Source organism: Carnobacterium gallinarum DSM 4847 (genome assembly GCF_000744375.1).
GTDB classification, from domain to species: domain Bacteria; phylum Bacillota; class Bacilli; order Lactobacillales; family Carnobacteriaceae; genus Carnobacterium; species Carnobacterium gallinarum.
In genome coordinates this window covers 1-57,671 of the sequence record NZ_JQLU01000002.1, presented here as the reverse complement: position 1 = coordinate 57,671, position 57,671 = coordinate 1, and the positions used below count along the sequence as shown (strand labels likewise).

General features: G+C 34.3%; 60 protein-coding genes, 5 pseudogenes and 1 riboswitch (1 of these 66 running past the window's edge). Of the genes and pseudogenes, 36 read left to right on the top strand and 29 right to left on the bottom strand.

Going from position 1 to position 57,671, the window contains the following annotated elements:
* A protein-coding gene (locus BR43_RS19410; RefSeq protein WP_084679661.1) for a Tn3 family transposase crosses the window boundary here: on the top strand, window positions 1–2,899 show its 3' portion. The gene continues 107 nt to the left of window position 1, outside the view; 2,899 of the gene's 3,006 nt are visible here — the last part of the coding sequence; its start codon lies beyond the left edge, outside the window; it ends in the stop codon at window positions 2,897–2,899.
* Window positions 2,900–3,460: 561 nt separating this feature from the next.
* Complete coding sequence (locus BR43_RS00585; RefSeq protein WP_005875075.1) at window positions 3,461–3,739, top strand: DUF1905 domain-containing protein; 279 nt, start codon at window positions 3,461–3,463, stop codon at window positions 3,737–3,739.
* 374 nt (window positions 3,740–4,113) lie between these two features.
* Here BR43_RS00585 and BR43_RS00580 read toward each other — a convergent pair whose 3' ends face one another.
* Together BR43_RS00580 and BR43_RS00575 are read right to left on the bottom strand one after the other, a co-directional pair.
* Window positions 4,114–5,505 carry a dihydrolipoyl dehydrogenase family protein gene (locus BR43_RS00580; RefSeq protein WP_034558295.1) on the bottom strand — a complete coding sequence of 464 codons (1,392 nt, stop codon included), beginning with the start codon at window positions 5,503–5,505 and terminating at the stop codon, window positions 4,114–4,116.
* Complete coding sequence (locus BR43_RS00575; protein WP_005237713.1) at window positions 5,502–5,936, bottom strand: RrF2 family transcriptional regulator; 435 nt, start codon at window positions 5,934–5,936, stop codon at window positions 5,502–5,504. The genes BR43_RS00580 and BR43_RS00575 overlap by 4 nt, the downstream gene beginning before the upstream one ends.
* A gap of 153 nt (window positions 5,937–6,089) precedes the next feature.
* On the opposite strand from BR43_RS00575, the gene BR43_RS00570 reads away from it, so the two are divergent.
* From BR43_RS00570 to BR43_RS00560, 3 genes and pseudogenes are all read left to right on the top strand, one after another.
* Window positions 6,090–6,446, top strand: a complete 357-nt coding sequence (locus BR43_RS00570) for a hypothetical protein (RefSeq protein ID WP_021150714.1) — start codon at window positions 6,090–6,092, stop codon at window positions 6,444–6,446.
* 148 nt (window positions 6,447–6,594) lie between these two features.
* A pseudogene (locus tag BR43_RS00565) lies at window positions 6,595–7,147 on the top strand (tyrosine-type recombinase/integrase).
* A gap of 155 nt (window positions 7,148–7,302) precedes the next feature.
* Window positions 7,303–7,411, top strand: a riboswitch (NiCo riboswitch).
* A gap of 131 nt (window positions 7,412–7,542) precedes the next feature.
* Window positions 7,543–9,381 (top strand): heavy metal translocating P-type ATPase, encoded by a 1,839-nt coding sequence (locus BR43_RS00560; protein ID WP_034558290.1) that lies wholly within the window; start codon window positions 7,543–7,545, stop codon window positions 9,379–9,381.
* 153 nt (window positions 9,382–9,534) lie between these two features.
* Here the strand turns inward: BR43_RS00560 and BR43_RS00555 are convergent, their stop codons facing one another.
* From BR43_RS00555 to BR43_RS19770, 6 genes are all read right to left on the bottom strand, one after another.
* Entirely contained in the window at window positions 9,535–10,293 is a 759-nt protein-coding gene (locus BR43_RS00555; protein ID WP_034558288.1) for an ABC transporter permease, read from the bottom strand.
* Window positions 10,290–10,943: an ABC transporter ATP-binding protein gene (locus tag BR43_RS00550; protein ID WP_034558286.1), complete on the bottom strand. Its 654-nt coding sequence runs from the start codon at window positions 10,941–10,943 to the stop codon at window positions 10,290–10,292. Before BR43_RS00550 ends, BR43_RS00555 begins: the two co-directional genes overlap by 4 nt.
* 120 nt (window positions 10,944–11,063) lie before the next feature.
* On the bottom strand, window positions 11,064–11,486 hold the full coding sequence (locus tag BR43_RS00545; protein WP_034558281.1) for a cupin domain-containing protein: 423 nt from the start codon (window positions 11,484–11,486) through the stop codon (window positions 11,064–11,066).
* Between the two features lie 193 nt (window positions 11,487–11,679).
* On the bottom strand, window positions 11,680–11,889 hold the full coding sequence (locus BR43_RS00540) for a hypothetical protein (protein ID WP_034558279.1): 210 nt from the start codon (window positions 11,887–11,889) through the stop codon (window positions 11,680–11,682).
* Window positions 11,890–12,166: 277 nt separating this feature from the next.
* Window positions 12,167–12,640: a JAB domain-containing protein gene (locus tag BR43_RS00535; protein WP_051926833.1), complete on the bottom strand. Its 474-nt coding sequence runs from the start codon at window positions 12,638–12,640 to the stop codon at window positions 12,167–12,169.
* A gap of 235 nt (window positions 12,641–12,875) precedes the next feature.
* A complete protein-coding gene (locus tag BR43_RS19770) occupies window positions 12,876–13,049 on the bottom strand; it encodes a hypothetical protein (RefSeq protein WP_155520245.1) in 174 nt (57 codons plus the stop codon).
* A 515-nt stretch (window positions 13,050–13,564) separates the two neighbouring features.
* Between BR43_RS19770 and BR43_RS00530 the strand changes: the two genes are divergently transcribed.
* Entirely contained in the window at window positions 13,565–15,169 is a 1,605-nt protein-coding gene (locus BR43_RS00530; RefSeq protein ID WP_034558278.1) for an IS1634 family transposase, read from the top strand.
* Here BR43_RS00530 and BR43_RS00525 read toward each other — a convergent pair.
* The 5 genes from BR43_RS00525 to BR43_RS00505 form a co-directional block, all read right to left on the bottom strand.
* Window positions 15,111–15,653: an IS110 family transposase gene (locus BR43_RS00525; protein ID WP_034558277.1), complete on the bottom strand. Its 543-nt coding sequence runs from the start codon at window positions 15,651–15,653 to the stop codon at window positions 15,111–15,113. The genes BR43_RS00530 and BR43_RS00525 overlap by 59 nt on opposite strands.
* A gap of 583 nt (window positions 15,654–16,236) precedes the next feature.
* The gene (locus BR43_RS00520; RefSeq protein WP_034558276.1) at window positions 16,237–16,989 is read right to left on the bottom strand and encodes a DeoR/GlpR family DNA-binding transcription regulator; all 753 of its coding nucleotides are present in this window, start codon (window positions 16,987–16,989) and stop codon (window positions 16,237–16,239) included.
* 423 nt (window positions 16,990–17,412) lie between these two features.
* On the bottom strand, window positions 17,413–18,855 hold the full coding sequence (locus BR43_RS00515) for a PTS galactitol transporter subunit IIC (protein ID WP_034558427.1): 1,443 nt from the start codon (window positions 18,853–18,855) through the stop codon (window positions 17,413–17,415).
* Between the two features lie 300 nt (window positions 18,856–19,155).
* Window positions 19,156–19,461, bottom strand: a complete 306-nt coding sequence (locus tag BR43_RS00510; RefSeq protein WP_034558275.1) for a PTS sugar transporter subunit IIB — start codon at window positions 19,459–19,461, stop codon at window positions 19,156–19,158.
* Between the two features lie 35 nt (window positions 19,462–19,496).
* Window positions 19,497–19,988, bottom strand: a complete 492-nt coding sequence (locus BR43_RS00505) for a PTS sugar transporter subunit IIA (protein WP_034558274.1) — start codon at window positions 19,986–19,988, stop codon at window positions 19,497–19,499.
* 373 nt (window positions 19,989–20,361) lie between these two features.
* Between BR43_RS00505 and lacA (BR43_RS00500) the strand changes: the two genes are divergently transcribed.
* The 10 genes from lacA (BR43_RS00500) to lacG all read left to right on the top strand — a co-directional run bounded on the left by lacA (BR43_RS00500) (window position 20,362) and on the right by lacG (window position 28,997).
* Window positions 20,362–20,790, top strand: a complete 429-nt coding sequence (gene lacA, locus BR43_RS00500; protein ID WP_034558273.1) for a galactose-6-phosphate isomerase subunit LacA — start codon at window positions 20,362–20,364, stop codon at window positions 20,788–20,790.
* Between the two features lie 38 nt (window positions 20,791–20,828).
* Window positions 20,829–21,350 carry a galactose-6-phosphate isomerase subunit LacB gene (gene lacB, locus BR43_RS00495; RefSeq protein ID WP_034558272.1) on the top strand — a complete coding sequence of 174 codons (522 nt, stop codon included), beginning with the start codon at window positions 20,829–20,831 and terminating at the stop codon, window positions 21,348–21,350.
* Between the two features lie 164 nt (window positions 21,351–21,514).
* A complete protein-coding gene (locus BR43_RS00490; protein ID WP_010051915.1) occupies window positions 21,515–22,393 on the top strand; it encodes an aldose 1-epimerase family protein in 879 nt (292 codons plus the stop codon).
* 233 nt (window positions 22,394–22,626) lie between these two features.
* Entirely contained in the window at window positions 22,627–23,055 is a 429-nt protein-coding gene (lacA, locus tag BR43_RS00485) for a galactose-6-phosphate isomerase subunit LacA (protein WP_034558271.1), read from the top strand.
* Between the two features lie 20 nt (window positions 23,056–23,075).
* Window positions 23,076–23,591, top strand: a complete 516-nt coding sequence (gene lacB, locus BR43_RS00480) for a galactose-6-phosphate isomerase subunit LacB (protein ID WP_010051917.1) — start codon at window positions 23,076–23,078, stop codon at window positions 23,589–23,591.
* Between the two features lie 12 nt (window positions 23,592–23,603).
* Window positions 23,604–24,536 (top strand): tagatose-6-phosphate kinase, encoded by a 933-nt coding sequence (lacC, locus tag BR43_RS00475; RefSeq protein WP_010051918.1) that lies wholly within the window; start codon window positions 23,604–23,606, stop codon window positions 24,534–24,536.
* Between the two features lie 3 nt (window positions 24,537–24,539).
* The gene (gene lacD, locus BR43_RS00470) at window positions 24,540–25,520 is read left to right on the top strand and encodes a tagatose-bisphosphate aldolase (protein ID WP_010051920.1); all 981 of its coding nucleotides are present in this window, start codon (window positions 24,540–24,542) and stop codon (window positions 25,518–25,520) included.
* A 19-nt stretch (window positions 25,521–25,539) separates the two neighbouring features.
* Window positions 25,540–25,857: a PTS lactose/cellobiose transporter subunit IIA gene (locus BR43_RS00465; protein WP_034558270.1), complete on the top strand. Its 318-nt coding sequence runs from the start codon at window positions 25,540–25,542 to the stop codon at window positions 25,855–25,857.
* 5 nt (window positions 25,858–25,862) lie between these two features.
* Window positions 25,863–27,578: a lactose-specific PTS transporter subunit EIIC gene (locus BR43_RS00460; RefSeq protein ID WP_211252887.1), complete on the top strand. Its 1,716-nt coding sequence runs from the start codon at window positions 25,863–25,865 to the stop codon at window positions 27,576–27,578.
* A 15-nt stretch (window positions 27,579–27,593) separates the two neighbouring features.
* Window positions 27,594–28,997, top strand: a complete 1,404-nt coding sequence (gene lacG, locus BR43_RS00455; protein ID WP_034558266.1) for a 6-phospho-beta-galactosidase — start codon at window positions 27,594–27,596, stop codon at window positions 28,995–28,997.
* A gap of 144 nt (window positions 28,998–29,141) precedes the next feature.
* Here lacG and BR43_RS00450 read toward each other — a convergent pair whose 3' ends face one another.
* From BR43_RS00450 to BR43_RS00420, 7 genes are all read right to left on the bottom strand, one after another.
* Entirely contained in the window at window positions 29,142–30,752 is a 1,611-nt protein-coding gene (locus tag BR43_RS00450) for an IS1634 family transposase (protein ID WP_034558264.1), read from the bottom strand.
* Between the two features lie 181 nt (window positions 30,753–30,933).
* Window positions 30,934–31,920, bottom strand: coding sequence for a DNA/RNA non-specific endonuclease (locus BR43_RS00445; RefSeq protein WP_051933755.1), 987 nt, complete (start codon window positions 31,918–31,920; stop codon window positions 30,934–30,936).
* Window positions 31,921–31,993: 73 nt separating this feature from the next.
* Entirely contained in the window at window positions 31,994–32,608 is a 615-nt protein-coding gene (locus BR43_RS00440; protein WP_034558262.1) for a hypothetical protein, read from the bottom strand.
* A gap of 87 nt (window positions 32,609–32,695) precedes the next feature.
* Complete coding sequence (locus BR43_RS00435) at window positions 32,696–33,025, bottom strand: DUF6075 family protein (protein ID WP_034558423.1); 330 nt, start codon at window positions 33,023–33,025, stop codon at window positions 32,696–32,698.
* A 19-nt stretch (window positions 33,026–33,044) separates the two neighbouring features.
* Window positions 33,045–33,437 carry a hypothetical protein gene (locus BR43_RS00430; protein ID WP_034558260.1) on the bottom strand — a complete coding sequence of 131 codons (393 nt, stop codon included), beginning with the start codon at window positions 33,435–33,437 and terminating at the stop codon, window positions 33,045–33,047.
* Window positions 33,438–33,559: 122 nt separating this feature from the next.
* On the bottom strand, window positions 33,560–33,817 hold the full coding sequence (locus BR43_RS00425; protein WP_034558258.1) for a helix-turn-helix domain-containing protein: 258 nt from the start codon (window positions 33,815–33,817) through the stop codon (window positions 33,560–33,562).
* Window positions 33,818–33,966: 149 nt separating this feature from the next.
* Window positions 33,967–34,578 (bottom strand): helix-turn-helix domain-containing protein, encoded by a 612-nt coding sequence (locus BR43_RS00420; RefSeq protein ID WP_034558256.1) that lies wholly within the window; start codon window positions 34,576–34,578, stop codon window positions 33,967–33,969.
* 341 nt (window positions 34,579–34,919) lie between these two features.
* Here BR43_RS00420 and BR43_RS20090 point away from each other — a divergent pair, with 341 nt between their 5' ends.
* Together BR43_RS20090 and BR43_RS00410 are read left to right on the top strand one after the other, a co-directional pair.
* Entirely contained in the window at window positions 34,920–35,492 is a 573-nt protein-coding gene (locus BR43_RS20090) for a hypothetical protein (protein WP_169741002.1), read from the top strand.
* A 369-nt stretch (window positions 35,493–35,861) separates the two neighbouring features.
* A pseudogene (locus BR43_RS00410) lies at window positions 35,862–36,451 on the top strand (recombinase family protein).
* 560 nt (window positions 36,452–37,011) lie between these two features.
* Here BR43_RS00410 and BR43_RS19765 read toward each other — a convergent pair.
* Window positions 37,012–37,164, bottom strand: coding sequence for a hypothetical protein (locus tag BR43_RS19765; protein WP_157463884.1), 153 nt, complete (start codon window positions 37,162–37,164; stop codon window positions 37,012–37,014).
* A gap of 2 nt (window positions 37,165–37,166) precedes the next feature.
* Window positions 37,167–37,790, bottom strand: a complete 624-nt coding sequence (locus BR43_RS00405; RefSeq protein ID WP_051933754.1) for a recombinase family protein — start codon at window positions 37,788–37,790, stop codon at window positions 37,167–37,169.
* Window positions 37,791–38,920: 1,130 nt separating this feature from the next.
* On the opposite strand from BR43_RS00405, the gene BR43_RS00400 reads away from it, so the two are divergent.
* The 11 genes and pseudogenes from BR43_RS00400 (at window position 38,921) to BR43_RS00360 (ending at window position 50,169) form a co-directional block, all read left to right on the top strand.
* A complete protein-coding gene (locus BR43_RS00400) occupies window positions 38,921–39,796 on the top strand; it encodes a hypothetical protein (protein WP_034558252.1) in 876 nt (291 codons plus the stop codon).
* A gap of 131 nt (window positions 39,797–39,927) precedes the next feature.
* Entirely contained in the window at window positions 39,928–40,788 is an 861-nt protein-coding gene (locus tag BR43_RS00395) for a hypothetical protein (RefSeq protein ID WP_034558250.1), read from the top strand.
* Window positions 40,778–41,593: a hypothetical protein gene (locus BR43_RS00390; protein ID WP_034558248.1), complete on the top strand. Its 816-nt coding sequence runs from the start codon at window positions 40,778–40,780 to the stop codon at window positions 41,591–41,593. The genes BR43_RS00395 and BR43_RS00390 overlap by 11 nt, the downstream gene beginning before the upstream one ends.
* 425 nt (window positions 41,594–42,018) lie before the next feature.
* Complete coding sequence (locus tag BR43_RS20085) at window positions 42,019–42,156, top strand: hypothetical protein (protein ID WP_169741001.1); 138 nt, start codon at window positions 42,019–42,021, stop codon at window positions 42,154–42,156.
* A gap of 11 nt (window positions 42,157–42,167) precedes the next feature.
* Window positions 42,168–42,608, top strand: coding sequence for a hypothetical protein (locus BR43_RS19405; RefSeq protein ID WP_135052785.1), 441 nt, complete (start codon window positions 42,168–42,170; stop codon window positions 42,606–42,608).
* Between the two features lie 12 nt (window positions 42,609–42,620).
* Window positions 42,621–43,022: a DDE-type integrase/transposase/recombinase gene (locus BR43_RS19400; protein ID WP_084679666.1), complete on the top strand. Its 402-nt coding sequence runs from the start codon at window positions 42,621–42,623 to the stop codon at window positions 43,020–43,022.
* Between the two features lie 332 nt (window positions 43,023–43,354).
* A complete protein-coding gene (locus BR43_RS00380; RefSeq protein ID WP_034558246.1) occupies window positions 43,355–46,342 on the top strand; it encodes a DEAD/DEAH box helicase family protein in 2,988 nt (995 codons plus the stop codon).
* A 40-nt stretch (window positions 46,343–46,382) separates the two neighbouring features.
* A pseudogene (locus BR43_RS00375) lies at window positions 46,383–47,971 on the top strand (type I restriction-modification system subunit M).
* Window positions 47,968–48,543, top strand: a complete 576-nt coding sequence (locus BR43_RS00370; RefSeq protein ID WP_034558244.1) for a restriction endonuclease subunit S — start codon at window positions 47,968–47,970, stop codon at window positions 48,541–48,543. The pseudogene BR43_RS00375 and the gene BR43_RS00370 overlap by 4 nt, the downstream one beginning before the upstream one ends.
* 25 nt (window positions 48,544–48,568) lie before the next feature.
* Window positions 48,569–48,871 (top strand): hypothetical protein, encoded by a 303-nt coding sequence (locus BR43_RS00365; protein ID WP_135027489.1) that lies wholly within the window; start codon window positions 48,569–48,571, stop codon window positions 48,869–48,871.
* Between the two features lie 416 nt (window positions 48,872–49,287).
* On the top strand, window positions 49,288–50,169 hold the full coding sequence (locus tag BR43_RS00360) for a DUF2628 domain-containing protein (RefSeq protein ID WP_034558240.1): 882 nt from the start codon (window positions 49,288–49,290) through the stop codon (window positions 50,167–50,169).
* 234 nt (window positions 50,170–50,403) lie between these two features.
* On the opposite strand, the pseudogene BR43_RS00355 reads toward BR43_RS00360, so the two are convergent.
* From BR43_RS00355 to mazE, 4 genes and pseudogenes are all read right to left on the bottom strand, one after another.
* A pseudogene (locus tag BR43_RS00355) lies at window positions 50,404–51,318 on the bottom strand (IS3 family transposase); the annotation flags it as partial.
* 17 nt (window positions 51,319–51,335) lie between these two features.
* Entirely contained in the window at window positions 51,336–51,629 is a 294-nt protein-coding gene (locus tag BR43_RS00350) for a transposase (RefSeq protein WP_034558238.1), read from the bottom strand.
* Between the two features lie 243 nt (window positions 51,630–51,872).
* On the bottom strand, window positions 51,873–52,214 hold the full coding sequence (locus tag BR43_RS00345; RefSeq protein ID WP_034558236.1) for a type II toxin-antitoxin system PemK/MazF family toxin: 342 nt from the start codon (window positions 52,212–52,214) through the stop codon (window positions 51,873–51,875).
* Complete coding sequence (gene mazE, locus BR43_RS00340; protein ID WP_034558234.1) at window positions 52,214–52,444, bottom strand: type II toxin-antitoxin system PemI/MazE family antitoxin; 231 nt, start codon at window positions 52,442–52,444, stop codon at window positions 52,214–52,216. The genes BR43_RS00345 and mazE overlap by 1 nt, the downstream gene beginning before the upstream one ends.
* Before the next feature lie 247 nt (window positions 52,445–52,691).
* Between mazE and BR43_RS00335 the strand changes: the two genes are divergently transcribed.
* From BR43_RS00335 to BR43_RS20670, 6 genes are all read left to right on the top strand, one after another.
* Window positions 52,692–53,252 (top strand): tyrosine-type recombinase/integrase, encoded by a 561-nt coding sequence (locus tag BR43_RS00335; protein WP_034558409.1) that lies wholly within the window; start codon window positions 52,692–52,694, stop codon window positions 53,250–53,252.
* A 280-nt stretch (window positions 53,253–53,532) separates the two neighbouring features.
* Window positions 53,533–53,796, top strand: a complete 264-nt coding sequence (locus tag BR43_RS00330; protein ID WP_051926839.1) for an AbrB/MazE/SpoVT family DNA-binding domain-containing protein — start codon at window positions 53,533–53,535, stop codon at window positions 53,794–53,796.
* Entirely contained in the window at window positions 53,790–54,140 is a 351-nt protein-coding gene (locus BR43_RS00325; protein ID WP_034558232.1) for a type II toxin-antitoxin system PemK/MazF family toxin, read from the top strand. The genes BR43_RS00330 and BR43_RS00325 overlap by 7 nt, the downstream gene beginning before the upstream one ends.
* 84 nt (window positions 54,141–54,224) lie before the next feature.
* Window positions 54,225–54,827 (top strand): protein adenylyltransferase Fic, encoded by a 603-nt coding sequence (gene fic, locus BR43_RS00320; RefSeq protein WP_034558230.1) that lies wholly within the window; start codon window positions 54,225–54,227, stop codon window positions 54,825–54,827.
* A 371-nt stretch (window positions 54,828–55,198) separates the two neighbouring features.
* A complete protein-coding gene (locus tag BR43_RS00315) occupies window positions 55,199–55,486 on the top strand; it encodes a hypothetical protein (protein WP_034558228.1) in 288 nt (95 codons plus the stop codon).
* Between the two features lie 89 nt (window positions 55,487–55,575).
* A complete protein-coding gene (locus BR43_RS20670) occupies window positions 55,576–55,830 on the top strand; it encodes an AbrB/MazE/SpoVT family DNA-binding domain-containing protein (protein WP_080732592.1) in 255 nt (84 codons plus the stop codon).
* A 301-nt stretch (window positions 55,831–56,131) separates the two neighbouring features.
* Here BR43_RS20670 and BR43_RS00310 read toward each other — a convergent pair whose 3' ends face one another.
* The 3 genes from BR43_RS00310 to relB all read right to left on the bottom strand — a co-directional run bounded on the left by BR43_RS00310 (window position 56,132) and on the right by relB (window position 57,273).
* A complete protein-coding gene (locus BR43_RS00310) occupies window positions 56,132–56,404 on the bottom strand; it encodes a type II toxin-antitoxin system YafQ family toxin (protein ID WP_034558226.1) in 273 nt (90 codons plus the stop codon).
* A complete protein-coding gene (locus BR43_RS00305; protein ID WP_034558223.1) occupies window positions 56,397–56,663 on the bottom strand; it encodes a type II toxin-antitoxin system RelB/DinJ family antitoxin in 267 nt (88 codons plus the stop codon). The genes BR43_RS00310 and BR43_RS00305 overlap by 8 nt, the downstream gene beginning before the upstream one ends.
* Before the next feature lie 298 nt (window positions 56,664–56,961).
* Complete coding sequence (relB, locus tag BR43_RS00300) at window positions 56,962–57,273, bottom strand: type II toxin-antitoxin system RelB/ParD family antitoxin (protein ID WP_034558221.1); 312 nt, start codon at window positions 57,271–57,273, stop codon at window positions 56,962–56,964.
* A 267-nt stretch (window positions 57,274–57,540) separates the two neighbouring features.
* Between relB and xerS the strand changes: the two are divergent.
* Window positions 57,541–57,671, top strand: a pseudogene (gene xerS, locus BR43_RS20535) (tyrosine recombinase XerS); the annotation flags it as partial.

Below are 57,671 nucleotides of genomic sequence, written 5' to 3'. Positions count from 1 at the left end.
TGATAAAGAGGTTATTGCAAAAATGAAAAAATCGTCCACAAAATTAGGATTCGCAGTTCAACTAGGAACCGTCAGGTTCCTCGGATGCTTTACATCTGATTTTGAAACACTTCCAATAGTGGTCATTCAGCATTTAGCTGCGCAACTAAATATTGACTACAAGGAATTTTATGGGTACACACGTAAACAAACAATTTGGCAACATATGAAACTTATACAAGACTACTATAACTATGTACTATTTACTGATAATGCAGTAGAAAAATATTTATCTGATTGGTTACTTGATCGGTCATGGTATACAACTGAGACGGATAATATGCTTTTTGATATGCTATTAAAAAAATGTTTGGATGAAAAAATTATTTTACCAGGTTTTTCTACTTTTGAACGCTTTGTATCTAAAATTATTGATTCTTCTGAAAAACAACTCTATAAATTACTTTCTGAGATTCCTGCTACATCAGAGGTAGAACGTTTGTTAGAATTATTTGATTTTGTTGGTGAGCCTATACGTGGTGCAACGCTTAAAATGGATATTTTACGAAGCCCTTTGATTGACGAAAGTCAAAAGGAGCTTATTCGTGGGTTTAATAGACTGATTATGTTCCAATCTTTTCATACAGAAAACTGGGACTTTTCTGTAATTCCTGAAGGGAAATTAAAAAAACTTGCCAGCTATGCTTTCAAAGCAAAAGCTCAAGCTATACAAAGAATGCCACTAAATCGCCAAATAGCTCATTTAGTGGCATTTGTTTATGAACATCAGAAAAAAGCAATGGACGAACAACTTTTAGCACTATCAAAATATGTAGATGCTATTTTTAGACGTGCAAAAAATAAAGAAATAAAAGATCGAATGAGAACAATAAAAGATTTAGATCGAGCTGCTCTTACGTTATCAAAAATTGTAGAACTTTTATTTGACGAATCCATTACTAACCAAGAAATTCGAAAAGTTATTTCAGATAAATTTCAAAAAGAAGAAATGGATGCAGCCATTTTTCAAGTTAAGGATATTGTTCGTAACGAGCAAGAACCCATTGCAATTAATGAACTTCGCAAAGCATTCAGGAAAATTAAAAAGTTCATCCCCTCTATTCTTTTATCCATTAACTTTGAAGGTAACAATTACGGGGCAGATAGCTTAGTCGTTTGGGAAAAGATAAAAGAAGTTTTTCCAAAACCAATAACACTAGACCATTTTTATGATATTGAACCCTGTTTATCTAAAAAATGGCAATATTATATACATGAAAATCCCACTTCAGTAAATCAGTGCGTGTTAATTGCTGGGCTAGAACTTCTCTTTCAAGGATTAAAAAAGCATGACATATTTGTTACTAATAGTGAAAAATATGCAGACCCAATGAGCTATTTATTGGATGATTCTACGTGGATAGAGCAACGGGAAGTTTTGATTACTCAACTTGACTTACCTTCTTCAGGCACCTTAGCTGTACAAAAATTAAGCGAAGATTTGTCTCTATCTTTTATAGAAACACAATCAAATTGGGATGCATCTAATATGGCAAGGCTTGAAGAAATAAATGGTGAAGTAAAAGTAGTTGTTTCAAATTTGAAAAAGGGAAATGAGCAGCCTAATGAAAAAGAGTTTAAATCACGTGTGCGCCAACTCATGCCTAGCATTGATTTATCCGATTTATTATTGGAAGTAAACCAACGAGTTGGGTTAACTCAATCCTTTAAACATTTAAATGAGAAAGAATCCAGAATGAAACAGTTAGATATTAGTATTTTAGCAGTATTGTTAGCGGAATCATGTAATATTGGATTTTCTCCAGTTTCCAAAAATAATATTGATAGTTTGAAGTATGATAGGCTCACCTATGTAGCTCATCAATACTTACGTATTGATACCTTAACTGCAGCTAATCAAAAAATTATTCATTCACATAAGAAATTGGAACTGGCTCTTGCTTGGGGAAATGGAGAAATGGCGTCTGCAGATGGAATTCGGTATATAACACCGCAAAGATCACTTTACTCTGCTAGTAATCCAAAATACTTTGGCAAAGGCCGAGGAATCACTTTCTATAACTTTGTTTCAGATCATTATATTGGTTTCCATGGAATGGTTGTATCAGGCACGTTAAGAGACTCTCTTTACTTATTAGAGGGACTTCTTAATCAAACCAGCGGATTACAGCCCACTCAGATAATGACAGATACAGCTGGATATAGTGACCTTATTTTTGGATTATTTGGACTACTAGGTTTTCAATTTAGTCCTAGAATTGCGAATAAACATGGTACCAAACTATGGAGAATTGAAAAAAATGCTGATTATGGTTTATTGAATGATGTTACTAAAAGTCGAATTAACACTGATTTAATTGAAGAACATTGGGAAGATATACTTCGAGTAGCAGGTTCCCTGAAATCTGGTAAAGTCAATGCAACTGAACTAACTCGAGCGTTACAACGATCTGGTCAACCAACTTCACTTGGAAAAGCAATTACAGAATATGGAAAGGTTTATAAGACCAAACATCAACTACGCTATCTTTCAGATGAAATTTATGCTCGTCAAATACTTGAACAGCTAAATAAGGGTGAATCACGTCATGCACTTTGCAGAAGTATATTTTACGGAAGAAATGGAAAATTATATCAAACTTATATTGATGGAATGGAGGAGCAGTTAACCTCTTTAAGCGTTGTAACAAATGCAGTAATTTATTGGAATACACTGTATCTTGAAAAAGTATTGGAGCAGATGAAAGTAGAAGGATATGACTGTTCAGAAGAACTTATAGGAAAATTATCTCCACTTTTATTTGAGCATATAAACTTTGTTGGTAAATATTCATTCCAGTATAATCAAGGTCTAGAAGACGGATCATTACGACCATTAAAAACACCTGATTCTCTCTAATGTTCGTGTTTATAAAGATACCGCAACTTTTCGTTCGATTGTTCCAGACAATTTTGGAGCCTTAAAGTCTAAAAAAAATAGAAATGCTGTTAAATCAGCGTTTCTATTTTTTAATAGTCGATTATACCGCAACTTTTCGTTAAGATGTTCCATTGACCCCAGTACTTAAGAAAATAACAGCATCTTCAATAATGTCTTGTTGTGTTGCTTTAATTAGAAATTGCGTTTCTAAACACTTTTTTGTTTTTCTTTCTTAAACGTATAATAAACTTGAATTAAAAATATGATACCTGAATAAAAAGTTAGTATAAGTAGCATATTATCTGTAGCTAGATTAAATTGATCATATAAAACGCCTGAAAAGAAATTAGCAAAAATCAATAGCACTAATAAACTAACTATGGATCAAGAGAAATCCTTATTTTAAGTGTATTCTTAAAGAATAATTAATATAATATAATATGTGTTTTTTTAGACGATCATTATTTTAAAATACACGATATTAGATAGTTTCATGTATCATAACTATAGATAAAGTGAATGAGAAATGGGGCTATTTAAATGATAAAAATAATTGACAATCAGAAACTCAAATTACATTACAAAGAGGGATTTGGATCATGGACTTATCACCTTAGACTACCAGGAACAGCTGATAATAAAGGGAGATGGGGACATTTAAAAGTATCTGGTACAATTGACGATTTTGAAGTGAAAAACATTTATTTGGCTCCAAGGAAAGATGAAGATAAGATCATCTCAATCAATAAGGAAATTAGAGACGCGATAGGGAAAAGCGGTGGCGATATAGTAACGGTAATGTTATATTTGCATGATTAATTTACTCAATAAATCCAATCTTCTCTTTTTAGATATGAAACTTACGCTATGATGGGCTTAAAGATTTGGGTAAGTTCTATATTTGATAGAATTTATTTTTATATCGCACACGATGTTTTCCGGAATCTCTTATATAAATTAGTTTATACGATTTTATAGACACTCTTTTATTTCTTCAACAAGTACTAAAATAGAGTTATTAATTGGTACATAAACGTCTAGTGAGGGCATGATATTCACCTCTTATCTGTTATAAGTAATAATGAATAGGAGGTGAATAGTGTAAAATGACTCCTATAGAGTGGACTCTGAAAAATAGATCTCTATAAGGTCCATTTTATTTTGTCCCAGCCTCTTTTGTGGTTAAATTTAAGTTAAATCATTTCAAGTAAATCATTCATGGATTCACTCATTGTAGGGTGAGTATAAATACCGTCTCGTAAACTCTTATATGAAATATTTTCATTAATTGCTAATGCAATTAAGTTGATCATTTCGTGAGCTTCGTAGCTGAAGAAGCTTGCGCCTAATATAAGGTCAGTCTCTGGATCAACTAATATTTTCAAAAAGCCGCTTGTTTCACGCAATACTTGAGCTTTAGGAACAGCAGCAACGGGCATCTTAGCAACTTTATAATTTTTACCAGCTTCAGTTGCTTCTTTTTCATTAAAGCCTACCCGTGCAAATGTTGGATCCACAAATGTTGCTGTAGGATAAACACGACGCGTTTCTAAATTATAGTTGGATTCTTCTCCTAGCAATTGAGGCAAAACAATACGGTAGTCATCCAAAGAAATATAAGTGAATTGTGGTCCACCTTTAACGTCGCCCACTGCCCAAATGTGTTCAACAGAAGATTGCAAGTGCTTGTTTACCTTGATTTCTCCACGAGCGCCGAGCGCCACGCCAGCCTTTTCAATATCTAATTTATTTGTGTTAGGAATACGGCCAGTAGCAACTAAAATTTCATTTAATTCAGCAGATTTTTCTTCGCCGTTTTGTTCAAATGTTAAACGTACACCATTATCCGTATCTTGAACACGTTTAGCTTGAGCGTTAAATTCAATAGTTACCCCTAATTCTTCTAATCTTTCCAAAATAGCTGCTGCGTCATCCTTATCTTCACGTGACAATAATGAGTCATTGAATTCATAAACGGTTACTTCAGAACCAAATTCAGCAAAATAAGAAGCGAATTCTAATCCAATTGGACCAGCTCCGATAATACCTAGTTTTTTTGGCAGATTTGTTAGCTCTAAAATTTCTTCACTTGTGTGGATGTGTGGACTGTTTTGCTTGTTTTCAAAATCTGGAATAACAGCCGTAGATCCAGTTCCAATAATGATATTAGCAGCCGTAACTTGTAGCGTTTCTGTATCTGTATCCACTAACAAAGTATGGTCATCTTTGAAGTGAGCAAAACCGTCTAAGACTGTTACGTTATCTAAATCAGCAATTTTATGGTAGTTTTTTTTATTTAATTTGGTTACTAATTCAGTTTTATAGTCCATGGCTTGTTTGAAAAACTGGTTGTTAATCTCAGGATTTCGCTCAATGCCAAATTCTGATAATTGATCAATAATTTTTGCACTATGTGTCAACGATTTAGTCGGTAAGCATCCCACATTAATACAAGTTCCACCATACATTTTAGCTGATTTTTCAATCACAGTGACGGTTTTTCCTTTTTTAGCTAAAGCACCTGCTAATGTTTTTCCTGCTTTACCAAATCCAATAATGGCTACGTCTGTAGTGTACTCATTCATATTTTAGTGCCCCTCTCATTTTGTATTGCATATAATTTTACTTCCATATCTTTTAATGTAATAGTTGCTAGTTTTGCTACTGCATCTTTATTCAGCTCATCATAAAGATCATCCATAGCTTCTGACATACCAGACGAAATCATACATTGTTCATTGATATAACCTGAATGCCAAGTATTTTGGATAATTGGGATCTTTATCGCCTCATAAACATTTTTTAAAGTGATAGCTTCTAAATTATCGGTTAGAAAGTATCCGCCATGCACACCTTTTTTTGTTTGAACTAATCCTTTTTTTCGGCATTTTGCCAGAACTCTGCGAACACGAACTGGATTCGTACAAATGTTCTCAGCTAATGCTTCACTGGTAAAAATTGAATTGTTATGACCTAAATAGACCAACCCATGTACTGCAATCGTAAATTCACTCAAAATTATTCACCTTCTTTAAAAAGTGACTTTTAAAGTTACTTTATCTAAATTAAGTATACACCTAAAAGTTATCCAAATCTACAAAGTCTGTTACTTTTAAGCAATTATTTTAATATCTCCTTAGACGAATTGATTAAAGGAGATGACGATAAGATGAAAAGAGAAGTAACTATTGCTAAGATGAATCAATTAATGTTGGTTATTATAGGATCATTTGTTTTAACCCTCATTACTGCATCCTTATTTAAATACTGGGGCGATTTTTCTTTGATTTTGCCAGTTACTTTTATAGTAATCATGGTCAATGCTGCTATTAAACTTCAAAAGATCCAAGATAAAGAAAATCTAAAAACCTATAAAAAAATCTTAGATTATATGGACAATAGAGAAGTAAGAAATGATCCGAAAACACAAAACAGGAAGAGAATGAACTTAGAAAAATCTAGCTTGGCGATAGTAGGAGCTCTTATTGAGTTTTTCTTAATGTATGGCGTACTGTCGGTTTTCTAAATCATCTTAATACATGAAATTGTATAAAATCGTGTATCGAGAATCCTATACCTATAGGGTTCTTTTTTTATACCGGTGTCCAACACATGATTGTGTGGTATACTAAACAAAATCATGTATCACTTTTGTGAGAGGAGAGGGCTTTTAAATGAGTTACAACGTCCAACCATTACGGACTCAACAAGAAATAAACGACTTTTTATTCTGTTTAAGGCGCAATAAAAACGCGGATCGGGATGTTTTTCTGTTTTTGATTGGCAATTAATAGCGGTTTACGCATGTCGGATATCGTAAAATTGAAGAAACAAGATCTGATTTCCTCCAAAAATCCCCGAATCGTCGAGAAAAAAACAGGCAAAACCCGTATTTTGTATTTGAGTAGTCTGCAGGACTTGATCCAAGACTATACAAAAGACTCAGAACCAGAGAATTATTTGTTTCCGAGCACCAAAGGTGGTCATGTAGAAGTCAATACGGTCTACCAAATGTTTCAAAAGGTCGCTAAGCTCTTAGGAAGAGACGATATTGGCACGCACACGCTGCGTAAGACGTTTGGTTACCACTATTATAAGAAAACAAAAGACGTGGCCACTCTGATGGAAATAGTTGGCCATAGCAACGAGAAGATTACGAAACGTTATATTGGAATCAATGAAGATGAAATCAGCGAGACCTTATTTAATTTCAGATTAGGTTTTTAATATTCTTTTAGGTATATTTTTACTAATTCTATAAAAATTCAATTTTAAATACTCCTCTTATATTTTTTTGTTGACATACTATTCTACAAATGATATTATTTGTATGTATAAATCTAATTTAACTTGCTCTTCTTGCTTATGTTTTAGAATGAGAGCTATTTAAATCTGAACAGGCGGTGGACATGTAAAAGGTCCATGCAGCCGGGCTGCAATTTTTGTGGCAGCAGAGTATGTAAATAATAAGGGCATACCTGTGGGACAGTTAATTCTGTTCTATAGGTGTGCCCTTTTTTATGTTTATTTGTGAAAAAAGGAGAGTGAGAGTATTAGACGTGCTGTTTTATTGAAAACATGCTAGTAAGTAAAAATTATAAAATAGGAAGAGGGTTTTAGAAATGGTTCATTATCTAACAAAAAGTAGGCAAGGTCAGTTTTTAGTTATCGGTGTTCTGTTTACGATTTTAGGGTTTGTATTTATCCGACTAAATGGTGCGTACAGTTCCACATCCTTTTATATTGCGATTTTCTTTTTAGGCTTCTACGCGGCAAAGGACGCTGTTGTTAATACTGTCAGAGATCGCTCACCAAACGTGGATTTACTCATGGTACTGGCTGCTGTTGGTGCAGTAATCATTAATTTTGAGTCAGAAGGAGCGGCCCTACTACTGATATTTGCTGCAGCGGAAGCGTTGGAGGACTATTCAACGGATAAATCTACCAGCGCCATTTCAGAGTTAATGGCGCAAGTACCGGATACCGCTCAGGTTCTAAAAGAAAACGGGGATGTAGTGGTTACCCCTACGGAGGAGTTAGCAATTGGAGACATTGTCGTGGTATCAAAGGGTGCGCAAATTCCCATTGATGGTTTCATCGACCGAAAAGCAATCGTGAATGAAGCAGCTTTAACAGGCGAATCGATTCCTGTAGAAAAAGAGTTAAAGGATGAAGTTTTTGCCGGAACAATTAACGAAGGAAATGTTTTTCATGTAGAAGTAAACAAAAAAATGGATGAAACCATGTTTTCAAATATCATCCGGATGGTTGAAGAAGCGCAAAACAGACCTTCTCGAATCGCCAAGTTTATTGATCGTATCGAAAGCAAATATGTGATCGGTGTTCTCATCATCGTACCCATTTTCATCTTTGTTCTCTATCAGTTCTTGGGACTGTCATTGGAAGAGGCCTTTTATCGAGGAATGGTGCTTTTAACAGTGGCCAGCCCATGTGCATTATGTGCCTCCGTTACACCAGCTACGTTAAGTGCGATTAGTAATGGAGCCAAAAATGGTGTGCTTTTTAAAGGTGGAGCTGCCATGGAAGCGTTGAGTACGATGGATATTTTATATACAGATAAGACTGGAACATTGACTTACGGTGACTTCCAAGTAGTAGATTATGCTGTGGATGAAGATGTTTTAAAAGAAGTCATTTATATGGAGCAGCAATCCAGTCATCCGATCGGAAGAGCAATCGTTTCTGCCTTTAAGGATATCGACCTAACAGAAGTTGAGCAATCGGAATCGATTGAAGAAATTGCTGGATCAGGGATTAAAAAAGGGGATATCTTAGTAGGGAAACCGGGTGCTTTTAAGCACTATGATAAATTTAACCAGTTCCAAAAAGTATTGGAAAAAGGGGATACGAGCATATTGGTAGCAGATGGCAATGAAGTGGTAGGTTACTTCTCATTCCGGGATCAAATTCGCCCGCAATCAGCGAGTACGGTTGCAGATTTCCAAAAAGAGGGGATTAAAGTTTGTCTTTTAACGGGAGATAACGAGAAGGTGGCTGCCCAAGTTGCCAAGCTTGTAAAAGTAGATGACTATATTGCTTCGATGTTACCGGAAGATAAAATAGAATTTGTAATGAATAGCCAAGGAAAAGAAGAAGTCGTTGGGATGATTGGTGATGGGATTAACGATGCGCCCGCTCTAGCAAATGCAGACATCGGGATTGCGATGGGGAGTGGCTCCTCAGTAGCGATGGAATCTTCTGATGTCGTTATAGTGAAGAATGATTTATCTAAATTGTTTTATAGCTATAAGCTAAGTAAAAAGTTAAATGGTATTATTATTCAAAATGTCATTTTCTCTCTCGTTGTCATTGTCACATTGACCACTTTAAATATGTTCGGCGTTCTTGGGCTCCCATTGGCGGTCCTTTTCCATGAGGGTTCAACAATTTTGGTTATCTTGAACGGGCTACGTTTATTGCAAAAGGAGAAAAAAGTGTAGCCTCAATGTAATTAAATAAAAGACAAGTTGATACTAAAACAGAGTGAGAAAACGGGGATCTAGGAATCAATCTTAATTTCCTCCTTTTCTTACTCTATTTTTTATAAAAAAATAAACTTCTCAATAACAAACTTCTCTAGAAAAAAGGAGCTTTTAATTCTTTAATTGTTTGCTTTCGGTATAAAATTCTTTGTATGCCATGTAACTAGCCATAACAGATGCAATACTTGTTGTAGAAAGCAACATAAAGGTAACCATAATCTGGTACTTTATTGCATGTGTTGGATCTACACCAGCAAACATTAATCCTGACATCATTCCGGGTAAACTAACGATTCCTATTGTTTTTGCAGACTCTATGGTAGGCAACATACCTGAGCGAATACTGTCACGTACGATTGTAATAGAGGCTTGTTTTAAATTTGCTCCTAGAGCTAACTTTTCTAATACTTGTTGACGTTGGTCTTTAAATTTTGCATTTAAGTTTCGATAACAAATTCCAATCGCAATCATTGAATTACTAGCAATCATTCCTGATATTGGAATCACCTGCGAAGGAATGAATAAAACAGCTCCCGATAGAAGGAGCACTACTAAAGTCAAACTAGTTGCTGTTAATATAGCAATAAACGATATTTTAAATGCATTTGATATGCCATTGCTTTTCTTACCAGCATTAAAAGAGGCGTTAAAAATAATGACTAAAACAAGTGCTAATGTCACAATAATATTATTTAAATTAAAAACGTAGCCCAACAAAAAACCAACTGCAACTAATTGAATAACTGCTCGAACCACACCGATTAAAATATCTTTACCTAATCCTAATTTTTCTTTATAAACAACAATAAGTGCTATTCCAACCAAAGCTGTTGCAAATAATAAAGATGCATTATTAATAGCTAAGTTCATTTAGGTTCCTCCATTTCTCCATTAACTAAGTGGACAATACGATTTGAAGATTGAATCTCTACTGTATTATGTGTGACCCATACTATCGTAATGCCTTGCTCTTGATTTAGATTACGGATCAAGGAACGAATAATAGTCTGATTTTCTTCATCCAATGCGCTTGTCACTTCATCTAGCAATAGAACCTTAGGCATAAACAATATATTACGAATTAACGCTACTCTTTGCTTTTCACCGCCAGATAATGCATGGACTGATTTAGTTAGGTACTCTTTTCCTAAACCAACGCTTTTTAAAGCAGATAAGGCCTTTTTTTCATTAAAAGGCTGATTTCTAATATCATAAGGAAACGTTAAATTATCTTTTACTGTTTCTCCAAAAAGAGTCGCCGTTTGAAAACAGTAGGATACTTCTTTTCGGTAATCAGTCGGTTCATATTCTTCAACTGGTTTATTTTGATAACATAATTTGCCTTCGGTGGGCGATAACATTGAGGCAATAATTTTTAATAATGTACTTTTACCACTACCAGATGGACCTGTAATCGTTAAAAAATCTCCTTTTTCAATAGTTAGAGTGATACCTTTTAAAATAGTTTTACCATCTACCTCGAATTCTAAATTTGTTGTTTTTAATAATGGTGCCTCCATATATTTACCTCCTCAAATCGTTCATATGTAGGTTTATTTCAAAAAAATAAAAAAGAACCCAAAAATAAAAGTAGAACTCAAATTTTTGGGCTTAAATCATTATTTTTTCAGTAATTTTTTTTAATGTTCGTTTGGATCATTTTTTGCATCTTCATGGGTTGGATGAACGGTTCCTTCAATATGATCAGGTCCAGCATAAATGGTATATAACTTTAAGGGAGTATCTCCAGTGTTTTTGATATTATGCCACATATCTGCTGGAACAAAAACTGCCTCATCTTCAGAAACGGATTGTTCAAAATTCAAGTTGTCTTCGGACGGTCCCATAAGGCATAATCCTTGCCCTTCTTCGATACGAATAAATTGATCGATTCCTTTATGCACTTCTAAACCAATATCATCGTTCGGTTGAATAGTCATTACCGTTACTTGTAATTTTTCTCCTGTCCATATTGTTGTCCGATAATTATCGTTTTGCACAGTAGCCTCTTCAATATTGACTACATAAGGTTTTTTGCCATGATCTTTAAAATCAATACTCATTATCCTAATCCCTCCGTTTTTACACTAATTATTTAATAATATTTATTACAATCTAATTTTATCTTATCATTATCTAAAAAGCAAGTATTTTAAATCCTATTTTAACATTTACTTAACATAATCACCCATTAAACCAAGTAGCTCCGTCGCTCATGTTGTGACGGAGCTACTTGGATTACCACCAGTTATATAATTATGAAAAGTCACGCGCATTACTGATTTCCTTGTATAACCGTACTTCTTCTCGTTCTAGATCTTCTCCAATAGGATTAATAATGAATGTGGAATACCTATGTTCAAGCTGATTCATCAACGAAACTAACGTTTCATTTTTTCTTCTTTTAGGTAAAAATAAAGCTTTTTGATAAGACTCTGCAATTAAATCTAAGTCTGTCTGAGTCATTTTCATCCCTGCTTTCTTATAAGTTGTTACTTATTTTATTGACCTACATAAAAAATATTTAAAGTCACTAGTTTTTTTTATTTTTTATTTTTTCTGGATAGGATTTTTTCTTTTTTTGTTCTGAACCTATTAATTTTATTTCTTCTACTACTTATTCTTAATTATATAGCTAAACTAAAAAATTAAACATTAAAAAAATTATCAAGTTGCAGAATAAGTTTTCCAGTGAGTTATAACGCCCAACCCATAGTTCTTACTACTCTTTTGTTTTTTTATTTTATAAAGTGTTTTCTCTAAAAGATATTGCATCATTTCCAGCAACTATAATATGATCTAACACTTCTATTCCTAGCAATTCTCCTGCTGCAAAAAATCTATCTGTAAGCTCATAATCTTCAATTGATGGATCAGTATTTCCACTAGGGTGATTATGATAAATCAGTATTCTTGCTGCATTATTCAACAAAGCACTTCTGAATATTTCTCTTGGGTGCGCTATGCTGCTATCTAGTGATCCACTAAACACTTTGTGAATAGCATTGATTTTATTTTTAGTATTTAGTGCAACTAAAAGTAACACTTCTTGAGCTTCGTCTCCTATTTCGTCAATTCCTATTTGTTTAGCTATCGTAGTACTAGTAATCATTGTATTGTATTCAACTGGTCTTTCTACAACAGTTTGTTTTACTCTCACCACTTCTTTTATTAATTGTACTGATTTTTTCCCCTCTATCTCTTTTACTGTTTTCATTTTGTACCTCCCTTTTCTTTGTTGTATTAAAAGTACGCTTTTAATATTCAAATCATTTTTTTATATCACTTATTGTAATTAGGGAAAAAGAACCGTTTACTGCTAAAACAGTAAATGGTTCTTTTACAAATTGTTTTAAATAAGATAAAAAATCAATAAAGCTAATTGGATAGGCATATACATGTTTTTTACCTACATATCTTTTGTTATTTACACTTACCGATCTGCCAATATACTAATTGATATTATTTAAATCACCAATCAGTTCATTTAGTACTTCATATTCTACTTCTGAAATAGTCATTTTTTCTACATTGTTATCTAGTATTGTATGTAAAGAATCTATATGGTCTTGCAAGGTATTCGCATTATAATTGTTATATATCATTTCTTTTAATACATCGAACACTATAAACATCTCCTAAAACACTCATAGTAAATAAGATTTTGTATTATTATACCATCATATTACAATATATTGTCTTTGATTTTTTTATCTTTTTTAATGGATAACCAACATACATTTTCATTACGGTTGTATATTTTGTTCATATCCTTGGTTCTATTAAATTTATATAATAATGTATGGATTCTTCTGAAATCATTTCTAATGAGCTTTCTGATAATCCCCAGATAGTTTCTTGTAACTCACTTAATGGTATTTTGTTCTCCTTATAATCCTGAATTATTTCTTGTATTGTTGTCATATTATCACTATCCTTTATGTCCGCCTACCATACGACTTCTCTGAATGGCAGTACCGCCTTTTGTTAAACTACTTGCATGTACAATTGCATTAAACCTGCATTCCCGAATTGTGTAACGATAATCACTCGAAAAACCGCTATAACGATTGATATATAGCGGTTTTTTTGTAGACTTATAACTCGTTATATAATATAATGTATAACGAGGAGTGTTGATATGGCAGTTATTTTTCAGACAAACAAGAAAACGGGCATTACTTATGCCTATCAGAATGAACCCTACTGGGATAAGGAAAAGCAACAATCACGCGCTAAGAGGACACTGATTGGAAAAGTCGATCCGGTTACAGGTGAAATCGTCCCAACACGTTCGTACAAAAAGAAACCGGCCCCGACTTCATCGGAAGTTAAGCCAGGGCCGATTCCAATGACACAAGTCCGAAGAATCTTCTATGGGGCAGGTTATCTGCTCGATCAAATTGGCAAGCAGACAGGCGTATACGCGGACCTTAAGGCCATCTTCCCGGAGCATTATAAGCAAATTCTGTCGATCGCCTATTACTTGATTCTCGAAGAGAATAACGCCTTGAGTCGTTTTTCCCATTGGCAAAAACTGCATCATCACCCGTATTGCCAGGATATTCCTTCACAACGAAGCAGCGACCTATTCCAAGCAATCGATGAGGAAGGCCGGATGGCCTTCTTTCAGAAACAAGGCAACCGCCGGATGGAAAAGGAGTATTGGGCATTTGACACTACGTCGATATCGAGTTACTCAGAGGTCTTATCGCAAGTGAAGAAGGGACGAAACAAGGAACACGACCGCTTGCCACAAATCAACTTGGCACTCTTGTTTGGGGCGCAATCCGGACTGCCCTTTTATTACCGCAAGCTCTCCGGAAATATCACCGATGTTAAAACGGTTCGGCAACTCATGAAGGAATTTGATGTAATGGGCTACAAAAAGGTCAACGTGATATTTGATCGAGGTTTTTACAGCAAGGATAATATCAACGCCTTGTATAAACACCACCAGAAATTCGTGATAGGAGTGCAACTCAAACTCAAATATGTCAAGGGTGTGTTGGAAGCGGAACGTGAGAACTTGAAACTTTGGTCAAACTTCGAAACACAGTTCACCACCTACGGTGTATGTCGCACAATAAACTGGGAATACGAACAGGAACGTCCGTATAAAGGTGATGTGATAAAATTGGAAAAGCGCGCGTATCTGCATCTGTTCTACAATCCTGAAAAAGCGATTAAAGATCAGGTAGACATGAACGACTATCTGACAGCCCTTCACCAAGATCTGAAGGAAAATACACTAAAAGATTATCGTATGAAAGATTATGATAAGTACTTCGAAGTTACTGAGACACCTAAACGAGGGAAGAAAATCACGCCTAAAGAAGAGGCGATGCGCAATGCGGTTAGAAATTATGGTTACTTCGCCTTGCTTTCTAATGAGGTCAATGATCCGTTTGAAGCGTTGTCTCTTTATCGCAGCAAGGATGTTGTTGAAAAAGCCTTCGGCAATTTAAAAGAGCGCCTCAACTTCAGAAGAATGCAAGTTTCATCCGAATTGTCCCTGAATGGGAAGCTTTTTGTGGAATTCATCGCCTTAATCTACTTATCCTACGTGAAAAAGAAGATGCAGGATGCCGAGCTATTTAACCAATGGACCCTTCAAGGTGTACTGGACGAACTGGACATGATTGAATTATTTGAGGCCCCCGGGCACGGTCGCGTGTTGGGAGAGGTTACGACGAAGCAGAAGGAATTATACGAGGCGTTAGGCGTTGCCCTTCCCTCGTTATAAATTCCGGGAATTCAGGTTGTAAAATATTATGAATTTCATTTTTGCATTGGGTGATGCGTTCGGTATAGGCTTTCCGACGTCTTGTCAGAAGCCGCAATTGTTGAACTTCTTCGCAAGGGATGTAGGATGGCTGGATCAGACCACATCTACCAAGTTGGGCAATCCATTCCGCATCATTCATATCCGTCTTCCGGCCAGGAAGATTTTTAATGTGTTGCGGATTCGCCAGTATCAACGTTAGATTACTGTCATAAAAAATATTAAATATGGGAATCCAATATTGCCCAGTACTTTCGAAAAAAACATGCGTTACGTTATGAGATTGAATCCACGTCAATGCTTCTCGTAGTTTCTTTGTTGTTGTACCAAAGGTACGAGGCTGCTTTTTTGGTTTGTTCGTGTCTAACGGGCCGTCAAGGATACAACAAACAATGGATTTTTGATGCACATCGATACCACAACAGGTTTCAACCATAACTTCCATGGAAATCCCTCCTATAAAAAAATGAGAAGATAACGGATTTCATCGAAATAGATCTGTAATTTTGTTTCCATACTCATAGGTATATTCGGTTTTTCTCAACAAGATGAAATCATTCAGTTTTTTGTACGGGTTCGGCAAAACTCCGTTAAAGAGGTTGAATTTGTGTTACCTTCGATTAAATTATAAGCGGCAACTTATTTTCTGTCATGGATTTGTTCGCGAAGCGAACTTAAAGTTTTTTGTGCATTTCGGGCTTTCATTACCCGAAATATGCAAACATCTTTCGGGTAATGAAAGCGGTCAACGAAGCTGTTTGAAGGAAACCTTCATGTACAATTTGATGAAAGGAGCTAAAAAACAACGATCCGCGAAAAATCGTTGTTTTTGTTATCTAATCTACTTTCAACTGAGGGGATATATTGGATTGGAAAACGAAAGACTTATATCAGGAGAAAATTTGGATTTTTTTTGATTTCAATCAAGTTATTAGTGAATCAAACATACTCAAGCTAATATCGTACAGAGATTGGGAAGTCCATCATATCCAAGTTCAATTTATAAAGGTTGTAAGGAAACGGTCAGGTTAGCAAATAATTCTAGTATATTTTTCAATGTCTTTTTTTTCTTTATCCGTTATTTTTTCGTCTGTAATCAAGGCTGTTATTTCATCGAGATTGTAAAACTTATAAAAATCCTCTTTGTCTATTTTGCTTGAGTCGGCGACAATATATTTTTCCCTGGCATTGTTCAACACAATTTCTTGAGTAGTACCTTCTTCTTCATTTGCAGTATATATTTCATTCCTGCTTATTCCGTTTGTTCCGATAAAAGCTTTTGAAATTCTCATCTTAGACAGCGCTTGATTGGCGATACTCCCAACAAAAGCTCCTGTTCGGTATCTATAGCTACCGCCTATTAGAATCAAATCATATTTGTTGGAGTTGTTAAATTTATTAAAGACATGGATTGAATTAGTAATGATCCTTGTTGGAAAGTCTTCCATGTAATCGTACACATTCTCGATTGTTGTACTGGGACCTAAAAATATTGTGTCGCCACTTTTAATTAAATTTGCAATTTTTTTTGAAATATATTTTTTTTCTTCTATCATGATTTCTTGCTTCTCAATATGAGACAGTTCTTTGTTGAATGAATTGTCCACAGGTTTTGCTCCACCGTGGATCCGTAGAAGTTTGCCTGCATCCTCCAAAGTTTTTAAATCTCGTCTTACTGTCATTTCTGTAACATTTAGGATGTTTGTTAAATCAGACACCTGAACAATTTTCCTCTGTGATATTAAGTCTTGAATAATATTTAAACGTTGTTGTTTTAACATGTGATTATCTCCCCCGCACTCTATTGTCCTAAATTGTTTAAAAATGTTTCTTTAGTAGTGCTAATAACAATTTATCACCATTGTAAGCGTATGTCAAATAGATAAAATCTAAAAGCTGCACATAAAAATTTGAACAGCTGATATAGTAACGTTGAATAAACGAACGAATAGTTATGCTCAGGAGTTTAGAAGTATTTTATGAATACTCAAATTCAATTAGAGAAACTTAAATCAATCCTGAATTATTCATACCACCTCCAAATTTGACATGAAAAACCTATTTTTGTTGAGCTATTGGGAGTTTGTCCCACCCGCGGTATAAATTCCGGAATTCAGGATGAAAAGCACCTCCTTAATTTGGTACGATTATCGTATCAAATTAAGGAGGTGCTTTTCATTTATATGCATCTTTTAAATACGGGTTTACGCTATATCAATAGAATCAACTACTACTTTTGCAGCTTCTTCTGCGTTCTTATACGCTAGATTTCGTTGTTTCATTTTATGTGCATACCATACGAATAATAGAGAATAAACAGCAAGCGCACCTACTGCTAAAAGAATTGTTTGAACTTGTGGATTAGATATAGCTTTACCAATCCATACAGCTAGCATACTTTCAATTGGACCTTCTTTTGTTGAGTGGGAAATTAATTGAGTTGAAGCTAAGTTAGCGGGGAATGCACCAACGTTTTGTGCTGTTTGGGTTATCATTGGAGCAATCATTGTTCCTGACCATAAGAAGATCGGTAACATAAATACTCCAATTGTAATCATTCTTAACATCTTACCACGACAAACGACTAATAATGCAGGAGTTAAACCAATTGCAATAATACCAGCAAGTGGAAGGATACTATTTCCGGGTAAGAACATGGCCATTATCAACAAGATAGGGGCTAATACATTAGCTGCAGCCCACATTTCTGCACGAGCACCAAGGAATGGCCAATCTATACCAATGTAGAATTGACGGCCTGGAAAACGTTTTGCCATGAAAGTAGTTAGACCTTGAGACAAAGGTTCTACTGCGGCGATAAACCAAGATCCGATAAGAGAGAATAGTTCAAGAGATACAGCACCTGTGAAAGCGAGAGAGAAAATTTGTGAAACAGATTGTTGTCCTAACAAACCTACAAATAGACCTAAATAAGAGCCAATGGCAAATTTTGATCCCCAAAAACCAATTTTTTTGTTTAAATCAGCTGCGTTAAAATCGTATTTATCAAGTTTATAAAAGAATTTTTCAAAAATAGTATCGAATAGCATGATAACTGGGTTTAACATAAAGTTTAAATGGGTTGTGGTGGTCGGATTTGAATCAGGCATGCTCAATAAATCATTGAAAGTCGGTTTCATTAAATCAGAGTTAATAAATTTAAGAACACCGATAAATACTACGAATAAGGTAGCGACGAATAGATTTTTAGAATAATAGAGGATAATAATACCTAATAGGGCTGGGTGCCAGAAGTTAAAGATATCCACGTCTAGCGTGTTCGTTTTATTAATTGCTAACATAACCATATTGATAATAACTAATACAAGTAAGAAAAATAAGGTGTAAGGAGATCCCCATGTAATGGTTGCTAATGGTGCCCAACCAACGTCGGTAACGGAAAGTTGGATGCCTGTATTTTCAACAAAAGCTTGTAAAGCTTCCGAAAATGCGCTTGTTAAGATACCAATGACAATTCCCATACCGGTTAATGCAATGGCTAGTTTTAAACCACCTTCTAAAGCTTTTGAAAATTTGACTCCCATTAACATAGCAAATATGGTCAAGAGAATCATCATCATTGGTGCAGAACCAAGATTGATTAGGGGCTGGAAAATTAAGTTTGCAAACTTTATGATTACGTCGATCATTGTAAACTCCTCCTCATTGTGTAGTACTTCCTGGATTCCCGAATTGTTATAACGAGGTATTGAAAAATCCTGTATCTAAATCTTTTTTTCATAATTCACGTCATAATTCTAGAGGGAATGCAGGGTACTTATTATCTTTTAAACTTTTACCTGAATTATTCATACCATTTCAAGCAGTTACGACTAGCCTTGCTACAATAGCGTTTTTCACGTCTTTGTTGAACACCCAAAAGGTGCGGAATGTAGGCATGAGAAGCATTAGAAGCAGTCCAATAAAAAGTATGAATAATTTAGGCTTTAGACTAATTTATTTTTTTTAATAACTTTTTCTAATTCATCAAAAACAGGTACGGCCAAAGCTGGAATCCGGTAAAGAATAGGGCCAGCTTCTACAATCGGAATAGAAATTTTAAAACCTAAATTTGGAACGGAGATGGGAGTGAAGATGTCATAATGCTTAAACATATCTTCACTAATATCTTTGATGACTACGGCATCTACATGGACTTTGTATCCTCTATCTGTTAATTCTCTTTCGATAGCATCTTTAATTTGATGACTAGAATTAACTCCTGCTCCACATGCGGCTAAAATTTTAATCATTAATAATTCCTCCATTATAGGTTATTTTGATTGGATTAAAAATTTTCATTTAAAAAATTGAGAATACTTTCTTCACAGGTATAGTTGAAGAAATCTTTCAATTCTTTAGGTTTAACTTTGGATAAGAAACCCATTATTTCTGATAATACATTTGCTTGACCAACAGGATCGTTATTTAAAATCATGAATAAAAAATTAACTTCTACTTGTTTAGTAGGGTCTATCATATTATTGAATGTTACCGGGTACATTAATTTAATTGGTACAACACGTCGAGTATTTACAAATTCTCCCTCGGTATGTGGAATAGCAATATTAGGTAAAGAAGAATCGATAACAGATAAATCTAAACCAGTAGGGAAATTTTTTTCTCGAATTAATAAATTCTCAAAAAAGTTATCCTTCACTAATTTTTTTGCTACTAACTGAGTACTTATTTCTTTGAAAATCTCTTCCACAGATTTTTTTTGAGTGATAAAGATTGAGTCTTTAAAGAACAAATGTTCAGTTTCTATTTCAGTTCCCATTTCCGTCAGCCACCTTTTTGTTTGTTTTTATTTGTTTTTATTTGTTTTTGTTTTACATTTTTGATTATATACGCTTATACAGGGGATGTCAACGTTTTCAATTACTGAAAAATTTTTATTTTGTATAAATATGATAAAGGCATTGTGAATATTAAGTTCAGTTTATATAGAGGGATTGGATTATGAACATCCTAATTGCCCGTATGATGGCTTATTAAAGAGCTGGACGTATTGAATCAAGACAAAATCTTTTGTGAAGTGAAAAAATGTTCGTAAATTTTTGACACTGTTCGATAAAGGTGGTAAATTAATGTGTGTAAAGAATAAATATACTAATTGTCAGTTATCGATTAGATCATGGAGGGGAAGAAAAATGAGTATTGTATTAGGTGCAGATAAAGCAGGTTTTGAATTAAAAGAATTGTTAAAGAAAGTTATTAAAGAAGAGGGCTTTGAAGTGATTGATTTGTCTGAAACCCCCGCTGCAGATTTTGTTGAGGCCGCTCTTGCAGTTTCAGCAGCAGTCTTAAAGGATGAAGATAGCACAGGTATTATAATTGATCAATTTGGCGTTGGTTCTTACATGGCAGCAAATAAAATAAAAGGAATGATTGCCGCAAACGTTACGGATGAAAATTCGTCAAAAATGACACGCGAACACAATGGTGCAAAAGCGATTACTATTGGTTCAGGTGTGGTGGGCAAAGATTTAGCTGTTAATTTAGTTAAATATTATATTCATGCTGATTATGCAGCTGGTAGACATCAAGTCCGAGTTGATATGTTAAATAAGATGCTGTAATAACAAAATAAACAACATGGAAAATGGAGGAAAGAAAAATGATTATTTCATTAGGATGTGACCACATTGTCACAGATGTTAAGATTGCGGTATCGGATTACTTGAAACAACAAGGGCACGAAGTAATTGATGTTGGAACATATGATTTTACCCGTACACATTATCCAATTTTTGGAAAAAAAGTGGCAGAAGCCGTAGTATCAAAAAAAGCAGAATTGGGAATCACACTTTGTGGCACAGGGGTTGGGATCACAACTGCAGCAGATAAAGTACCTGGTGCTAGAGCTGCCTTAGTAAGAGATGTTACAAGTGCGGTTTATGCAAAAAAAGAATTGAATGCAAATGTAATTGGTTTTGGAGGCATGATTGTTGGGAAGAACTTGATTTTTGAAATTATAAACGCTTTTATTAATACCGAGTATGTAGAAACACCTGAAAATAAAAAATTAATTGAAAAAATTAATGCTATTGCACCTGAAAAAGAAACAAATACTGAAATAAACGAACATTTATTCGATGAAGAAATGAAGAAATGGTCTGAAGGATTCTATCACGATTGATCAGTTATTTTGACGTTTTTCCGAAAGAAGTCTCCCATTTCCAGAAATTTCGGTGGCTAGCACCAGTGTTCGGTCAGGAGATAGTTCGAATCGTATACCGCTCCTTTTTTTCAAGATATGAATAGTATGCAATAGGTGAGAATAATATTATTGGAGGGGACATAATGGTCCTATTAGAAAATGAATACCTTTTAGTAGAGATAGCTACAAAAGGAGCAGAACTTCAAAAAATATACAATAAAAAAGAAGGCTTTGATTATCTGTGGGGTGGAGATCCTAATGTTTGGTCTAGCCATGCACCAAATTTATTTCCCATCATCGGTCGTTTGAACGAACATAAACACATAAAAAATAGTAAAACATATGAATTACCACAACATGGTTTTGTAAAGATATCAGAATTAGAAGTGACGGAAAAAACGGATACAAAAGCAACCTTCACTTTAAGAGCAAACAAAGAAACGAAGGCGATTTATCCATATGAGTTTGTATACTCGGTTACTTACACATTAACGGACAATAAATTGGAAACAGCATATAAGGTGGAAAATCATTCTGAAGAAATGATGCCGTTCTCAGTAGGGGGCCATCCAGGCTTTAACGTGCCGATGAATGGTGAAGGGACGTATGAAGACTACACAATCACAATAAATCCCCAAAAAAATGTGGAATTTTTCGAAATTGGTCCAGCGCCATTCCGAAAGGGTGGCAAAAAACCATTCGCAGCAATGAAAAATGGGGCATTACCAATGAGCCATGAAGTATTTCGTGAGGGTCTTATCATCATTGATGAAGCAGACATTGAGACCGTCACATTGACGTCATCAAAAGGCAAGCATGGCGTTAGCGTGCATATGACTGATTTCCCCTACCTATGCCTATGGACAAAAGAAACAATAGATGCTCCGTTTGTTTGTATCGAGCCATTCTACGGATTACCTGATATTGCGGGTGAAATCGGATCACTAGAAGAGAAAGATGGCATGATTTGTTTGCAAAAAAGCAGGGAAAAAATCCTGAAATTTACAATTGAAATGTTTTGATGCGAAACACTAATAAAAACAGCTTTTTTATCATGCCGGCAAACAAAAAGGAACGAATAGAGAATCAAAAAGAAAAATAAAACAAAAAAAAGAACAAAAAAGATTGATTATATGTTTGGTTCTGTTTATAATAGGGGCATGAGGAAATAAAAACGCTTCCCGAAAAATGATTTGAAAATTTCCAAACTGTCTTCGTAAGTTCATTAAAATATTTTTAGTAAGGAGAAATTAATATGGCTATTATATTGGGTGCAGATTTAGCGGGTAAGGAATTGAAATCAATTATTAAAAACTATCTTGTGGAAAATAATTATGAGGTAGTCGATGTTAGTGGAAATTCAGCTAGTGATTTCATTGAAACCACATTAGCAGTAGCACGAGAAGTTAAAAAAGATGACGACAACTTAGGTATTGTAATTGACGCTTATGGCGCAGGTAGTTTTATGGTAGCAACAAAAATCAAAGGTATGATTGCAGCTCAAGTTTCAGATGAGCGCTCTGCTTATATGACTAGGGGACACAATAATGCCCGAATGATTACGATGGGGAGTGAAATAGTAGGGGTTACGCTTGCAAAAAATATCGTAAAAGGATTCGTTACAGGAAAATACGAAGGTGGAAGACATCAAATTCGCGTTGATATGCTAAATAAAATAGGTTAATTAAAGAAAGGTAGATGAAAATGAAAATTGCTATTGGTTGTGACCACATTGTAACGGACACAAAAATGGAAGTATCAAGTTTTTTGAAATCGCTGGGTCATGAAGTTCTTGATTTTGGAACATATGATTTTTATCGTACTCACTATCCTATCTTTGGGAAAAAAGTGGGGGAGGCTGTAGCAAGCGGGGAAGCAGATTTAGGTGTTTGTATTTGCGGAACGGGTGTTGGTATTAACAATGCAGTTAATAAAGTACCGGGAGTTCGATCTGCTCTTGTTCGTGACATGACTACAGCGCTGTATGCTAAAAAAGAATTGAATGCAAATGTGATTGGTTTCGGTGGGAAAATAACAGGTGAGCTACTTATGTGTGACATCATCGAGGCTTTTATCAATGCAGAGTATCAAGAGACAGAAGAAAATAAAGAATTGATTGCAAAAATAGCTCATGTTGAAAGCGTAAATAAAGATCAAATGGATCCTCATTTCTTTGATGAATTTTTAGTGAAATGGGATAACGGTGAATATCATGACTAGGGGAGAAGCAAGATGATTTTATCGATAACTATGAATCCTTCAGTCGATATTGCTTACCAAATAAAAGATTTCCATCTCGATTCCGTTAATCGTGTTGAAGAGACATACAAAACACCTGGTGGTAAAGGTTTGAATGTGACTAGAGTTTTATCGCAATTAAATGAAGCGGTTGTTGCGAGCGGTTTAATTGGAGGTAAATTGGGTGAGTTTATTGAAAATGAACTTGATAAGACTGATATTAAACATTCATTCTACAAAATTACTGGCGACACAAGAAACTGTATTGCGATCCTCCATGATGGACATCAAACTGAGGTTTTGGAGCAAGGACCTGTGATCACAGAAGCTGAGGCAGAAGGATTTCTAAATCATTTCGAGCAACTACTAACGCAAGTCAAAGCAGTCGCTATTTCAGGTAGTTTGCCGAAAGGAATTGCGTCAACTTACTATTCTCAAATGATTGGAATTTGCAATAGGCATAACAAGCCAGTCGTGCTTGATTGCTCAGGAGAGGCTATGCTTGAGGTGTTAAGAGGCAGCGGTAAGCCAACCGTCATTAAGCCAAATACAGAAGAATTATCACAGATATTGAACAAAGAGATTACCGATGATGTTGATAGCTTAAAAGCAGCACTGTCCCAAGATATTTTTACAGGTATCGAATGGATTGTCGTATCACTCGGTTCTAAAGGTGCCTTCGCCAAACACCAAAACACTTTCTATCAAGTGACGATCCCTAAAATTTCTGTCGTAAATCCTGTGGGCTCAGGTGATTCAACTGTGGCCGGAATTGTATCAGCCTTGGTAAATGATGAAGCGGATGATTCCTTACTGAAGAAAGCAAATACGTTGGGCATGCTGAATGCCCAAGAGAAACTTACTGGACATGTAAACTTAGATAATTTTGAGAAGTTATATGATAAAATAAAAGTAGAAGAGGTATAAAAAATGATAAACACCGAAAATAAAAAAGAATATTTAAAACGTTTAAGCGATGATAAAGGCATCATTTCAGCATTGGCATTTGATCAACGTGGTGCTTTGAAAAAAATGATGGCTGCACATCAAACGGAAGAGCCAACTGTTGGGGATATGGAAAAATTGAAAACGCTTGTCTCAGAAGAACTAACAAAATATTCATCATCTATTCTTCTGGATCCTGAATATGGCTTGCCTGCTGCTGATGCTCGTGATAAGAATTCAGGTCTTCTGCTAGCATATGAAAAAACTGGATACGATGCAAATACAGAAGGACGATTACCAGATTGCCTAGTTGAATGGTCAGTTAAACGTATTAAAGAAAGAGGCGCAGATGCTGTTAAATTCCTTCTTTACTATGATGTTGATTCTTCAGATTATATTAATACTCAAAAACTAGCATATATGGAGCGTATAGGTTCGGAATGTGTGGCTGAAGATATTCCATTCTTCCTGGAGATTTTAACATATGATGAGAATGTTACGGATAACAGTAGCACAGAGTTCGCTAAAATTAAACCAAGAAAAGTTATCGAAGCAATGAAAGTATTCTCAGATGATAGATACAATGTAGACGTTCTAAAAGTTGAAGTTCCAGTGAATATGAATTATGTAGAAGGATATTCAGATGGAGAAGTTGTTTATACTAAAGAAGAAGCAGCTAACTTTTTTAAAGAACAAGAAGCAGCATCACATCTTCCATATATTTATTTAAGTGCAGGCGTTAGTGCGGAATTGTTCCAAGAAACACTTCGTTTTGCTCACGATGCGGGTGCTAAATTTAATGGTGTCTTATGTGGTCGTGCAACATGGGCGGGTGTAGTTCCAGTTTATATCAAAGAAGGTGAGCAAGCTGCGCGTGAATGGTTGCGCACGACTGGCTTTAATAATATCGATACACTAAACAAAGTTCTTGAAACGACAGCAACATCTTGGACAGAAAAAATCTGAACAAATTGGAGGGAATGTAATGAACAGGGAAGAAGCTACTTTATTAGGGTTTGAAATTGTTGCCTATGCAGGTGAAGCGCGATCATACCTTTTGGAGGCTTTAAAAGCAGCGGAAAAAGGTGATTATGATAAAGCCGAAGCATTATGCGAAGAAGCAAATACCAGCATCAAAGAGGCTCATAAAGCTCAGACAAGTTTGCTTACTATGGAAGCTTCAGGCGATGATATTGCTTACAGCGTTACGATGATGCATGGACAGGATCACTTGATGACAACATTGCTGCTTAGGGATTTGATGAAACATATAATCGAATTGTATAAAAGAGGGAGCAACTAATTATGATGAATGCCTTGATTGCACAAATTGAAAAAGCTAAACCTTTTTTTGAGAAAGTATCCCGTAATATCTATCTACGCGCAATACGTGATGGCTTTATCTCAGCGATGCCTGTTGTTCTGTTTTCAAGTATTTTCTTATTGATTGCCTATGTTCCTAATATATTCGGTTTTTCATGGAGTGCATCGACTGAAGCTTTGATTATGAAACCGTACGGATATACAATGGGAATTTTAGGAGTCTTGGTTGCTGGTACAACGGCAAAGTCTTTAACAGATTCCTTTAACAGAAAGCTGGAAAACACAAATCAAATTAACTTTCTTTCTACTATGTTGGCTTCCATATCTGGTTTCTTACTCCTTGCTGCGGATGCAGTTGAGGGCGGTGGATTTGCAAACGGATTCTTAGGGACAAAAGGACTATTGACAGCGTTTCTTGCAGCGTTCATTACTGTGAATATCTATAATATCACTGTGAAAAATAATGTGACAATCCGGATGCCGGAAGAAGTACCACCAAACATTTCACAAGTATTTAAAGATATCATTCCTTTTACCTTAGTGATAGTCGTTCTTTATGGTTTGGATATAGTGACTAGGAACATTATGGGCACGAATGTGGCGGAGTCTGTTATTAAGTTATTCGAGCCACTGTTCACAGCGGCTGATGGTTACTTGGGCATTACAATCATATTTGGTGCATATGCACTGTTCTGGTTTGTTGGTATACATGGGCCATCTATCGTTGAACCTGCTATTGCAGCGATTACGTATGCGAATATTGAAACAAATTTCCAACTTTTACAGGCTGGACAGCATGCAGATAAGATTCTGACATCCGGAACGCAGATGTTTATCGTTACAATGGGTGGTACAGGTGCAACTTTAGTTGTTCCATTCATGTTCATGTGGTTATCAAAATCAAAACGGAATAAGGCGATCGGCAGAGCGTCAGTTGTACCAACTTTCTTTGGGGTTAATGAACCCATCTTATTTGGAGCACCTATCGTTTTAAATCCAGTATTTTTTGTGCCTTTTATTTTTGCACCGATTGCCAACGTCTGGATTTTCAAATTCTTCGTTGATGTTCTTGGGATGAACAGCTTTAGCGTGAATTTGCCTTGGACAACACCAGGTCCTTTAGGGATCGTTATCGGAACAGGATTCGGGCTGATGTCACTTGTTCTTGCTCTTACATTGATTGTAGTGGACGTAGTGATTTACTACCCATTCTTTAAAGTCTACGATGCACAAATTCTTGAAGAAGAAAAAGCTGGAGTATCATCTACGGATAGTTTGAAAGAAAAAGTTGAAGGCAGCTTTGATACTAAAAAAGCCAAAGCGGTCCTTGCAAGTGCTGATACGAACGAGAATGATTCGAAAGTTTTTGAAAATAAAATAACGGAAGCTAAAAATGTTCTTGTCCTTTGTGCTGGTGGGGGAACAAGTGGCCTTCTTGCTAATGCTTTAAATAAAGCTGCGGCTGAATATGGGGCTCCTGTAAAAGCAGCAGCAGGTAGCTATGGGGCGCACATGGATATCATGAAAGACTATGATTTAGTCATCCTGGCACCTCAAGTGGCTTCGAATTACGAAGATATCAAACAGGATACTGATAGATTGGGCGTTAAACTTGCTAAAACGCAAGGAGGTCAATACATTAAATTGACCCGTGATGGCCAAGGGGCTCTTGCATTTGTTCAAGAACAATTCGAAGACTAGACGGGAGGTTATAATATGAAGAAGTTACCAAAAGATTTTATTTTCGGCGGCGCAACAGCAGCCTATCAAGCTGAAGGGGCGACGCAAACAGATGGCAAAGGCCGTGTAGCTTGGGATACTTATCTTGAAGAAAACTATTGGTATACAGCAGAGCCAGCCAGTGATTTTTATCATCGTTATCCTGTGGACCTGGAGCTTAGTGAAAAATTCGGTGTAAACGGCATTCGGATTTCCATTGCATGGTCACGTATTTTTCCGACTGGTTTTGGTGAAGTAAATCCTAAAGGCGTTGAATACTATCATAATCTCTTTTCAGAATGTCATAAACGTCATGTAGAACCTTTTGTCACGCTGCATCATTTTGATACTCCTGAAGTGTTGCATTCAGATGGAGACTTCTTAAATCGTAAAAACATTGACTATTTTGTTAATTACGCTGAATTCTGTTTTAAAGAATTTTCAGAAGTTAACTATTGGACTACGTTCAACGAAATAGGCCCGATAGGTGATGGTCAGTACTTAGTGGGTAAATTCCCACCAGGGATTAAGTATGATTTTGAAAAATTATTCCAATCCCATCATAATATGATGCTTGCACATGCAAGAGCTGTCAAGCTTTATAAGGATAATGGATATTCAGGAGAAATTGGTGTCGTTCATGCACTTCCAACAAAGTACCCTTATGATCCATCTAATCCAGGTGATGTTCGAGCAGCAGAATTGGAAGACATTATTCACAATAAATTTATTCTTGATGCCACTTACTTGGGTAGGTACTCTCAAAAAACGATGGAGGGTGTCAATCATATTCTCTCCGTAAATGGTGGCAAGTTAGACCTTCGTGAAGAAGATTTTGAAATTCTTGAAGCAGCTAAGGATTTAAATGATTTTCTAGGCATTAATTATTACATGAGCGATTGGATGCGTGCCTTTGATGGTGAATCAGAAATTACGCATAATTCAACCGGAGCTAAAGGCGGATCTAAATATCAGCTAAAAGGTGTCGGAAGAAGAGAGTTTGACGTAGATGTTCCACGAACTGATTGGGACTGGATGATCTATCCACAAGGCTTATATGATCAAATGATGCGGGTCAAAAATGATTATCCTAATTATAAAAAAATCTATGTTACTGAAAATGGCTTAGGTTATAAAGATGAATTCGTAGATGGTACAGTCAAGGATGATGCACGTATCGATTATGTTAAAAAGCATTTAGAGATCATTTCAGATGCAATAACAGCAGGTGTGAACGTGAAAGGTTATTTCATATGGTCATTGATGGATGTTTTCTCATGGTCAAATGGCTATGAGAAACGCTATGGATTATTCTATGTGGATTTTGAAACACAGGAACGTTATCCGAAGAAAAGTGCATACTGGTATAAGAAGTTGGCAGAAACTCAGATAATCGAATAGTACGTTTATTCATAAATATAAAACAAGAGAGCTATATGAAAATATACCTCTCTTGTTTTTTTGTCGTATTGTCCGGTACCACGGGTTTCAACCCTTCAACGAACCTTCATCTCCGTTGCAACCTGGATTCCCGCCAACACATAACTATGCAGGCGGGGTGATGCCTAGTGCTTCGTAAATTTGTTTTTGCTTTGTAAGAACCTCACCGACCCTAAGGTCGTAGCCTGGATACTCAAAACATTCTATAATATCAAGTTTATCCAAGGCAGACTGAATCGTATAGTTTTGATAAAGTTCTGCTTCATGCATGTGTTTTTTGAGATAAGATAAATATATGAGCGCGACAAATGCAACGAAGAGTTTTCCGTCAAGGCTTTTCTCAGATGACACCAATAGGCGGCGAAGATTTAAGCGGTCTTTAATATTACCAAAGGCTTTCTCGATGAGATCTTTGTTTCTGTATAATTCCAGTGCGGCCATGGCATCCATCTTTTCGTTGGATATCAAAGTGAAGTAGCCATAATAACGTTTTGTCGCCTTCACTGCATCTTCTATAACAGTAACCTGTAAGCCACGAATCGGAGTTTCTTTAATTTGGAAATACTGCTTGTAGAATCGCTCATGTTTCGCAACACGTTTGCCACTCAGAATCTCCTTCCGCATAGCCATAAGTTTACGATCGAAGTTGGTTTCATCTTCAGCAAACTTATCGATGTTGAAGTAAATGTGTAAATAAACCCGCTTTTTATCTGTGAGAACATCCTTCTTGTAGGGGCGTTCTTGCTTATATTCCCATTCTGAAAGGACAGTCTTGGAATACAATTCATGCTGCTCATCGAAGTTCTCGAAAGAACGGAAGTTGTCATAAACGGTATCGATTGCTTTGCGTGCAAAGCAATTGCTTGTCTGAATCGCAACAATGAATTTCAAGTGATCCTTAAGAAGGCCGTTGACATTCGCCTCGCTATAAAATCCACGGTCCATGACCAGTTTCACTTTATCAAAGCCGAGAACTGCAAAATCCGCTAGAAGATTTTGAACAGTCCGCACATCCGGAATGTTGCCGGCTAGCTTTCGATAATAGAAAGGAAGACCGGATTTTTCACCGAATACGAGTGCCAAGTTAATCTGAGGCAGTCTATCGTCTTCCTTGTTTTTGCCATATTGAGCTTGGCGAAGCGTTTGGGAATAACTGGACACTGAGGTAGTATCATAAGCCCAGTATTCATCTCCGGAGCGTCGTTTCTCCTGAAGCATAAAGAACTTTGTTCTTTCTTCTTCAGAAATATCTGAAAAAAGTTCACTGCTGCGCTGTGAAGAAATATTTTTATCATAGGGATGCTTATGAAGTGTGCTCCATTTTTCAAAACGAAAAAGCGGGGATTCAGATTCAAGAATCATATAGTAAGCAATGGATTGGATTTGTTTGTAGCTAGCGGGAAAGCATTGCTTAAGATCTTCTGTTAGACCCAGTTTTTTACCAATCTCATCCAGTAGATATGTGGTACCGTAAAACCTGCGGCTAGCTATTTCGATAGGTACCGGTCCTGGTTTCCTTGAGTTAGCAGCTTCCGGATCCTCCTTGTGTTTTCTGCCACGACCATCGGTCGGAATGATTTCTCCTGTATTAGAATCACGCTTACCGATCAGTGTGCGTTTCGCCCGGGGTTGTTTCTTTTCCTTATCCCAATAGGATATGGATTCGTAAACATAGGTAATGCCACTTCGTTTATCAAACTGGTTTATAATAGCCATTCTGCCGCCTCCTAGTTATGTATAGTATAACACATAACTAGGTTTATGTAATGGCGAGAGTGTTTAAAACCTATTAATATCAATGGTTTCAGCTTTTTTTTGTTAAATCATAGTTAGGTGTTTCGGGAATGCAGGTTGTTAAGAATACAGTTTTAATATAACCATTTTGAATATTTTTAAATTATTCCCCGACTTGTCCATCCCCATCTCGGTCATCCATGTATGGATACAACCAATGATTACTATAAATCGGCATGGCGTACCCTGCATTTTTCGCTTCTTGGATCGTGACTTGTCCATTGCCGTTCGTATCTACAGCAGATACGTCTCCTCCAGCAGTTTCGGTAGGCGCAGCGAATGTTGCTATTCCAGAACTGTCAGGAGTTGAGCTAGCCTCTCCTGTTAGCCCTTGTGCTGCATTGTATTCATCTGGGTTAACATTTTGGAATTCATCTACTACTTGGTATCCATTAATCGTATACGTGTATTTATAATAACTTGGAACTTGTGTAGTTGTATCTGGGTAGGTAATGATCGCCTCAAAATTAGTGGCCCCACCTGCTTGTACAATGTTTCGTTCCATATAAGCCTGATCCCCATGACGATTCAGCACACTGTCTTGTGGTGTTATGTTATAGGCATTGGCCACACCCCCTAAGGAGTCTGCTATAACATGTCCTTCGTCGAGATTTGCGTTCTCTGTGCCCGGCACTTTTGCTTCGTCATCATAATAACGTCCTTCAGAATTGACTGGTTCAGTGGCATTATCTTGCAAAATGATTTCTGCTGCAACAACTCGAACCAATTGCCCATATTCATTTGTATAGGCCCAATATTCCCTGTCACCAAAACCGATATCAACGACAACATTTGCTGTACGATAGCCTGACAAGTCCCCGCCGTACACTTCGATTAATGTATAGCCATCAAATGATACAGATGACTGGGGTTCGGCACTTTCAGAAGCATCCGAAGGAACTACCGAGTCTGAATATACTTCCTCGATTTCTTTACTTTCTTCCGTATCAGTAGGTACTGAAGCCACTTCAACGCTAGATTCGATCGAACTAGACGCCTTTATTTCTTCTGTTACTGCTTCTGTCGGGGTACACCCACTGAGCAACAGTATACTGCTCATAGTCCACAATAACTTTCTTCCTTTTATCATGTGATTCACTCCTTTTAAGTTGAAATTAAAAAGAATCCTATCTTCATAGGATTCCAGATATTTTCTTGAAATATTAGTCAGTTATCGTTTCCGGAGAATCATATGTGACCCATGAAAGAACAAGCTGACCGCTATTGTTATATATCTGCCACTCTATTCTAAATGTTTCTAGGCTTTCCTTAAATTTAAAAGCTATCAAAACACCGGAAATTTTATCTAGTCCAGAAATGTTAATATTTACAAGGTCGTTCAACGTGGAATTTGGATTTGATATTGAATAAGGGCCAATAAATTCAACGAAATCTTGATTATTTAATAGCTTATCTTCATTTAAATATGTAGCTATATACCCTATTCCTTTTTCAGAAACCTTTATTTTTTGATTATTGGTACTCGCTTTTTTTATAAATGAAGTTAGATGAGATCCAATAGTAATCAATCCATAGAGATTTACAATTGAGGTAACGAAAGGCCCAGTTAATAAATCAATTATTTCTGTTGCCAGGCCAGCTAATTCACCGATAGCTGCTGATTGATGGCTTATTTGTAATTTCAGCGGACTATCATTTTTATCAATTTCAGACTGCATAAAATCTTCAATGTTAGAATTTTCTGTTTTATAAATGGTGAGTAAAGGTTCATCGTAATGAGGATTTTTTTTACTTTTAATACCAGGACCACCTGCCATAAATTGTCACCATCCGTTTTTTTATTTTTGTAATTCTTATATCAAATGAAGACATAATAGCTTCTAAATAAATTTAAATTGCTAGTATCATTTGTTGAATCGAATTTTTATGGCTTGGATCATTAAGTCGAAGTTTTCGTCGTCAAGGCCAGCGAAGGTATCACATAAATCGGCTTTGTAGTGTCCATTGTATAAATTAAATGCCGCCAAAACTAATTTGCGTGAGCTGCTGCTTAAGTCTACTTCTCCATTTTCTAGGGATTCCGGTTTAATAGAGTGTTCCTTGAAATCATATAGGTGCGTCACTTTTCTGTATAAGTCGTCAGTTGAGAAGATAAGAAACAGAGCTTTACGCTCAACATCGGTTTCACTGGTCTTGTCCTTAATAAGTAGCTCTGTGTAATTGTCGTTGTACATATTTTCCCCTCATTTCTATTCAAAAGTCATCCTGTATTTCACAACAAGGACCTATTTTGGCATTTATTGCTTCAATCAGTTCTTCTATTTTTCTTTTAGCAGTATCTGAATAGGTAGGGCTAAATATGGATTCATAGTCTAATATATATGTTTCTTGGTCATATACCACATTATCTGCATAATAATCCCCTAAATAGACATCCTCACGGGTAAATGGATCGAATCCCTCCAGCTGTTCAAGGACTATCTGTTGCATGATTTGCTCGGCTTCCGTCGCTTTGACAATTTTGTATGGGGACTCTCCTATCCATATTTCTACAATGGCATACTGATCGCTGATAATACCTTCTGCTTGTAGCGCGGACCATAAGGCGCTATTGCTATATATATGATTGTTGTATTGAACGTCCATCTCGTTATTGCCTCCTCATCACATTTGAGCTAAATTCTATGCTAGTATTATACCGCATCTTGTTAAACAAAAATGTCTATAATCACGAAAGACAGTTTGTTTTAGTTATTCAGGATTAGGAGCTATTTACTGGCCAATGAGCGTAATAAATCATCAATGTGATCATTGATGACAACCAAACGGTTTTTCAGTAATTGTCCTTTTTTGGTAAGTACCAAATTGCCACCCTGGTTCTGGAATAATGTAACTTCCAAATCCGTTTCGAGATAGTGGATATGCTGCGTAATCGCTGGTTTTGATAGGCACAGTTCTTCCTCAACCTTTGCATAGTCTAAGGAATCCGCTAAAACTAGGAAGGTTTGGTAACGATAGTCAATCATGAAATCACCCTTTCATTTCTTAATGATGGCTTACCGGCAAAATAAATCTGAAATCACCTTAAAATGCGTTATTTCGGACGTGTTTTTTCTGAATAGAAGGATAAAACGTCCCAAAAACCCCTTTTTGTCTGAATCAATGGAAGGATTTCTTACTTTACTTTACCTGAAGTCAGATAGTAAAGATAAAGGCGCGCGAAAACATCAGAAAGACTGGCACCTTCCAAATCCATTTCTTTCATGAAATCAGACAATTCTTCTTTACTGATAATCAGGTTGGCTAATTTATAATAATCTCCCAAAGGATAGACATAGATGACGTTCTCCGGTGTCTTCCGTCCGAATGGGTGAAAGAGATTTTTAATGGCGGTTTGATAGAAGGTGTTGTTTTTCCCTGTAGAGAAATTTCTCGCTGCCATTTCCTTGAAATCAGCTAAATGGATCGGGATACTGACATTTTTCCTGAAAAGAAAAAGGTCTCCGGACCCGCTCACCATAGCTTTCTCCAACAGATCTTTTATGGCTGCCTGGTAGCCTGCTCGATAGTCATTGGTTATCTGTACGGCGGATTCGGTGCTTGCAGCTGTTTCTTTTTTCCTTGCGATAAATTCATCGAGGTCTGATTGCGCCACCTGATAGCCTTCTTTCCGAGTCTTTTGTACAGCTGGCAAGTCTCCTTGACGAATCCAACGCAATACAACTTGTCTAGAACTCGTCAGGCCTTCTTTTTCAAGAATGGTGAGTACTTCAGAGACGTTTAACATGTGACTCCCCCTCTCATTTATCTTTACTTTACCATATTTTAAAGTAAAGTAAAGATAAAAAAAAGACAGAATACTGGATTTTGTGCCCAGTAGCATCTTCACTCAGCTTAATGTAGGAGAAATCGGGAAAACTGTTGGTTATGATAGAGAGGTTTTGGTAAAAATGGTCGAGTACAGTTCGCCTTATCATGTTCTTCAAAATTTCACGTTTCTCGGTCATGATGAACACCCCAATTCATTTTTTTACTTCAGTATTGAGGACGACTATAGCAATCTGGGAATGTTTGATTAGGCGTTATTGTGTCGTTAAAAATTAAAAACTACTTTCTAGAAATCCGTTTATGGAGATCTTTTTTCGTTTTGTGTCGCCATATGCCCTAGGCAATCCGGCGCGGCCGGATCAGGGCTTTACCTCTTCGGACTGTTCCACGGCAATCGACAGGCGGGAGCCCTCCCTGCGGTCCCACATGCTGCTATCCGGGAACAGAAAAGCGAATCAAGAATCGCAAAAAGTTTTTCCTCCGTCCTCTCCACGCTGTTCCGGTCCCGTCCGAAAAATTTTTTGGCTAAAGAGTCCCTACCCGCTGAAGCGGCAAGGGACTCTTTTTTCTGGATTCCCTTTAATGCCTCGAGGTGACTGGCTGGCCAACAAAACGGAAAAAATTCAGCTTTTCGCTCCCGCTGGGCCGACACAAAACGAAAGGGGAAAGAAAAAAATGAAGGAAAAAGCAAAAGTAAATGATTTTATTCGTATCTATACAGAGGAAGGAGATTACCTAATAGAAAATCCTTATCGAGTCACTCATATTGACCGTAGATTCCTCCCTAAAAAGCTCTACTATGAAGCACAAAGCTTGGACGGTTTGATTGATATTAAATTTTTAGAAGAAACAGAATTTGAAAAAATACAGTAAGGAAAAAGACAGCTAAATACATGTGGCTCTCCTTTTTATCTTTACTTTACTTTTTTGAAATGTAAAGTAAAGATAAAAAGGAAAAGTAATGGATCTTTAAAAAATATTGATTTATCGATAATGGACATGTGTCTATTATGAAGGTAGCAAGACTGCTCGTAGATTTTTTAGTATAAATTTTACGCGTGTTGGAAAAAGGAATAGCAGTGTCCAGAAAATGGTCCTTTTCTGTACACTCTGATTTTTTGTCTAATTGTTGATGATTTAGTTTAATTATGTGTTCAGAAAGCCGTAATAAAATCTATGTTCAATTAAACTGTCTGATTAAAGTTATGGTACAATAGTTAGGAAAAGAAGGAGAAGATAATTTTGAATATTGGATATGCACGTGTTTCAACTGGATTACAGAATTTAGATTTACAAGAAGACAGTTTGAAATCTTTTGGATGTGAAAAGATTTTTACTGATTATATAAGTGGTGCAAAAAATAAACGACCTGGTTTGGAATCGGCAATTGATTTTGCACGAGAAGGAGATTCAATTGTTGTTTGGAGATTAGATCGATTGGGTAGAAATATGGAAGATCTAATTTCCATAGTAAATAAACTAAATGATCGTGGGGTGAGTTTTCATAGCATACAAGAAAATATTACAATGGATAAATCAAGTTCAACCGGTCAATTAATTTTCCACTTATTTGCAGCATTCGCAGAATTTGAACGTAATTTGATTTTAGAACGTTCTTCGGCTGGCAGAGCTGCAGCAAGAGCAAGAGGTAGATTTGGTGGTCGACCTGAGAAATTAACTACTCAAGACAAGATTTAATTTTGCTTAAAACTTTGGTAGACAACAAGACGCCCATAAAAACAATTGCTGAAAAATGGAACGTTTCTAGAACCACAATATATCGCTATCTGGATAAAATGAAGGAAGATGAAAAGAATGGAAAAAACCCCTAAACCATTGACAACGTATTCTGAAAATCAGTGAAGCGATTACGTAAAACAACCCTATTTCTCCCTCTAAAAGGGACCAGTCGTTGAGAAATCGAGGGATTTTTCGCCAATGATATTAGGTGTTGAGGTCCTAATTATTTTCGTGATTTTATAGCAAATACATGTAATTCAGATTCAATAGTTGCATAAAAAACTATAGTTAAATATAGAAACTACAGTTTATTATGTTTCTATGACTTGGTAGTGTTGATTTTTTGGCCTAATGGCAATGATAAATTGATTTCTTATTGGACAAAAATAACAACACAGGTCACCAATAAATTCCTTATCGATACAAATTCCCCCTGCGCGCTCGGGACCCCAATATAGCTGTTACGTTACCAGTAACATTATTTGCCTGAATGGAATGAGCTGAAATTTTATCCCCTATATCTACTTGCATATTTTCTCCTTAAAAATTGTGTTTATTTGGTTTTATTTATTATTTTTAATCAAATAAGCTGTATGAATAAGATCATTTGTTGACGCAATAAATGCCCTGATTTTTGGCTTTAATTCATTATCTAATGAGCTGATTCTATCTTCCATATCGGATTCATTTTTATATAAAAATTGCCTTCATCATCAAATTCTAACCACACTACTGTGACTATCTCGCCTATCCCTACTCTATAAATGGCTGAATGATTATCTATATTGCCTAAATTAATATCCAAAATTATTCCTCCACATGAGCTATTGAGGTACTAGCTTCTTTTTTATTTTCTTGCACCTGGCGTTTGATTCTTTGCAGCGTACTTTTACTAATCTCAGTCTCTTTAGCCACTTCTTTATAACTCTTACCAGACATTAATTTTTCGTAGGCTTCCATTTTTCTGGTCGTGAGTGTTGCCTTTGGACGTCCTTCCCGATAGCTCTTATTGGTCTTTTTAGCGTATGCCTTTCCCTCTTGTGTTCTAGTTACAATTAGGTCACGTTCAAACTCCGCAAACGATCCTAGCATATTTAACATCATGGTTTGCAATGGGCTAGATTTCTCAGCGCCATTAAATTCCATTTTGTCGTCGATAAAAATTACTGAAGAACCTTTTTCAATTATTTCATCTACAATCATTCTTAAGTCTCTGATACTTCTTGCCAAACGATCTATTTTCTTAACTAAAACTATATCACCTGGTTTAATTAATTCCAACAATTTTTTTAGTTCATTTCTTCCACTTCGATTTGTGGCAGACATTTTTTCCGAAAAAATTATTTCGGCACCATTTTTCTTCAGTAATGATTTTTGTTCTTTTAATTCTTGACCGAGAGTCGAGACTCTCGCATACCCATAAATTGCCAATTTTCTCCCTCCATTTACAAAAACATACAGAATAGAGTATCTGACTACCCCTCAGGTCAATTAAACCAATAAAAAAAGGGGTAGTCAACAACTTATAAGTTCTTGACTACCCTTTTTTGATTGATCCAATTGGAATATGGTACAGTCAAATGCTGTAGTTTGATTATTTATGAACAAATGCTATTTTTTATGATACACTGTCAAAACTTATAAATATTGATAGTGTATCTTATAGCTTGTAGCTTGTTAAAAAAATTTGAGAAAGTCATTTCTAACTATCAAAAATAAAAGTAACAATCAATATTTGCAGATTGGGGAAATTCGTTGTCATTTTAGGATTGTATTTGTTTTTTATAGGTTGCTAATGTAGTTTAAAATAAAATAAGAAAGTAGATGAGGGGATCGAAGTGTATAATTTTTAAAAGGCCGCAATGCTATTTACGGAACTTAAAAAATAAATGAAAGTAGCAAATAAATATGATCGACAATATTTGGATATTTTAAAAATAAATCTGGAAAAAATAGGTATAAAAGAAAAAATGATTGCTGAAGGATAACCAAAAATTGACGAAAAATTTTAAATTGGAATTACTAGTAGTAAGGTCTATTTTGAATCAACTGAACGCTCCGAATTACAACGTTGGTTAGATGAAGAGTTTGAGATCAGTGAAATGGGAGTCAGAAAAAACATAGTGATTTATCCTATGCCGGAAGCGTTGAGAACTGTGTATAAAACAAAGTAAATCATTCATCCCTATATCCTATAAAATGGAGAGTATGTTTATGAAATATCGGCATTATTGTTTTGAAACTTGACATAGGAGTCCTCACGTTATATTCTTTAGATGGTGAGTTGACTGACCTACCAGTCTGGCTCAGGGATATCACGGATTCTCTAAATTCTTTGGAATATCTTGTCGCTTTATTTTTAGTTGCCATATTAAAAAAATCTCTTAATAGATTATAGTGAAAAACTTGTCCGTCATTCCATTATAGAAGTCATATATTAATTTCGTTATTAATAGAATATTTCCATGAATAAAATGACGTATAATTAGCTTGTACGAAATTAAATATTTTACTTATATGTTCTTTAATTAAAATAATAGATATATAAAAGGAGAGTTTTAATGAGATATGCTCAGAAAAAAATTATTACCATATCAATTTTAATTTTATTATTAGTAACTGGATGTTCAAAAAAAGAAGATACGGAAGATAGTATAACTAAAAACAGTGCTCTAGAGTCTAGTGAGCAAATAAATGAATTAGATAGAGCAATTGAATTAGTTATATCTGAAAAATACGATGAAGGTTTAATTATTTTAGAAAAGCTAAATATTAAAAAATATGAAAATAAAGAAGTGCAATCATTAATAAAACAAATTAATTTATTTAAAGAAGCTCAACAACTTGAAGCAGAAGAAATGTATGATGAAGCTACAAGTAAATATCAATTAATAATAGGGGATAGTAATGGTTTTGAAACTTTAAGAAATAACTCAAAAAAAAATATAGATAAATTGGCTACACTAGTTTCTAAAAAAAATAAAATCGTTTCTATGGAGACATTTTCTAATTATATTGATGAAAGAAATGAATTGAAAAAATATTCAACTAATCCCTCAGCAATAGATCTTATCCCAGATTCTCAATTCAAAAAAATTTATGATGATAGGGCTGATTTAGGAATAAAGGATACCTATAATGAAGATTTGATAAATATATTTTCTGAATTATATCCTGATGCTCAATTGAATTTAAATCAATTATCAGAAAATTCTTCATCATCTGAAATAGATGCAGAAACAGCTAAAGAATTAGTAATTAATGATTTTGAAAACGCTGGAAATATCCCTATGCAATTTTCTGTAAGTGATCAAGGTGAATATTTTATGGTATACGGACAGCCAAATGATCCTGCTTTACAGAGTATGGCAACAAATATTTATTATCACGTGTACAAATCGGGAGAAATTCGTGTAGTTGATAGAAATGGAAATTAGTCTTTAAAGTTTAGTTGCCTACAAAAAAAGTCCTAAAAATAGAGTATACTACATTTAATTATCTATCAAATAAAGTTTCAGTGTATAAAAATATTTAATTAAGTAAATTGTTTTTTAAGTGAGGTTTTATATTGAAAGTTGAAAAAGTAACAAATGAATATAATTTAAAAATAATAAAATTTTTGTTATACCGTTCAATTAAAGACTTAGAAAAACTAATTGAATGTGCTGAATTAATAATTGAAGATGGTATTGGGAGCGCTCATTTGGATGAAATTACTAATAAAAAATTTACTGACCGAGAAAATGATTACTTTAAAAGAATTCGATTTGAAGTAGAAAATAATTCTAGAAATATTGAGCATCTATTTAAAGCTTTAGTCGAATGGTATCAATCATGGGCCGATGAATATGAATGTTTTGATAAAGATAATAGTAAATATTTTTTTGAAAAAAATAAAATAAAAACATGGACGCATTGTATTTTATCAGGTGATCCGGAATTATTCATAGCATTATCAGATGAAAACTATCAAGTTTTAACAGCAGAAGACATAGAAAATTTAGATTTAGCAAGAGAAGTAAAAAAAGAATATATTGCATTACAATCAGACACGATTGATATTAAAGAAACTCTCTTACAAATGAGAAAATCTGAAAAATTAACCGAATATGAAAAAAGTTTCAAAGAAAGAATCAAAGGAAAAAGTCTTGGCATTTTTATGGAAGGTGAGTGGAACCAATCTGATATTGAAAGATTATATTCAGAATATAGAATAAAACATGTGAATTTTGAGTCTGCAATTAATCAACCTAGAGGGATTAAAAATTACGATTTTGTTATATTAGTTACATCAAGAGCAGCCCATAGCGTTTCCTTTAAACTGAAGAATGAATATCAAGATAAATTATTTTTATCTGAAAGTATGAATTTTAAAAAAGTTATGTCTGAATTTAGAAAGCAAATAATGGGGTATTATTATGATGAATAAATACGAGTTAAGAGCAGTAATCAATACTAATAATTCAAAAGAGATTAATGATTATTTTAACAAAGAATTTAGCATACTTTTTGATAGTATAGAAAAAGTGTATAGCAAACCTTTTAAGAGCAATAATAAAATTGAAGAATTAATTAAAGTTACTATTATTGATTACTATAAAGATGGATTTACTATTAATAAGTCTCGAGAAATATCTTTTTTGCCACTAGAAATTAGATTATACATCTATGTTGAGATGGTTAAAACATATCCAATTTCCTTATTTATAACGCATGTGTTTGATAGGCTATGTATTACATTAAAAAAAATGGAAAATGTCGAAATTTTTAATGAAGCAGTAAAAATATTTACCGGATTGCAAATGATTACAAAAGAAATTATGATGAAAAACCCTCACTTAATGTTAGCAAGCACAACAACCATTACTAAAAATTTTGATAAAAATTTATCTTTTAATATGAATAAATACTTTAAGAACAGTAATGTTCTAAAGAACAAAGGACTTGAAAAAGCAATGTTAGACTTGGATAATTTATACTATAAAGAATTTTGGTATTGTATCAAAGCATTTTCAATAAGAGAAAATATAAATGATATACAGGTTGCTATATATGGTATGAAAATTTTTGAATGCTATTATGAGAGGATGTTTAATTTTACAGAAGAATTTGTAAGTGCGTTAGAGGATTATTATTTAAATTATAATAAAGAAAAGCTTAATAAGTTATTGCAGATGCATGAGTTAGATCAAATCGATTTGACCTTTGAAATAACAAGGATAAGATATCTTTGATTAAATTTTTATCTTTTTGAGGTAACCTTTGTTAATTGACTCCATTCCAATTTTATAGGAGTGTTATTTAAGTATCAAATCTATTTTAGAAACTATTGAAATACGATTTTAAAAAATTACAATAACAATTCCAAAAGATCTATTGGTCTTTTGGAATTGTAAAACCCTTCGATATATTAAAAGTACCAGTGAAGTTGTCATTTTAGTCCTAACTTTCCAAACAATAACTTTTGGCTCCTATAATAAGATTACGGACAAAATGTTCGTTATAATCTAATAAAGGAGTTTTTTATTATGCCAACTAAAAATATTACTACAAGATATTCACAAAAATTTAGAAAATCCATTATATCTCTGAGTCAGACCGGCCAATCTATCAACTCACTGTCTAAAAAATATAACGCGAGTGTTTCAACGATTAACAAATGAATCAATCAAGTAAATCCTGTAAACAAAAAGATACTTTTTTTTTAAAGGAACATGAGCTAATCAAAGAAAATAAGCGGTTAAAAAAGGAAATTGAAAGTTTAAAAAGAGTAGCGGTACTTCTGGCAAAAAATTAAACTTAATTGAGTTGATTCGTCAAGAAAGCGAAGCAGGCTGCCATAGTGTCAAAAAGATGTGTGACTTACTTGACGTTTCTAAAGCAACCTATTACCGCAAAATAAATTTTAAACCATCCAAGAGAGCTTTAGAACGAGATTTATTAGATGAACGATTTTTACGTATCTATCACGAAAGTGATCGTATCTATGGTGCCGTTAAAAGTCATTATCTACTTACTCAGAAGTATCAAGACTATCGAAAAACAAGCATGAAATGCGTTCAACAGTCTATGAAGAGGCAGACTATTCAATCGATCACAATTAAAAAATTCAAAGCAGAAAAATCATCTAAAAAAATTCTAAAAAACTATAAAAATATAGCAAACCAGGATTTTTCAACCACTGGATTGAATCAAAAATGGGTGGCAGATATCCCCTATATTCACACGCTAGAAAATGGCTGGTGCTAGTTATCATCGATTATGAATCTGCATTTAAGAAAGATTAGTGGGTATCCTTTTAATAAAGACATGGAAACAGAAATTGTCATTAAAGCTCTAGAAGACGCTAGTCTAAAACGGGAATTACTAAACAATTGTATGGTGCATACAGATTTAGGATCCCAATATACTAGCGCAGAATATGAAAAAAGGCTTAAAGAATTAGGAATTTCACACTCCTACAGCTGTAAAGGCTGTCCTTATGACAATGCAGGAATTGAATCTTTTCATGCATCATTAAAGAAAGAACATGTGTATCAAAGATCGACGTATTCAATGTTTGAAGAAACGAAAACTCAACTTTTTAGTTATGTACAAGGATTTTACGCTACTCGAAAAATTCACAGAGCGTTAGCTTATTTGACTCCTAGTCAATTGGAGTAGCACATTTTATCTGCTTAACATAAAAAAATCTCTCTCAAAAACTGTCTCACCTATTGACTCAGATCCAAAAAAGACCTCCAAAAAATTAGATTTTTAAGTCTACCTTTTTGGGGTCGGTACAATTATCGATAGCTTTTTTAGTAATCCAAATAAAAATCGAGTCTATTCAAGATATTTAGTGCTCAAACCCGTTAGAAATATGGTATAATAATACAGAAAACATGATTTATTTTATATAAAAAAACAAATTGTAATCGGTGATTAGAACAAAGAAAACTAAAATCTAAACTAATTGATTATCAGTTAGTTTAATGTCGAGAGGGCGCACTAAAATGGCAGAAGTACAATTTGAAAAGGCTTTAATTAAAAAGATTGAAGCCGAAGGCTGGACCTATAGAAAAGACTATTCCAATGTTGGTATAAAAGAATTAGAAGAACACTGGCGTGACATATTGAATGAAATGAATGCGCATAAGTTGAATAAAAAACCTCTTTCAGACATTGAATTTGGCCTGATTCTTCAAGAACTACAACGCATTCGTACGCCGTTTGACGCACAGCTTTTATTAGTGGGTGCTGGTGGAGTCGGTTCGATTCTGTTAACTCGTGACGATGGAACTAATTTGGAAATTGAAATTTTTTATGAAGATGATGTGGCCGGTGGACGTTCTCGGTATGAAGTGGTTAATCAAGTTATTTTCTCAGATTTACCCAAAGGATTAACTACGAAACGCATTATTGATTTGTCTTTACTGATAAACGGAATTCCTGTTGCCCATATTGAATTAAAAGACGAACACCTACAAAATCAATGGAATGCCTTTGAACAATTAAAAGGCTATCATGGGGATGGCTTATATGAAGGGTTATTTGGGATGGTCCAAGTTCAATTTATCCTTAGCCAGCACGCAGCTCATTACTTAGCACGTCCTAATTCATTAGACAACTACAATAAGACGTTTGTTTTTGGATGGAGAGATGAGAACAATAAAGACATTACGGATGCTTTTGAATTTGCGCACCAAATCATGGGAATTCCTGCCTTACATCGATTGGTTACGATTAATATGATCCCAGATGCATCCTCTGATAATTTGATGGTGATGCGTAGCTATCAAATCAAAGCAACACGAAAAATTATCGATCGAATGAGAAAAATGGAAACCAATGGGCTTATCGAAAAAGAAGGTGGTTATATTTGGCATACGACGGGATCAGGTAAAACGGTAACGTCTTTTAAAGTTGCTCAATTATTAGCTTCGTCCCCTAGGGTGCGTACTGTTCTCTTTATCGTAGACCGTGTGGATTTGATTGATCAAACCTTAGATAATTTTAAAGATTTTGCCTATGCACATTTTAAAAATAGAATCAAAAAAGTGAATGGACAGGAGCTTAAAAGAGAATTGAAGCACAAAGGTGCTTCTCAAATCGTACTCATTTCCGTTCAAGGACTCACTAAGGCTGTAAAAAGTGGCTTAGTGAATAATGATTGGAACGTCATTATCATGGATGAAGCGCACAGAAGTGCCAGTGGAGAATCTGTAGGATTAATTAAGAAAGCATTCAGTAAAACAACTTGGTTTGGTTTTACCGGTACACCAAACTTTTATAGTGATGAACTAAACGAGGTAAAAACGACACGAGATATTTCTACTCATGATATATTTGGAAAACGTCTACACACCTATACGATTAAAGATGCGATTGGTGATGGGAATGTATTAGGGTTTGATGTGACGTATTTTAAACCCAATTTTGTGATTGAGAATCCAGATACTCAATTTGATGCACAAGACTATGAAAAAGAAATTTATCAAAGTGATATGTACCGTCAAGAAGTAGTCCAAGATATTTTAACCAATTGGGAAAAAACTTCTAGTGGAGCGTTAATTGCAGGAAGAAGAAAAGAAAATGAGTTTCAAGCTATGTTTGCGGTGTCTGGTAAACAAGCTGTTATGCATTATTACAACATTTTCAAAGAAAAAGCTCCTCATTTAAACGTAGCGATGACATTTTCTAAGGATGAATCCAATGAGGTAGGAACAAAAGAACAGAATGAGTTTCTAAAAAGAGCGATTAAAGACTATGTGAATCGCTATAAGGTATTCAGTATCTTAGACGCAGTGAATCCTACTCGTGCCTATATGTTAGATATCACAAAGAGGTTAGCTCGTAAAAAGCCTTACAATAAAGGGAATGACGAAGATCGTTTAGACTTAGTGATTGTGTCAGATCAATTATTAACCGGTTTTGACTCTCGGTACATTAATATGATTTATATGGATAAGATGTTAAAAGAAGGCATGTTAATTCAAGCAATGTCCCGAACGAATCGTACCTTTGACCGAAACAGTAAACCTCATGGAAAAGTACGTTTTTATCGTCAAGGAGATGAGATGCAAGCTTTTGTCGAAAACGCGTTACGTATTTATACAAGAGGTGGAAATGATACGCTTCAAGAAGCTGAAGATGAAACTGAGAAAGAATTAAATGGTGGACTAGAAGACGATGATATTCTAGCTAAATCACAAAGTCAACAAATTCTAAGCTTAGAAGATTCAGTCGTACGTCTCAAAGAACTTGCTGGAGAAGATTTTAGTCAGGTTCCACGTGGAGAGATTGAATTAAAAGAGTTTGTGGGTCTAGCTTTACCCACACAAAATAAAATTCAACGTTTGATTCAACAGGGGTATGAGCTGGGTAGCGAAATTGAGGAATTAAACGATCAAAATGAACCTTCGGGTCATATGGTGACATTAGATATTGCAAGTAATGCTGAATTTGGAGGCTTACAAGCTCGATTAAATGACGCTATTGAAAAATTACCTCCTTCAGAAAAGCCAGATATAACGGCAATTAAGTTGGGAATTGAGTTTTATGACCATGAAATAATTGATTATGATCACTTAGTTGAACTATTGAATCTCTATATTGATAAGACAACCGATGCGAATAAAGAATCGATTGAGAAACATATTACGCCAATGGATGATGAAAGTCGTAAAGAAATTCAAGAAATTGTGGTTGAAATTGAATCTGGAGACATTACAACTCACTTTACAACAGAAACACTTCAGACCACTCGTGGAAAATATCGCACACAACGTAGGGAATTAATTATTCGTCGTTGGGCAGCCAATCAAGATGTGAATGGAAATAGAATTGTGGAAGCTTTTGATTTATTCTTACCAGGTTATACCTTGAATGATAATCCAAAGCTTGCGGAAATCGTTCATTTTATTGAAGAAGAAGAAAATATTTCATTTTTTGGTGCTTCTGATTTTGAAGAAGCCTTGATGAATTTCTTTAATTCGTTGTAAAAAAAGAAAAAAATTAGAAAAAGAAAGTTGGACTAAGTGAATGGGACTATCAAGTGAACAACAAACTAGAATGTGGGGGATGTTAAATCAAACACGAGGACAAATTGGATTAACAGCCTATAAAGATTATATTTTTGGAATTTTGTTTTATAAATTTTTATCTGAAAAAGCAACAAAATGGTTAGACCTTACGTTACGTGGGGAAACATGGGAGAACGTGTATGCACAAGATTCAACTAAAGCCTTAGATTATATGAAAAAAATCTAGGCTATGGGATTCAACCAGGTGATTTCTTTGCAGATTGGAAACAAGCAATTGATGAAGATCAATTCAATATTGGTAAAATGACAGATACCTTTGGTCACTTTAATCAGCAAATTGCGTTTGAAGCAAAAAATGATTTTGAAGGTATTTTTGATGGAATGCGCTTTGATAGTGCGGATTTAGGAGCGAATGCGCAAGCACGTGCTAGTGTGATGATCTCTATGATTGATTTATTATCTGCACCTGAATTTGATTTATCTAGTGGGGACGATACCGTTTCAGATATTTATGAGTATCTAGTGGCTCAATTTGCGGTTGTATTGGCTTCTGATATGGGACAATATTACACACCAAAGGAACCTTCTGAAGTCATGGCTCGTGTTTTAACTCATGGTCGAGAAGAAGCAGAAAGCTTTACTATTTATGATCCAATAATTGGTTCAGGTTCTCTTTTACTAAAAACAGCCAGCTATTTAAAAAATTCGAACAAACGTGGCATGATTAAGTATTTTGGACAAGAAAAAGACGCTACTCCGTACCGTTTATCACGAATGAACTTAATGATGCATGGAGTTGAATACAATGATATCCAAATCAATCATGCAGATACGTTAAAAAGTGATTGGCCAGATGGAGTAGTAGAAGGAAAAGACACGCCTCGTATGTTTGATGCTGTAATGGCCAATCCACCTTACTCGGCTCATTGGGATAATAAAGATCGTGAAGACGACACTCGCTGGCGAGAATATGGAGTTGCGCCTAAAACAAAAGCAGACTATGCATTCTTATTGCACTGTCTGTACCATTTAGAAGACAATGGACGTATGGCGATTATTCTCCCTCATGGCATTCTATTCCGTGGAGCTGCAGAAGGACGTATCCGTAAAGCACTGATTGACAAACATCAAATTGAAGTGGTGATTGGATTCCCAGACAAATTATTCTTGAATACCTCGATTCCAGTATGCGTGTTAATCTTAAGAAAAAATAGAATGGATTCAGATATTCTCTTTATTGATGCAAGTAAAGATTTTGAAAAATTAAAAAATCAAAATCATTTACGTCCGGAGGATGTAGACAAAATACTAGATACAGTGATTCAAAGAAAAGAAGTCGAAAAATATTCTCACATTGCGACGTTAGATGAACTTATAGAAAATGACTATAACCTAAACATTCCTCGTTATGTAGATACGTTTGAAGAAGAAGAACCAGTAGATTTAATTGAATTAAGCAATGAAATGAGCTCACTAAATGAAGAAATGACTCAAGCAGAGACAGATTTTCTCACTTTATTTAATGAATTATCTGTGACAGATGAAACAAAAGAACTCATTGAAGCAACAAAGGCAGTATTTAAATGAGTACGACTAAACCAAAAATAAGATTTGAAGGATTTACTGACGATTGGGAACAGCGTAAGTTGGGGAATATTGTACAAATCACTATGGGTCAGTCACCAAATTCTGAGAACTATACTGAAAATCCAAGTGATTATATACTTGTGCAAGGAAATGCTGATATGAAAAATAATAAAGTTGTTCCTCGTGTTTGGACTACACAAGTTACTAAAAAGGCAGATAAGGGAGACTTAATTTTGAGCGTTAGAGCGCCTGTTGGGGATGTAGGAAAGACTGATTATGACGTTGTTCTTGGTCGAGGGGTAGCGTCGATTAAAGGTAGCGAATTCATATTTCAAACATTAGGAAGAATGAAAGAGAATGGTTTTTGGACTAAACTAAGTACAGGTTCAACTTTTGAAAGCATCAATTCTTCTGATATAAAAGATGCTTCTATTTTATTACCAAATGAAGATGAACAAACAAAAATCGGTACTTTCTTCCAGCAACTCGATTACACTATCGCTCTTCATCAGCGTAAATTAGATTTACTAAAAGAACAGAAAAAAGGATTTTTACAGAAAATGTTAGTTTAACTTGAAATTTTTAATTGATGGAAATATGAAAAAATATAAATTGGGAATAATTTTGCTAGCGCCTGTCACATTTTTAGTCGGATATCGATCGAATAATATGCAGAAATCTTTGCCTTCATCTCATACAAGGAAACGTTCATCGATAGAAAAGGAAGAAAATACTAATGAAAATGAGTCGGATTCTAAAAACTCAAGGAACATTAATAGTACAGAAACTGAAATAAATGAGTCCTCAAGTAACATAGATGATGGATTTAAAAGAGAAGAAAAAAACATCATAGATTTGGTAGAAAATATACACAAACGAAGAAGTTTTATTGCGAATTAATTTTTTAGAAACATTATATGAAAGTAATCCCTATACTACTGCAGAAACTAAAAAAATTGAAAGCTACATCGCAAGAATGAAAGTAAAATATGATGAATTATTGAGCCAAGTGGTAGAAATCATAACTTTATAGGGTAGGAAAAATTATCTTACAAAGGATAGTAGATATACAGCATTCCAAGACGACTTTGGTAATAGGTATAGTTTTTACTCAGGAACAGATGCAGTAATGGTAGGAACTTCAATGGGTAAATGGTCGTATGATGAAAATTATAAAAGTTCTTGCTTATAACACTAGATAACTCTTCTAATGGTCAATCTACAATGTCTTACGGTCATCAGAAGGTGACATAATTTTACAAACAAAGCTTTATAGAATATTAAAAAGAACACAATAAAAGGAGAGAAATTAAAAAATGAATTTTTGTACAGAATGTGGAGTTAAAAATTTTAAAGAAGCAAAATTTTGTAGCGCTTGTGGCCATAAAATTGAACCAGAAAAAGAAAATATTGAAGAAGTAAATAGCACGGATGAATTCAACAATAGAAAAGATAATGGAAACATTATTGAGGAAATAAAAATAGATAGTAATGACACAGAATATGTTGAGGATGAATCTATCAGTGAAGAAGTCTCGAAAGAAGATACAGTGGAAGTATATAATTTGATTGAAGATGTTGAAATTTTCCAAGACAAAAAATATGAACAAAAATTTAGTAACAATAAATCCAATTTAAATAACGATTTTCTTAATAATATTAAGAATTTTTGGAAGAAAACTAATTTAAGTTTCTGGGCAATTGTATTTTCAGTGTTTTACTATATTTACAAAGGATTATGGAAAAAAGGCTTATATCTTTACAGTTTGACCCTTTTGATATCACTACCTTTTGGATATGTTTTTTTGCATTCAGATTACAAAATTGGAATTCTAATATCCGCAATTATTTTTGGTGTTTGTGGGAAAATTGATGTTCGAAGAAAAGAAGAACTAGGCGAGACAATGTGGCCTGAAATTCCAGATGTATTTAACAAAAATTGGGTACCTATAGCAGCAATTGTTATTTCTTTAGGTATATCAATAGCACTTCCAGGTTATCAAACTGATGAACTGGAACAAACAGCTAAACAAATATTAGTTGATAAATATGGGATAGATATTCAAAATGTAACAATAACAGATAAAATCGAAAAAAATAAATATAGAGCTATCGCTAATACAACTACTGGAGAAGCCCAATCAGTACTTATAGAGTATATTCCTAAAACACAAATAGTATATGTGTCATTCAACTAAAAATATATAGTTCTAGTTTACAATTCAAATTTATCCTCTTTTAAATGATGTATTATCTGAAATGTTTTTCATATATAAGTTTTGAAATAGAAAGGACTGTGTGGTACTATGTCAAGAAAAAGGACAACTTAAACCGAGAGAGTCAGTTTTTTTGCTTAGCTATTTCTAACTTCATGTTGAGAGGATGTAGAAACAGAGTGAATCAAGAATGTTGGTATTGATCAAAACGGCTAATTACGATAACGCCTTCTTTTTTAGACTAGCTGTCAGTCTGTCTTCATTGAAGGGCTTGATTGGGTTCAACTTAAGCGATCCAATATAAGCTTTTTCAAATTGAATGGGTGACACATACCCGCAAGCACTATGAATGCGGACCGTATTATAGAACGTTTCAATGTATTCGAAAACCAACCGCTTAGCGTCAGCTAGTGTTAGAATTTGAGCACGATTTGACCATTCTCGTTTGATCAGGGCATGAAATGATTCAATACAGTCGTTATCCCATGGTGTTCCTTTTTTGGAATAACTTAATTTGAACAATGGTCCAAGAGCCTGCTTATATTTTTCTGAAATGTACTGACTGCCTCTGTCACTGTGGATGACAATCGGTTGATTGACCTGTCGAGTTCGCTTTGCCTCTTCTACACAGCGAACAACATAACTGACTTCTAGAGTGCTGGTCACTTGCCAAGCAATGATTTTACGTGAGTATAAATCCATAATACTTGTCAAATAAACAAGCCCATCTTCTTTTGTCCAAATATAGGTGATGTCGCTACACCAGTAGGAATCAGGTTGTTTGGGGTTAAACTGTCGGTTTAAAAGATTGGTCAATTTACTACTAAAATCGCTATTTAAGGTTGTTTTAACGAATTTCTTTACATATTGAGCTTTAATTTGTGCCTCTCTCATGTAATTTCCGATTGTTTTTTCCGAGACAGATTCTCCCTGAGAGTGAAGGACTTCGCTAATTTTTGGTGCCCCATAATTTTGATGCGACGCCTCATGGATGTCTCGAATTTTTTCTGTTAGACTCTCTTTACGCTTTTGTCGCTTAGATGGGGCACGTTTTTTCCAGCTGTAGTAACCAGATGTGGAAACACCCAGAATTGTCAGTACGCTGTGAATTGAGAGGGGATGTTTCCAATCGTTTACAAGGTTGTAAACTACCTCACTTCGTCGCCCAGAATACCGATGGCTTTTTTTAAGATGGCCAAGGCATCTGTTTGGTTTTTAAGCTCTCGCTTCAAACGAGCATTTTCTTTGGCTAGATAACTGTCAAAATTACCTGAGCCACGTCTGATTACTTCTCCTTCATTTTCAGCGGTTTCTTTTACCCACTTGAAGTAGGTTGAGGCGCTGATATCTAAGTTGCGACAACAGGCTTGAACAGTTAACTCGGGATGGTCGGTTCGATAGGCTAAAACAGATTCTTTGAATTCTTTTGTGTGTTGCGTCATTGAGAAGTCTCCTTTAGGTTTCTTTTAGTATACCTCAACTCTCCACGTTTTACTGTTCCTATTTTTATACTAGCACTAAGGTGATGGATGTTGGGGAAAATACAATGGATCACAAAAAAGAGCGATTGCTTGAAATTAAATTAATATACAGTTGAAATAAATAAAAAATATCCCAAAAAACTAGTATCTATGAATCCTAATTTAACAAAGATTTATAGATGCTAGTTATTAAGAATAGAAAAACTAAAATATATAGTCAATAATTTGATCTATTTTTGCCATATCTTGTAATGGTAAATAATCCGCAAGTACTAAATTCCGAGAATTGAAATCCAGTGATTTTAATTGAGAAATGAGGACCTGTCCATTAATATCCATTTCAGTTGGGAGTGTGTATCTAGTGGGTAGGTCTTTTATTGTAGAGGTAATCGGACAAATAATTACAAATCGTGTCTTTCTGTTAAAATCATAACGAGAAACAACCAAACCAGATCGACGTTTTTGATTTTTTTGTTCTGATGAGGAATCAAAATCAACCCAAACAATATCTCCTTTGTTAGGAATATATTTTTCTTTTTCTGACATTAGATTAATTCTCTCCCTTCAGGTGAAATATCTTCCCAATCATCCAATTCATAAAACTCTCCTTCATCTCCGCCTTCAAAAGGGTCAGATAATTTAGGAACTAAAAGAATAGTGCCGTCTGAAGAATAGACAACTAAATATTCTTTATTTGACTCTGGTTTTTTACCATTATGAGGTGGTAGTGTTATCACTACAGAACTACCTTGCATTCTTGATTTTGTTAGCAACATTTTAAACACTCCTTTTATTTATTATAGTATAAAAACTATGTGTTGCAAAGATAATTTCATGTTTTATAAATAACAACATGAAACTGAGGAGAAAATTAAAAATAAAACAAGGGCACTATTTTAGATAAAATAGTGCGGTTACTTTGTTTCAAATAAAGGGTTTCTGAATTTTGTATAACTAACCGCATGAATATGGTACAATAGAAAGGAAATAGTGCAGTTAAAAATTCCGGAAGGGAATGATTTTTTGTCTTATAATGTGCAACCACTTCGAACAAAATCAGATATTGACGATGTACTTTTTGTTCTTAGACGAACAAAATATTCTAAAAGAAATGTTTTTCTCTTTTTATTTGGAATCAATGTTGGATTACGTGCTTCAGATATTGTTTGTCGAAAAGTGAAAGATATTTCATATTCACTTACACCAAAAATTATTGAGAAAAAAACGGGGAAAACTCAAACACTACATTTAGAAAATTTACAGCCATTAATTAAAACGTATATTGAAGAAATGAATTTAACTGAAGAGGATTATTTGTTTCCTTCACATGTGGGGAATAGTCACTTAACTGTAAATGGATTATACCGTGTATTTCAAAATGTAGGTATCCAATTAGAGAGATCAGACTTGGCCACACATACGATGAGAAAAACATTTGGTTATAATTATTATATGAAGACAAAAGATATTGGAACCTTAATGATTATTTTTAATCATTCTAGCGAAAAGATTACAAAACGATATTTAGGTATCACAGATCAAGAAATTGGTGAAAGTTTGGCTGATTTTAAATTAGGCTTTTAAATCCAATATTATCAGTCTTTAATGAATACATCAGAAGTTAATAAGTTCATTGTTCAAGGAGAAATCAAAGATAATTTTAAAATATAGTGATAGTTGAATGTTGTGAGGAGCTTTTTAAGGTCATTTGAAACTATTCATATGGATTATTGGTCATAAATGCATCAAAATACGTTTCTAAAATTTAGTCATAAATAATTATTAAGTATAAGTATACACGAAAGTATCTACTTTACAATGTATCTACTTTCGTGTATACTTATTTTAGAAGGAAGGTGTTCTTATGAGCTATGTTGTTGATGCTAGTGTTAAAACATGGGGGAATGGTAGTGCTGTTCGTCTATCAAAAGAACTTTTAGCAGTTGCTGGATTTCATGATTCTGAAGAAATTGAAATTGTAGCAGATGCGGATCAAATTATTATAAAAAAAAGAAGACAAACTAAAACTTTAGAAGAGATGTTTGAAAATTATGATGGTGGATTTTATGAACCAACTGTAGAAGACAGTGCTTGGTTAAGTATGGGGAGAGTTGGAGAAGAATGGTAGGAAAATATATACCTAAGCAAGGAGATATTATTCTAGTAAATTTTGACCCCTCATTAGGACACGAACAAAAAGATCAACGCCCTGCATTAGTTGTTAGTGCAAATTTACTATCAAAAACATCTCCTTTTACTTGGGTTGTTCCTATTAGTAATGGAAAATGGAATTATCCTACTCATGTAGTATTGGATGATCGAACAAAAACTAGTGGTCAACTATTTGTAGAACAATTAATGACGATTGATTATAGAGTAAGGCCTTTAAAGTATCTTGAGAAAATACCAAATGACATTCTTGATACGGTTTTAAATACTATACATGAATTGACAAAAAAAGTAAATGAGTAGTTTATATACTTTTTTGATTTTACAACCTGGCCTATATTTCATTTTTTTGCTTTGCTGCTTAGGTAAGTATTACGGAGGGGAAATATGCTAAATAATAAACTAGGGATTACTGATCAAGTAAAGTTAGCAAGGGCTGAAGAAAAAATTAGTAAAGCTAATGCTAAGAAATTATATGATTCAGGCGATATTCATACATTAGAGGTTGGTACGTATAAAGGTTTATCTGATATTCATAGATACCTATTTTCAGATATTTATGATTTTGCAGGTGAAATTCGAACCGTTAATATTTCTAAAGGTAATTTTAGATTTGCTCCAGTTATGTACTTAGAGGCTTCATTAAAGTTTATTGATCAGATGCCGCAACAAACAATTGAAGAGATTGTAGCAAAATATGTGGAAATGAATGTAGCGCATCCTTTTAGAGAAGGTAATGGACGCAGCACTAGAATATGGTTAGATTTAATTTTAAAAAAAGAAGTGAAAAAAGTTATTGATTGGAATTTAATCAATAAAGAATATTATTTATCAGCTATGGAGCGTAGTCCGGTTAACGATTTGGAAATACGATATCTTCTGACTAATGCCCTGACTAAATTTATTGATAACCGAGAAATATATATGAAAGGTATCGATGTTAGTTACTATTATGAAGGATATACGGAATACAATACAGAAGACCTTTAATTCTGTGGTATTGTAATTATTAAGATATCATGTTAATCTTATAAGTACAGATATATAACGATAGAAACAAATAAAAGAATCAACCTATGTCGGCACATAAGTTGATTCTTTTATTTTTTATTTAAAATGAGATAAAAATTATGAGTTAATCATATTTTAAGCATAATGGATTTGCAATTAGGGAGTTATCGCAAAATCTTAATATTATCAATTTAGATAACTTGGCTTCTATATAAAGAAGTTGTATTAGAGTAGTAATAAAAAAATAAGAACTTAATCAAGTGTTATGGCATTATTTACTTCCTTTAACTTGTTGAAAGAAAAAGGTATAATTAAGTTAGAAAAATAACTGTTGAGAGGTTGAATAAATTATGCAAAAACGGGAAAAATTGTTGAATGAGATTAGTAATATTTTAGAATTAGAAAATGATACTTTGAGTTTAAACAGAATTATTGAGTATACACAGTTTCCAAAAAGAAAAAGTTTTTTTGAAAAGGCAATATTAAAAGAAAATCGTCCTTACGGAGTTTTCAATGATAGTGAAGAAATTCTGATCTATCAAAGTAGAAAATCACCTGAGTTTACTGATCATCAAAAAGAATACTTTGAGTTAATAGTTAGCAATGTAAATAAACTTATTGAGTTAAGAGATAAATAATATAATGAAGATATGTAATTAAATGAGTTTGAGTCCAATGTCAATTTTTTTATTATTTAGAGTAAAGTTTTAAATGGAAATGAGGTGGAATTCATAAAAAAACAAAAGTTATACGTATCGGGAATTCTCTTGGAGTCATTTTACCTAAAGATAACGGAATAACAGTTGACGAATCATTAACGTATAAAGAAAATGGAAGCATCATTCAATTAGACTTATCAGAAACACAAAAATTACATGATAGAAATCTAATTGAAGAAAGTTTTAAAGATTTCGAGGAAGGCAATGTTGTAACTGAAAAAGAAATGGTAAAAGAATTTGGAAATTATAGATGGGGTAATTAGAAAATGATAGAGTATTCTGTTGAATATACAAATTAAAAGAGGCTAACAGCTATTCAGTTGTTAGCCTTATTCAACTTTCATAAAAAGATTAGTTTTCCTGAAAGTTGAACATAATACATTGCAACACAGCGCATTCACCCAAAGTTACGGTATGCTCTACAATAAAAAAGGAAATGCTTCTAACTCAGCATTTCTTTTTTTATTTAGACTTTAAGATTAAAAATTTATTCGGAAAAATAAAGCGAAAAGTTGAGATATCTGAACAAATGACTTTATCTACTCATAAAATTTTTGATCTTAATTAAAACAACTCGCTATGAGATCCTGTCCTAGCTAAAGCTAGGATTAATTTCTCTTGATCGATTTTATATATTAGTAACCAATCAGCATTAATATGACATTCTCGTAAACCCGTGTAATTTCCAGTTAACAAGTGATCCTTGTATTTTTCTGGTAATTTCTTTTGTTGTTGCAAGTAATCTAAAACTTTTTCTAACTCTGAAGTTTTTTTCCCTTGCTTAATTATTTTTTTATAGTCTTTTTTAAATTTTGATGTGTAATAGATATCAAGCATTTAAATCCTCCAACAAATCTTTCACAGAGCTAAATCCACCCTCTAAATTTCCATCTTCAATATCTTTAATAGCTTTAAGGGTTTCCGCATTAGGTTTTTTTATTTGAAAAGGGATTGCTTGGTTTGATACTGACTGTTGTAAAAATACAGTAATAGCACTTGTCATTGTCAAACCTAATTCATTAAATAGCTTTTCTGCTTCAGTTTTAAGTTCGCTATTTACTTTAACATTAATTGGTTTTTTTTCTAGTGTGGTCATAGTATCGTTCATCCTCTCTTATTTTTATCTAACTTTATTTTACCACTAATTAATACACATTGGAAGTATATTATACGTATAAAACGTTAAATTAAGGGTTTTTATTTTCAGGCATCTTATTGAATTATGATATCAAAAAACTGTCTACTTTATTCTGCAATTAAACTTCTGTAGTATTTTTTAATCTGTTGTAGATAGTTAAAACATTAACATTTTTTCCATTTCGGAAATACCAAATAATATAATAGAGTTATATTCAATTAAGTTTCGTATTTATTTGGTGAGGATGATTGTATACTTACTTATTTATTAATTCGGCTTTTTTAGTTTGTAGTTGTTGCAGGTACGTGCTTGCGCCGATACCTCTGTTCGCCTCTGCATCTGACAAACCTTCAATGACATTTAAACGAATATTTGCTAGATTTTTTTCTTCTGCAGTTTCATTTGTAATTTCAAAAGGGAATTTATTTTGTTTGACAACTTTGTCTAAAAATAAATCAAAAGTTGTGGTTAAATCTAACTGCTTACTAGAGAGCTCTTTAGTGGCCTTGTCTTTTAATTTAGTTTCTGCACGAATAAAGATTCTAGATTTTTCTTTAATTGCGGTCATTATAAACCCTCCCCTTCTACTTGTGTGTCCATTGTACGTCTAAATGGATAACATTTCAATTGTTTTCATTTCTAATTTATATGGTTTAATTTACTTACAGTAACATGTATTTTAAAATTAGTAGGATCCAAGCCGTCAATAGTCATGATATAGAATTACAATCAAAAAAATAGTTATAAACGATTTTTTGTTGATAAAAATAGCTTTATATGCTATTATCTAATTAGGAACATCAGTTCCCTTCCCTATAAATTGGAGGTAATCGTATTGAGAAAAGAAAAATTACAAGAACTAATAAATAATGAGCTTGTCACCCTCCCCTGGTATGTTGAGGAATATTATTATGCAAAGCTAAGTGTCCCCTACTCTTTAGCAACATTATATGAATATTTAAAAGA

What these genes read in the sequence shown, in the direction of transcription:
- BR43_RS00585 (WP_005875075.1), top strand. Translation starts at nt 3,461, where the DNA reads ATGATAAAAATAATTGACAATCAGAAACTCAAATTACATTACAAAGAG.
- BR43_RS00580 (WP_034558295.1), bottom strand. Translation starts at nt 5,505, where the DNA reads ATGAATGAGTACACTACAGACGTAGCCATTATTGGATTTGGTAAAGCA.
- BR43_RS00570 (WP_021150714.1), top strand. Translation starts at nt 6,090, where the DNA reads ATGAAAAGAGAAGTAACTATTGCTAAGATGAATCAATTAATGTTGGTT.
- BR43_RS00560 (WP_034558290.1), top strand. Translation starts at nt 7,543, where the DNA reads ATGGTTCATTATCTAACAAAAAGTAGGCAAGGTCAGTTTTTAGTTATC.
- BR43_RS00555 (WP_034558288.1), bottom strand. Translation starts at nt 10,293, where the DNA reads ATGAACTTAGCTATTAATAATGCATCTTTATTATTTGCAACAGCTTTG.
- BR43_RS00550 (WP_034558286.1), bottom strand. Translation starts at nt 10,943, where the DNA reads ATGGAGGCACCATTATTAAAAACAACAAATTTAGAATTCGAGGTAGAT.
- BR43_RS00545 (WP_034558281.1), bottom strand. Translation starts at nt 11,486, where the DNA reads ATGAGTATTGATTTTAAAGATCATGGCAAAAAACCTTATGTAGTCAAT.
- BR43_RS00540 (WP_034558279.1), bottom strand. Translation starts at nt 11,889, where the DNA reads ATGACTCAGACAGACTTAGATTTAATTGCAGAGTCTTATCAAAAAGCT.
- BR43_RS00535 (WP_051926833.1), bottom strand. Translation starts at nt 12,640, where the DNA reads ATGAAAACAGTAAAAGAGATAGAGGGGAAAAAATCAGTACAATTAATA.
- BR43_RS00530 (WP_034558278.1), top strand. Translation starts at nt 13,565, where the DNA reads ATGGCAGTTATTTTTCAGACAAACAAGAAAACGGGCATTACTTATGCC.
- BR43_RS00525 (WP_034558277.1), bottom strand. Translation starts at nt 15,653, where the DNA reads ATGGAAGTTATGGTTGAAACCTGTTGTGGTATCGATGTGCATCAAAAA.
- BR43_RS00520 (WP_034558276.1), bottom strand. Translation starts at nt 16,989, where the DNA reads ATGTTAAAACAACAACGTTTAAATATTATTCAAGACTTAATATCACAG.
- BR43_RS00510 (WP_034558275.1), bottom strand. Translation starts at nt 19,461, where the DNA reads ATGATTAAAATTTTAGCCGCATGTGGAGCAGGAGTTAATTCTAGTCAT.
- BR43_RS00505 (WP_034558274.1), bottom strand. Translation starts at nt 19,988, where the DNA reads ATGGGAACTGAAATAGAAACTGAACATTTGTTCTTTAAAGACTCAATC.
- lacA (WP_034558273.1), top strand. Translation starts at nt 20,362, where the DNA reads ATGAGTATTGTATTAGGTGCAGATAAAGCAGGTTTTGAATTAAAAGAA.
- lacB (WP_034558272.1), top strand. Translation starts at nt 20,829, where the DNA reads ATGATTATTTCATTAGGATGTGACCACATTGTCACAGATGTTAAGATT.
- BR43_RS00490 (WP_010051915.1), top strand. Translation starts at nt 21,515, where the DNA reads ATGGTCCTATTAGAAAATGAATACCTTTTAGTAGAGATAGCTACAAAA.
- lacA (WP_034558271.1), top strand. Translation starts at nt 22,627, where the DNA reads ATGGCTATTATATTGGGTGCAGATTTAGCGGGTAAGGAATTGAAATCA.
- lacB (WP_010051917.1), top strand. Translation starts at nt 23,076, where the DNA reads ATGAAAATTGCTATTGGTTGTGACCACATTGTAACGGACACAAAAATG.
- lacC (WP_010051918.1), top strand. Translation starts at nt 23,604, where the DNA reads ATGATTTTATCGATAACTATGAATCCTTCAGTCGATATTGCTTACCAA.
- lacD (WP_010051920.1), top strand. Translation starts at nt 24,540, where the DNA reads ATGATAAACACCGAAAATAAAAAAGAATATTTAAAACGTTTAAGCGAT.
- BR43_RS00465 (WP_034558270.1), top strand. Translation starts at nt 25,540, where the DNA reads ATGAACAGGGAAGAAGCTACTTTATTAGGGTTTGAAATTGTTGCCTAT.
- BR43_RS00460 (WP_211252887.1), top strand. Translation starts at nt 25,863, where the DNA reads ATGAATGCCTTGATTGCACAAATTGAAAAAGCTAAACCTTTTTTTGAG.
- lacG (WP_034558266.1), top strand. Translation starts at nt 27,594, where the DNA reads ATGAAGAAGTTACCAAAAGATTTTATTTTCGGCGGCGCAACAGCAGCC.
- BR43_RS00450 (WP_034558264.1), bottom strand. Translation starts at nt 30,752, where the DNA reads ATGGCTATTATAAACCAGTTTGATAAACGAAGTGGCATTACCTATGTT.
- BR43_RS00445 (WP_051933755.1), bottom strand. Translation starts at nt 31,920, where the DNA reads ATGATAAAAGGAAGAAAGTTATTGTGGACTATGAGCAGTATACTGTTG.
- BR43_RS00440 (WP_034558262.1), bottom strand. Translation starts at nt 32,608, where the DNA reads ATGGCAGGTGGTCCTGGTATTAAAAGTAAAAAAAATCCTCATTACGAT.
- BR43_RS00435 (WP_034558423.1), bottom strand. Translation starts at nt 33,025, where the DNA reads ATGTACAACGACAATTACACAGAGCTACTTATTAAGGACAAGACCAGT.
- BR43_RS00430 (WP_034558260.1), bottom strand. Translation starts at nt 33,437, where the DNA reads ATGGACGTTCAATACAACAATCATATATATAGCAATAGCGCCTTATGG.
- BR43_RS00425 (WP_034558258.1), bottom strand. Translation starts at nt 33,817, where the DNA reads ATGATTGACTATCGTTACCAAACCTTCCTAGTTTTAGCGGATTCCTTA.
- BR43_RS00420 (WP_034558256.1), bottom strand. Translation starts at nt 34,578, where the DNA reads ATGTTAAACGTCTCTGAAGTACTCACCATTCTTGAAAAAGAAGGCCTG.
- BR43_RS20090 (WP_169741002.1), top strand. Translation starts at nt 34,920, where the DNA reads ATGGAGATCTTTTTTCGTTTTGTGTCGCCATATGCCCTAGGCAATCCG.
- BR43_RS00400 (WP_034558252.1), top strand. Translation starts at nt 38,921, where the DNA reads ATGAGATATGCTCAGAAAAAAATTATTACCATATCAATTTTAATTTTA.
- BR43_RS00390 (WP_034558248.1), top strand. Translation starts at nt 40,778, where the DNA reads ATGATGAATAAATACGAGTTAAGAGCAGTAATCAATACTAATAATTCA.
- BR43_RS20085 (WP_169741001.1), top strand. Translation starts at nt 42,019, where the DNA reads ATGAATCAATCAAGTAAATCCTGTAAACAAAAAGATACTTTTTTTTTA.
- BR43_RS19400 (WP_084679666.1), top strand. Translation starts at nt 42,621, where the DNA reads ATGAATCTGCATTTAAGAAAGATTAGTGGGTATCCTTTTAATAAAGAC.
- BR43_RS00380 (WP_034558246.1), top strand. Translation starts at nt 43,355, where the DNA reads ATGGCAGAAGTACAATTTGAAAAGGCTTTAATTAAAAAGATTGAAGCC.
- BR43_RS00370 (WP_034558244.1), top strand. Translation starts at nt 47,968, where the DNA reads ATGAGTACGACTAAACCAAAAATAAGATTTGAAGGATTTACTGACGAT.
- BR43_RS00365 (WP_135027489.1), top strand. Translation starts at nt 48,569, where the DNA reads ATGAAAAAATATAAATTGGGAATAATTTTGCTAGCGCCTGTCACATTT.
- BR43_RS00360 (WP_034558240.1), top strand. Translation starts at nt 49,288, where the DNA reads ATGAATTTTTGTACAGAATGTGGAGTTAAAAATTTTAAAGAAGCAAAA.
- BR43_RS00350 (WP_034558238.1), bottom strand. Translation starts at nt 51,629, where the DNA reads ATGACGCAACACACAAAAGAATTCAAAGAATCTGTTTTAGCCTATCGA.
- BR43_RS00345 (WP_034558236.1), bottom strand. Translation starts at nt 52,214, where the DNA reads ATGTCAGAAAAAGAAAAATATATTCCTAACAAAGGAGATATTGTTTGG.
- mazE (WP_034558234.1), bottom strand. Translation starts at nt 52,444, where the DNA reads ATGTTGCTAACAAAATCAAGAATGCAAGGTAGTTCTGTAGTGATAACA.
- BR43_RS00330 (WP_051926839.1), top strand. Translation starts at nt 53,533, where the DNA reads ATGAGCTATGTTGTTGATGCTAGTGTTAAAACATGGGGGAATGGTAGT.
- BR43_RS00325 (WP_034558232.1), top strand. Translation starts at nt 53,790, where the DNA reads ATGGTAGGAAAATATATACCTAAGCAAGGAGATATTATTCTAGTAAAT.
- fic (WP_034558230.1), top strand. Translation starts at nt 54,225, where the DNA reads ATGCTAAATAATAAACTAGGGATTACTGATCAAGTAAAGTTAGCAAGG.
- BR43_RS00315 (WP_034558228.1), top strand. Translation starts at nt 55,199, where the DNA reads ATGCAAAAACGGGAAAAATTGTTGAATGAGATTAGTAATATTTTAGAA.
- BR43_RS00310 (WP_034558226.1), bottom strand. Translation starts at nt 56,404, where the DNA reads ATGCTTGATATCTATTACACATCAAAATTTAAAAAAGACTATAAAAAA.
- BR43_RS00305 (WP_034558223.1), bottom strand. Translation starts at nt 56,663, where the DNA reads ATGACCACACTAGAAAAAAAACCAATTAATGTTAAAGTAAATAGCGAA.
- relB (WP_034558221.1), bottom strand. Translation starts at nt 57,273, where the DNA reads ATGACCGCAATTAAAGAAAAATCTAGAATCTTTATTCGTGCAGAAACT.